The organism is Polaromonas sp. P1_E3 (assembly GCF_056405935.1).
Map to the genome: position 1 here is coordinate 1 of NZ_JBFUBD010000004.1, position 54635 is coordinate 54635.

Sequence of the window (54635 nt, forward strand, 5' to 3'; positions counted from 1 at the left end):
GGACAGGCCCCAATGCGGGCACGGCCACCACCTTGACCGCCACCAACAAGGTGGTCCGTGTCGAAGGCAAATGGACCTACACCTATCTCAATACAACGGTTCCCGCAGCCGGCACCTATGGCGGCACCGTCGCCAAAAACGGCCGCATCACCTATACCGCCACCCAGCTCTGATTACGCGAGTTCTACAAATGGCCCCGCCTGTCGGGGCCATTTTTATTTTTGTTGATATTTCTTAGTTAGCGTAAAGTGATACTTATGCGCACCCAATCCCTGTTCTTCGTGCCCACTCGCAGCAGTGTGCTGCAGGTGCTGCGCATCGCCACATTGGGGGCCGGCGCTCTGGCCTGCGCGGGCGCCCAGGCCTTTGTCGTCACCATCACAGCAGGCACCAAGTCATTGTTTTTGCAGGTGGGCGCCGGAACCATGACCGGCGGCAACTTCAATTCCGGGGGCACGCCCGGCAACAACCCCACCATCAACCGCGTTTCGGTCACCATCCCGGCAGCCAACATTGGAGCTGGCACCAGCGCCATGACGACCGACAGCACCGTCACGGCAAGCCCCTGGGACGGCTTTGCATATTGCACGGTGCCCTCCCAGGTTTACGTCGGCGGCTTTTACCGCACGCCCGGCACGGGCGCCAACGCCACACTCACCGCCACGGCGCCGGCCTCGCTGGTCAACGCCACTGGCAACACGATTCCGTTCAATACCATTTCCTGGGTTTCGGGTGGCGCACAAGACGCGACGGCCACCATCCCCAGCGGAACGTTTGTAGGCGGTGCATCACAAACGCTGCTCAGCGTTACACGCAACACCTGGTTTGAAAGCTGCCTGCAGTTCAACTACGCCAATGCCCAACTGGTGGGTTCGGGCACCTTTACCGGCCGCGTCAGCTACACCCTGACCTCCCCATGATGATGATGAAAAGACCGGTCAGCCTGTCACACCTCATCGGATTTGCCGCCCTCCTGCTGCTTGCCAACGTGCTGACGGCGCAACACGCAGCCGCCACCACGACCCGCGTGGATGACACCGGCACCGTCGCGACCCAGAGCGTCGTTCCCATGCGCTGGCGGCAACTGGTTCCCGGCCGCGGGGCCGACAATTCGGTGGAAGCCAGCCTGCGGGTTGCGCTTCGACTGAACCTCTCGCGCTGGCTGAACCAGCCGGTCAGGCTCTACATGGGGCTCGCCCCGGTCGCGGGCGAGCCCATCTTTGTCACCTGGAGAACCCAGGGGCGCTTGCTGCCAGGTTCATTGCGATCCGGCGGCCGTACCCTGATTTTCGACGGAATCGTCAGCGCAGCTTCCCTGGAAGAAACCGTTGAGCTGATTCTCAGAACAGACGGGCGCGCGCTGACATCCTCCCAGGCTCTGCAGTTTTATTTCGAGGTAGACACCCCATGACCCGTCTCCGGTTACCTGACCTGCCGCGGTACGCGGCTGGCTTTCTTGGTCTGGTTTTTGCCGTCATTGCACCTGGTGCGGTGGCAAGCGAATTTGCACTGGCAGTGTCTCCTCCCCGCTTTGAACTTGAAGTCAAACCAGGCGAGCGCACCCGCCAGATCATGGAAATTACCAACGCGTCGTCTGCGCCCTCAACGTTCAGTATCAGGACGGCGGACTGGCGGCTTGGCATGGACAACTCCGTCACTTTTAACGATGAACTTGGGGCCGGCAGCTGCCGACCGTGGGTAGCCATCGAGCGGCGCGAACTCACCGTTGCGGGTGGCCGACCCTACCGGTTTCGCTTTGAGGTTAACGTGCCGCCTGACGCCAAACCAGGCGAGTGCCGCTTTGCCATCATGCTGGAAGGCCAGGAGCAAGTCACGCGCATGGAGTCGGGCCCGCCCATTCCATTTTCCGCCCGTCTCGGCGTGGTGGTGTACGTCACCATCGGCGGCGCCACACCGGAGCTGAGCGTCGCCGGCTCGGGCGTGCAGACCGTGAACGGCAAGCCCACACCGGTTCTGCAGATCCGCAACAGCGGCACGGCCCACGGCCGTGTCACCGGCTTCCTGAACGGCACTGATGCGTCCAACACCTCCCTGGAATTTTCGCCGGCCAACACCCCCATATTGCCCGGCGAGACACGCACAATTCCGCTGAGCGCCACACGGCCGGGGGACCAGGACACCGCAGCGCAAATCCGCTATCCCGTCACCGTGCGCGGCAAGCTCGAATGGGGCAAAGGCCAGACACAAAGTATCGAGCAGCGCTTCGCCCCATGACGCGACGGGCGCACACGTCAATCATTCCTTCTTCCTTCCCATCGAAGTGGTGGCGCATCGGCCTTGCGGGGTTTGGCGCCGGCTTTGCAACCGCTGCAGCCCTGGCCCAGGCAACGGCCCCGCCCGCAGAAGGCCAGCCCTATGTGGACCGCGTCATGGAGGGTTTGCCGGACCCTGATGGTGCCCTTCAGCTGAAGGCCAGCGAGTACAACGAAGCCGGGTGGCCGCGAAGCTGGCGTGTTGACTATTCGCTGTTCAAACAAAGCGGCGCCGGCGACAGCACCTCCCGCGCGTTGGGCATAGGCGGCTTCCTGGACACCCCGAACCACGGCGCGCTCTCGGTCAACGCCAATCTGGTCCAGCAGCAATCAAATGCGCCGGGCAACCAAGCCCAAAACAGCGGCAGCACCTGGCGCATTGACCAACGCGCCCTGCCGCTGGACGGCGGCTGGTTTGCCAACCACAACGCGGGTGACATCAATACCGTCAGCACCCGCCTTGCCCGCGGCACGGGGCGGGTGTCAGTGCCGGCCACGCCCATCCGGGGGGTTGGAGGGCAGTGGTACCTGAACGACGCCGTCGACCTGAACGCCGCAGCAGGACGCACCGGCCTCTTTAGCGGACTGGATGCAGCCGGCTTCCAGACCTCCGGCGGCAGCATCGGGTCTGCCGGTGCGCAATTTCGCCTGCCCACCGGTGATGCATTGGGGGCAGGAAGCCGCACTGACGCTGCGTTCCAGTTGATTGACGGTAAAAATATTTCGGACAGCGGAGGCTTCGGCAACTCCCTGAACACCCGCGCTTATTTTGCTGCGGCGTCGTGGGAAGGCGCGGCGCCGTGGGGCCCGGGCGTGGCTACCGGCTATGGCTCACCCAGCGAGCGCATTGGCGGCCTGCGGATGCAGGCCAACGTGGTGCGCAGTGACAGCACGCAGGGTGGTACAGCGACCGGCCTCTGGCTGGATGCTGCATGGCGGACCGAGCGCTGGCGCAACACAGCGGGCGTTTTCCGCTTTGAGCCCAACTTGCGCTGGGGCACCACAGTCCTCGCCAGCGACCTGCAAGGCATCTACTGGCAGGCGGACACCTCGACCCGCCAGTGGCAGGCCGGTTTTGCGGCCGAGCTGAGCGACAGCGTGAGCAGTGCCGGCCCAGGCAGCAGCGCGTCGGGACGCAGTGCTTTTATCAATGTCAATGGCCGCTACCTGCTCGATTCGCGCAATTCGGTGGGCGCGGCCCTCAGCTTTCGCACCATCACCAGCCCCGGCCAATCGGCGCAGCTGTCCTGGAGCCGTACCGGCGACTGGGGACAGACACAATGGCGCGCCGATCTGGCCAACGCATCAGGCGTGCGGACCACCCGGCTAGGGGTAGACCAAAGCTGGCCGGTCATCTTGCCGGCCACTTTCGGCACCTCGCTGGCATGGGAGCGGATGAGCGGTAATGTCAGCCCCACCACCGGGCTGATCTGGGGGATTCTTGGCACCCTGTCGCCGTGGTCGCAATGGTCCCTTGATGGGTCGGTGCGCGGCGCACGCCGCAGCGATGGCGGCGAGTCGGTCAATGCCAACGTCGGCGTGACCTGGCAACCTTATGGCGGCTGGTCGCTTTCCCTCCGGTATACCGAGTCACGGGGGCAGGAGCCGCTTCCGGCGCTGGTGGTCTCGGCCTTGACGGCAGCAACGCAGCAGGCCATTGCAACCACCCAGACCAACCGCAGCATCCAGTTGCTGCTGCGCTACGAAGACCGCGCCGGCACCTCCACAGCACCGTTGGGTGGCCTGCCTGGAACAGGCTCCGGCGGGCTCACCGGCGCAGTGTTTTTTGACGCAGACAGCAATGGCCGCAGGGAAGCCTCCGAAGGCGGCGTGCCTGGCGTCACCGTCATTCTGGACAGGCGTTACGTGACGCGAACTGACAGCCAGGGCCGTTATGAGTTTCCCTACGTAGCGGCCGGAGAGCATTTGATTGAAGTTTCTCCGGACAACGTACCCCTGCCCTGGAGCCCGGTTCTTCGCGATCCTGCGAAGACGGTCATTCTGGTACGCCAGACCCACTCGCTCGACTTCGCCGTACAGCGCGAACGCTGAGCACACCCTTCACAGAGCCCTGCGTAAGCGGGTGTGTCTGGCGTCGAGGCTCAGGCGCATCTGGAGTCTGGCGCGGCGCCCTCCCCAAAACTCAAATTTGATAACCGATGCCCCGTTCGGGTTGAAATTTGATAAAACAATCAAAACCAATGTGAAATTTGCTGAAAAACCGCATAAACCGGTAAATAAGTCACACATTCACCGTCATTAATATCTTGCATCACTTTTATCAATTTAGTTACTATGAGGGCTACTTCATCATTTATCGGTTCAGCCCCAATGTCCTCCTGCCGCACCTTTCCAACGTCTTTCAGCCGCCTCATGGCGCTGTCGGCATTGCTGGTTGGCCTGTTCTGCTTATCGCAGAGTTCACGTGCAGGCGAGATGCTGAGTGTTGACAAACCCCAGGCCAGCACGAAACTGGATTTCGCCATCATCATCCCAGCAGTGCTCCGTATCCTGGAAAACAGCCATCCGGCAGCCCTGCTTTCTGCCGACACAACAGGCTCCCTTATTTCCGCCACGCAGCGTATGGTGCTGGTGTCGACCCTGGGCAAAGGCTTCTGCATGGATTTGCAGCTCAACCAGGAACAGGTTGCCGGCTGGCAAATGAACGTCAGCGGCAGCGCCGGCACACGCGTCGAGGCAGCGGATGGCGGCTACCGGGTCTGCGCATTGCGTCCGGGCCGTTTTGAGCTGGCCCTGCAACACGCCTTCAGCCTGAAGGACCGCAAGGCCGGTGCAGACGCCCATGCACCCAACCTCAGCTGGCCCGTCAGCGTGAGCCTGGTCACCCCCTGATCCGATGAACGGAAAACCGGGCCGCCGGTAAAACTAGCGGCCCAGCCATTGCACCAGCTGGCGCGTCACTTCAGGCCGGCTCAGCAGTTCCATATGGTTCATGCCTTGCACGACCCATTGGTTTGCCGGGGCGAAAGCGAGCGTGCGAGCCGGCTCCTCATGCAGGCCCAAGGCGCTTTCCAGCGACACCAGCCCATCCCCCACCATCTTGCGCGCCAGCGCCTCCCTGACCGGCACCAGCGGCCCGCGGCCCGCCGACAACGTGGTCGCGGCTACCGCGTAGCTATCGATGCCCGCTGGCAGCGGGAGGACTACTCTCGCATCAGGACTGCGCTCAAAACGCCCCGCCTGCCGCCAGTCGGCCTCCAGCACGTTGCCGTGGCGCAAGTCAGTGATACCGGCACTGCGCACCTGGCCGATCCTGGCGAAGGGCCGCGTCACAATATTGCTGCCCAGAACGCCGTCGACCCAGCTGCCCAGCCGCTCCAGCGGCGCGCCGTGATGGGGCGTGCCCAGGAACACCATGGCCCTGAGTTGCCGCAGCCAGCTGAGACCCGCCTGGCCTGCGTAATGGCAGGCACTGCGCGCCACCAGGCCGCCCATGCTGTGCACCAGCAGCGTCACCTCACCCACCGGTTGCGGCCATGCCTTGACCAGCTGCTGCAACAGGCCGGCCAGCTGCTCGCCATTGGTGGAGGTATGCAGGCCCGTGTTGTAGTGCAGGTAGACGGGGGTGTAACCCAGGTCGCGCGCCAGTTGCCCGCCATGGCCCTGCGGCAGCGCGCTGTTGCCGCACCACTGGAGGTCATTCATGCACAGCCCGTGAACCATCACCAGGATTTTCCCCGTCGCGTGCGGCAGCCGCGCGGCCAGCGCTTCTGGGTCCAGCAGCAGCGGCTGGCCCTCATGGCGCAGGCTCATGCGGATAGCCAACGGATTGGCGGTGTCCAACAGCAGGTCACCCAGTACGCCGTTCAGCGCCGAAAGCATCGCTTCGCGCTGGGGCGACGAAGCCTGTGCACCCGCCAGCGGTACCGCGTGCGACAACACCGCATTGGCCGCCCCACCTGCCAGCCGCGTAATGCCCTTGATGCTGCCGTAGACCCATCCCGTGACGCCGGACGGCTTGACGCCGCTGCCTCCCGGCGTGTTATCGACGAACCTTGAACCCAGCAGGCCAAACGGTGCGGCAACAGCCTTGTACACATTGCCCTGCACGGTTTCGGCCAGGCCTGTCACGCCCAGGGTGGCTTGGGTGGCCAGCTGCGCCAGGCCCTGGATGTCGGAAACATGCAGCCAGGTCGGCAGCCTGAAAGATCCTGGCGTAGGGATTGCTGCCGTGGCGTGAGGCCGGTCTGGTGTGCTCATGGCGCGATTGTGGCGCTACACGCGCGCAGGCACCAGCGGGCAGTGACAGGGCTTGGCAACCTTTTTATCGCAAAAAATGGCTTTGAGCCAATCAGGACGAGCGCAAGCAGCTATCAATTCTGTAGCAACAAATGGCAGGCGGCATCCCGCAGGGCGGCAGAGGTCTCAGCCCCTCCCCTCGGTCTGGCGGCCGTTCATGCGGTCCCCGGCGCCATCGACGCAAGGTCAGCACCCCGCTGCAGCAGTGCGGCGATGACGGGCGCCAAAGGCCGGCGGGGCCTCGCCCGCGTGAACAAATGCATCTCGTAGCGCGGGAGCGCCTCGCGCAGCCGCAGCGGCAGGACGCCCAGCAAGTCACTGCACGCCATCAGGTGAAGGAGGCTGGCATAGTCGGCGCAGGACACAGCCACTCGCGGTGGCCGCATGCGGCGTACGGCGAAGGCTTCCTGCAGCACATCCACAGGTCCGCTCACATGCGGGCCCACGATGGCCCATGCGGCTTCCTGGAGATCCTCCAGCGACTGCGCCCTGACCAGGGGATGCRTGCGGCGGGCGTAGACCAGCGGGATGATCGGGTAGAGCGGCTGACAGACCAGGCCCGTGGCGGGGTAGCTGCGCGGCAGCGGCGAAACGACAAGGTCCAGTTCGCCGCCCTGCAAGCGGGCCAGCATGTGGCCTTCGTCGGCACTCGACAGCTCAAGGCGCCGCCGGCTGTGGCCCTCGCACCATGCCAGGTGCAGGCTCGGCCCGCAGACCAGCGCAGCGGAGGGCGTCGCCCCGACGCGCAGCGTGTGGCGGTCGGCCGCCATGGCCGCCGGCGCCGCCAGCGCCCCCACCCGCTCTGCAAGCTCCGCACTTTGCACCGCCGCCTGCAGAGCCTCCTCCGTTGGCACCAGATGCCGGCCCACCCGGACAAACAACGGCACGGCGAACTGCCGTTGAAGCTGCTTCATGCCATGGCTGATGGCCGGCTGCGACACACCTTCAGCCTGCGCTGCAGCGGCGAAGCTGCCGCCCTCAACGACCCGCCGGAGGTACTGTAGATAACGCAGATTCATAAACAACCATTATGAATTGCGCGCGATGCGGCTTGTTCCTGAGCCGCTGCTCTGAAATGATTCAGATCCTGACCACAAGGAACCCGCGAAATGAACCAACCGCAGCTAGACACCGTCCGCACCTACCTCCGGCATCTTCACGCCGGCGATACGGCAGCCCTGATCTCCACGTTCGAGGAAGACGGCGTAGTGCACTCACCGTTTCTCGGGGCCATGAAAGCGCCGGACTTCTTCAGGAAGCTGGCGCAGGCATCCAGCCAGAGCGTGATCACGCTGATTGACTTGTTTTCTTCCGTGCAGGCTGAGGCCGACACGGTGCGCGTGGCGGCCTACTTCCGTTACGACTGGACACTGAACGATGGGAGGCTGGTCAGCTTCACCTGCGTGGACGTCTTCGGGTTTCGGCATAACAGCGACCGCATCAACAGCATGCACATCGTGTACGACACCCATCCCCTGCGCCAGGAGGTGGGGGACAAATACGCGCCTGATCCCGTCCAGGGCCTGCCAGCGCCGAGCGCGCAGACGCAGCCCTAGTGCAAAACCGTTTGCGCCTGGCAGTAGTCAAACAGGCCCTCAAGCTCGCTCGACTTGTCAAACACGGCATMGGCCCCCAGTTCGGCGGCGCGCCGGCGGATTTCATCCGTCGCATAGTTGCTCAGGACAACCACCTTCTGGTAGGGCTCGCGGTTGCGGCAGCCTGCAAGCACGCCCAGGCCGCTGCCTTCCTTCAGGAAAAGGTCCACGATGGCCAGGTGCCACTCGCCGTTGTGAAGCTTCAGCCAGCGTGTGGCCTCTGCCTGTGTGGCGCCGTGGCCTGTCACCTGGACCGCAGCAATCTCCTTGAGCGCCTCTATCAGATTCTCAAGAACGATCTCGTTGTCTTCAACCAGGTAAGTAATAAGTGCCATATACCCACTTTAGGCGGCAGGCTGAAGGATGCTGCCATCCGTTGGCCCACATCCGGGTAGGACAGGGCAGGCACGAAGACGTGCCGGGCCGGTCGGAGAGCCTAGAAGTGCTCGTGCGGCGCCAGGTAGCGCCACTGGCCGACCGGCAGGTGGCCGAGGTTGACATTTCCGATGCGCACACGCTTCAGGCCGGTGACAAACAGGCCGACCTGCTCGCACATGCGGCGGATCTGGCGTTTTTTGCCCTCCTTGAGCACAAAGCGCAACTGCTCGGGGTTTTGCCACGACACCTGCGCGGGCTTGAGCGCCTGGCCGTCCAGGCTCAGGCCGTGGTTCAGCAAGGCCAGCTTTTCGCGCGGGAACAAGGCCTGCACGTTGGCGGTTTCGTCCCCTTTTTCGGTTCTGTAGCTGACACGCACCAGATACTCTTTTTCAATCTCGGAGTCTTCACCGATGAGCTGGCGCGCCACACGGCCGTCCTGCGTCAGCACCAGCAGGCCGATGGAGTCGATGTCCAGCCGCCCGGCCGGTGCCAGGCCACGCAACTGCTCATGGCCCCATCGCATGCGGCTGTTGCATTCGCGCCAGCGGTTTTGCGGCTGCACCAGCACTACGGCCGGCTCATGCCCGTCCTCGGCCTGGCCGCTGACATAACCGACCGGCTTGTTGATGAGGATGGTGACCTGCTGGCGCTGCTGCTGCTCGGCCTGGCGGTCAATCTCGATGCGTGCATCCGCCGCCACCGGTTGCCCCATGACGGCAGGCGCCCCATTCACACGCACCCAGCCGCGGGCGATCCAGTCATCCGCTTCGCGGCGCGAGCATAAACCCAGTTCGGCCATTCGCTTGTTCAACCGCACGGTGGGGGCCGGTGCGCCGGGTGCAGCCGCGGGCACCGGGTCTTTGCGGATGCGTACCGCAGCGCCGGCGGGCGCCGGGCCTGGGCGCGGTTTGAAAGGTTCTGTCATTTGCCATGTATTTTGCATCACCACCCGCAGGTGCAAAGCCCGCAGCGCGTCGATGTCATCCTTCAACGTGCAGGCCAGCGGCAGCAATCCGGCTGACGCACCGCGCATGCCACCGGGCGCCATTAACAGCACCAGTTGCGCAGTCTGCACATGGATCCTTTCCAGCGCCTCCGAGACATCGGCATGGGTTGGCATGAATCTCTCAAGGCGCCTTCTGCTTTGCCGCCCTCAGCGGCCGGCGCCGCGATACAGCATATAAATGGCAATCATCAGCAGGCTGACGAAGAAGGTGCGCCTGAAAGCCCGTTCGTCCAGCCGCCCGCGCAGCTTGGTGCCGGCCACCATTCCCAGCATCGCAGCGGGCAACGGCGCCGCCAGGCTCCAGCCGTCCGGTAATCTGTCCAGCGCAAACGAGCCCTCCATGACCAGGCGCGCAAACAGCGCGAGCGTGGAAACCGTGAACGACAGGCCCAGCGCCTGGACCAGTTCGTTTTTCCTCAGCGACAGCGCCTGCAGATACGGCACAGCGGGAAACACAAACACCCCGGTCGCGGAAGTGACCGCACCGGTAAGCACGCCAGCCAGGAGCGATGCTGGGCATTCCCTGCGCGCAGGTATGGACCACGTCAGCGCGCGCAGTCCCAGCCCCGCATAAACAGCCAGCGCCGCCCCCAGACCGGCCGATGCCATGCGGGCGTCGAGTGTGACGAGGCTGGCAGGTGCCCACAACGTTCCCGCCACAACACCCAGCTGCAGCGGCCACAGCCGGCGCAGCAGCGCCGCAAGGGCGGGGCCGTCAAGCATTTGCCAGGCATTCGTCAAAAGCGAAGGAAGGATCAGGATCACGGCCGCCTGTGCTGGCGGCATCAGCCCGGCCAGCAGGCCCATGGACAGCGTCGGCAGGCCGAGGCCGACCACGCCCTTGACCAGCCCGGCCAGGAAAAATACACAGGCTATTGCGCCGGCCAGAAAAATTCCGTCTCCGGATAGTGAGATGCCATGCGGGCTCATGAGAGGCGATTCTGCGTACACCCTGCCGCCGGCTCAAGCAGTAAGATCTTCTGGCTGCCTACGGAATTTCCGAAGGCCCAAGGAAACCACCATGCCGGGCTTCAAACGGTTTGACCTCGTTGATCTGCGCCTTTTTCTTCACGTGGCCGATTCCGGCAGCATCACGGCCGGAAGCAGGCTTTCGCACCTGGCGCTGGCATCGGCAAGCGCGCGCATTCGGGGCATGGAAGACGTGCTCGGCGTCAGCCTGCTGGAGCGTTCACGCTCCGGCGTGTCATTGACAAAAGCCGGCGAGGCCGTGGCCCACCACAGCCGGCTGATGCTGCGGCAACTTGATCGCATGCACGGCGAGATCGGCGACTATGCCGGCGGGCTGGCAGGCAAGGTGCGTTTGCTGTCGAACACCGCCGCCATCACCGACTATCTGCCGCAAGCACTCGCGGAATTCCTCAACACCCACCCGGCCATCGACGTCGACCTGGAGGAGCGTCCCAGCCACTTGATCGTGTCGCAGTTGCTGGGCCAGGTGGCCGACCTCGGCATCGTGGCCGACTCCGCTGACATCTCCAGCCTTGAATCCAAACCCTTCCGGCGCGACCGGCTGGTGCTGGTGATTCCAGCTGGCAACAGCGAATTCGGCCGTCAGCGCCAAGTCGCGTTCTCCCAAGTCCTGACCCACGACTTCGTCGGCCTGGGGGAAGACAGCGCGCTGCAACAGCACCTGAACCTGCAGGCCGAACGCCTGGGGCTGCGCATGCGTACCCGCATACGGCTTCGCAGCTTTGAGGCGGTCTGCCGCATGGTGGAGGCCGGGGTCGGCGTGGCCGTGGTGCCGGCCATCGCTGCCGAACGCCATCGGGGCGCGGGCAAGCTGCGCACCCTCAAGCTGACCGACACCTGGGCCGACCGGCAGTTGCTGATCTGCGCGCGCCGCTTTGACCAGCTGTCGCTTCCGGCATCAAAGCTGGTCGATTCCCTGTGCGCGCCTGCCGCGCCGCCGGGGCGTCATCCCGCACGCCAACGCTCCGGACGATAAAGTCATGCCCATGCAAACCCCTGAACCCGCAGACCTGCTGGCCCGATCATGGTGGCGCTGCGCGGGCGCCCTTGCCACACGGCCGGTCGGGCCTGCGGTGTTTGATGAACTGGTGGCGCGCTATTCGGAACCGCACCGCAAGTACCACACGCTGCAGCACCTGACGGAATGCCTCGCGCATTTTGAGGCGGTTCGGGACCTGGCCGAACAGCCCGCAGAGGTCGAGATGGCGCTGTGGTTCCACGATGCTATTTACGACACGCAGCGCCACGACAACGAAGAAAAAAGCGCCGGCTGGGCGTGCGAGGTCCTGCTGGCGCACGGCACCACCGCAGCCGCCGCGCAGCGCGTTCACGACCTCGTCATGGCCACCCGCCATACGGCGCTGCCGGTCTCGCCCGACGAACAGTTGCTGGTTGACGTCGACCTGTCCATCCTGGGCGCCGGCGGGGAGAGGTTTGCCGAGTACGAGCAGCAGATCCGGGACGAATACGCTTTTGTGCCTCCAGCCCTGTTCCGGCAAAACGGGGCGAAATCCTGCAGGGTTTCCTGAACCGGCCTGTGATCTACAGCACGGCGCATTTCCGCGAAACACTGGAAGCGTGTGCGCGCGCAAACCTGCGCAAGGCGATTGCCGGCACGGCTTCAGCAACCAGCCCTTCAGCACCATGAACACCTGCCCACATTGCCGCCAGGCCGGAATCAAGCTCTGGGAAAAACGTTTCTCCAGCCGCGGCAACCCCGCCACCTGCACCTTGTGCGGAGGGCTCTCGCATGTCCTGGCCAGTGCCTCCGGCGGCACATTTATCCTGACTTCCGTCCTGTTGATGATTGCCGTGCTTGCCGGGTTTTTGACCAACTCGTGGCTGGCCGGGTTGTCAGGTGGACTGCTGGCGGCGGCCTACAACCTCTGGGCGTGGCAGCGCGAAGCGCTTTGGCCGATCCTCAAGGAAAACGCCCAGGCTGCAAACCGCGCCAATTGGCTGCTCACCGCGGTTGCCATCTTCATTTCGTTTCTTTCTTGAGGGCGGCCGTTACGCTGGCCATGCCAGGTTGCTCCTGATTTGATAGCTGCTTGCGCTCGTCCTGATTGGTCTGCAGGCATTTTTCGTCCCCAAAAAACGGTGAAGCCACGCACCGGGCGACCAAAACCGCTCCCGGGAGAGTCTGGCCCGCCCAACTCTTTGCTATGAATTCAATAGCTGCTTGCGCCCGTCCCTGTTGAACTCCAGCCACTATTTACTGGAAAAAACACTGGACCGCAACGCGCCCAGGTCCAGCACGCGCAGGCCGCCGTATTCGATGCGGATAAAGCCCTGGGCCTGTAGCGTGTTGAGCGCCTCATTCACACGCTGACGTGACAAGCCCACCAGGTAAGCCATTTCCTGCTGCGTGATGCGCAGGATCTCGCCGACGCCTGGGTACAGCACCGGGTTGAACAGCGAAGCCAGGCTGCGCGCCACGCGAATGTCGGGGTTGTTCATGCGGTCGATTTCACGCGCGGCGATAAATTGACCAAGCCGCTCGTTGAGCTGGTTCATCACAAAGCGGTTGAACCCGATGGAGTGGTCCAGCAGCCAGTGGAAGGTTTCAACGGGCAGGCCTGCGACCACACTTTTGCGCAGCGCCTGGATGTTGTAGCGGTAAGGCTCACGCTTGAGCGCCGTGCCTTCGCCGAACCAGCCGCCGGGCGGCACGCCGGTGAAGGTCATGGTCATGCCTTGCTCGTTGTCGCTGCTCATCTTGAGCAGGCCTTCCACCACACCGAACCAGTAGGTCACCGGCTTGCCGACACGGCACACAAAGTCACCGGGTGCGGCATCACCCACCTGCAGCCCTGCCAGGGCGCGGGCCCGCTCCTCAGGCTGCAGCAAGGGCAGCCAGGGAATACCGCGCAACTCGTCGGGCGTGGGGTTCCTGCGGCGCTGGTGAAGAGGTGGTTCAGTCGACATGGCTCAACTTTCTGGTGGAGAGTCAGGGAAAGTCCGGGGCGGGCGCAACCCTTGGATTGTCGTCAGATGGACATTTCGCTGCCAATTCAAAGCATAGCATCGGCCCCGCTGAGACAGCAACAACAACAGCCAGGAGACACCCACCATGACCGACAACCGCACACCTTTTTTGCCACATCCACACGCCGCAGACAGCTACGAAGGGCTGACACGCCGCCGGCTGCTGGGGGCACTCGCCGCCGTACCCGCCACGCTCTACGGTCCGGCGCATGCGCAAGACGCCGGCCCGGTGCGCATCGCGCAATCCATCGCATTGAGCGGACCGCTGGGCGAGCTGGGCCAGGCCATGCACCAGGGCGCCAAGGCCTGCTTTGCCAGCATCAACGCCAAAGGCGGCGTGAACGGCCGGCTGATTGAGCTCACGGTGGCCGACGACGGCTACGACGTCAAGCGCGCGCTGGGAAATGTGAAAGGCTTTATCGACGACAAAAGCAATTTCGCGCTCTTTAACTGCATGGGCACGCCCATGATTGAAGCGATGCTGCCGCAGGTGATCGAATCGGGCATGCCTTTCTTCGCGCCCTTTTCGGGCGCGCTGTCGGCCCGCCCGGCCAATGCGCGCAACGTGTTCAACATCCGCGCGAGCTATGCCGACGAAGCCGAGCAGCTGGTGCAACATCTGGCAACCATCGGCATCCGGCGCATCGCGATCGCCTACCAGAACAATTCCTTCGGCAAGGAGGTGTTCGATGCCACGCAGCGCTCCATGGCCAAACACAAGCTGGAAGCGACCGCGATTGTCACGGTGGAAAACAATTCTTCGGATGCCGGCGCCGCGGCGACAAAAATTGCGGGCTCTGACCCGGAGGCGGTGCTGGTGGGCCTGGCCGGCAAGCCGACCATTGACTTCGTCAAAGCGATGCGCGTGCAGCGCAAGGGCTTGCCGCTGTATGCGTTGTCCATCATGGGCGCGGCCGCCACGCTCAAGGCCATGGGCGACGACGCCACCGGCATCGCGGTGTCGCAAGTGGTGCCGCTGCCCGGCAACACCGTGGTGCCCATGGTGCGTGAATTCCAGCAGGCCTGGAAGGCCGCGGGCGTGGCGCTGGAGCCTTCACACCTGGCGCTGGAGGGCTACATCAACGCCCGTGTGTTTGCCGAGGCGCTGCGCCGCGTGGGTAAAACCCCGACCCGCGCGGCGTTCATCGACAGCACCTGGAACCTCAAGCGCTACGACCTGGGCGGCTTCGAAGTGAGCTTCAGCGACTCGGCCCGCAACGCTTCGCGATTTGTGGAATTGACCATGGTTTCGCGTGACGGGCGCTTTATCCGATAAACCGCGCCGACCCCGGGCACACCCCAGTAGGACTTACCCGGAAATTGTCGTCGCAGTGACACCGTAACGTCAAAGCCGGTCCTACTATTCATTGCATACCAGCGGCTTTCAACGAGAAGCCGCACAAGAACGGAGACAAGAAAGCGAATGCAGACCACGTTCCCACGATTGCTGCTCAAACATGCGGCCGAACGCCCCGGCGCCGCCGCCATGCGCGAAAAAGAGTACGGCATCTGGCAGGCGCACAGCTGGGCCGGCATGGCGCAGCTGGTGGAGCGCATCGCCTGCGGCCTGCATGAAGCCGGGCTGCAGCGTGGCGAGCACATGGTCATCATCGGCGCCAACCGGCCGCGCCTGTACGCCACCATGCTGGCCGCGCAGGCGCTGGGCGCCATACCCATTCCGCTCTACCAGGACGCCGTGGGCGCCGAGTGTGTCTTTCCCATCAACAATGCCGACGTACGTTTTGCGCTGGTGGAAGACCAGGAGCAGGTCGACAAGCTGCTGGAGATACGCAGCCAGTGCCCGCAACTGGACCAGATCATTTATGACGACCCGCGCGGCCTGCGCAACTATGCCGAGGCCGGACTGCAATCGCTGGACGCCTTGCTGGAAAAGGGTGAAGCCTTTGCCGCGAAACAACCCGGCTTCTTCAAGGGCGAAGTCGAAAAATCCCGGCCGGATGATGTGGCCGCGATGTTTTTCACCTCGGGCACCACGGGCAACCCCAAGGGCGTGGTCCACACCCACAACACCCTGCTGGACCGCGCCAAGGCCGGTGCCGACTTCGACAAGCTCACCTCCGGCGAGGAAGTGCTGGCCTACTTGCCACCCGCGTGGGTCGGCCAGAACATCTTCAGCTATGCGCAATGGCTGGCCTGCGGCTATGTGGTGAATTGCCCCGAAAGCGCGAGCACCGTGATGATCGACCTGAAAGAAGTCGGCCCGACCTACTACTTTGCGCCACCGCGGATTTTCGAAAGCCTGCTGACGACCGTGATGATCCGCATGGAAGACGCGGGCCGCATCAAGCGCGGCATGTTTAACTATTTCATGGGCGTGGCCAAACGTGCCGGCCCCTCGTTGATGGACGGGAAACCGGTGGGCGGGTTCGACCGCGTGCTGTATGCGCTGGGCAGCGTGATGGTCTATGGCCCGCTGCGCAATACGCTGGGTTTTTCGCGCGTTCGCGTGGCCTACACCGCGGGTGAAGCGATTGGGCCGGACCTCTTTACCTTCTACCGCTCTATCGGCATCAACCTGAAACAGCTCTATGGCTCGACCGAGACCGCCGTGTTTGTGTGCCTGCAGCCGGACAACGAAGCACGCGCCGATACGGTAGGGGTGCCGATCAGCGGCGTGCAAATCAAGGTGGCCGACAACGGGGAAATCCTGGTGAAGTCCGCCGGCCTGCTCAAGGAATATTACAAAAATCCCACGGCGACGGCCGAGGTGCTGAGCGCCGACGGCTGGTATCACACCAGCGACGCGGGCTTTATCGATGCCAGCGGCCACCTCAAGATCATCGACCGCGTGAAAGACGTGGGCCGCATCAAGGGCGGCGCCAACGACGGCGCCATGTTCGCGCCCAAGTATGTGGAGAACAAGCTCAAGTTCTTCCCGCATATCAAGGAAGTCGTGGCCTATGGCGACGGCCGCGAGAAAGTCTGCGTGATGATCAACATCGACTTCGACGCCGTGGGCAACTGGGCCGAACGCCGCAACCTGCCCTACGCCGGCTACACCGACCTGGCGCAAAAGCCCGAGGTCTACCAGCTCATCAAGGAATGTGTCGAAAAAGTCAACGCCGACCTCAGCGTGGATGCGCTGCTGGCCGGCTCACAGGTCAGCCGCTTCCTGGTGTTGCACAAGGAGCTGGACGCCGACGACGGTGAGCTCACACGGACGAACAAGGTGCGGCGCGGTTTCATCGCCGAGAAATACCAGCCGCTGATCGACGCACTCTATGGCGACAAGACCGAACAGTTCATTGAAACCGTCGTGAAGTTTGAAGATGGCCGATCCGGCAGCGTCAGTGCGACGCTGAAGATCAGCGACACCCAGACTTTTGCGCCAGTAAAGGCGGCAGCATGAACAACCAGCCACAACAAGCGCCTCGAATACCAGCTCGAGCCACGGAGCCGGCTTTGCCGGGCCGCAGGCGGGCGGCCCCCGAGGGGCTGGAGCCCGCGGCTCCAAGCCTGCCTGCGCAGGCTTGGACGGGCGACAGAGGCGAAGCGTCTCGCGAGCCGCGGCCTGCAAGGCCTCGCGCAGTACACGCAGTGACAAGCGTRGGGGTCTACATCCCATGAGTAAAAAGATCGGGGACGTCATATTGGACGTCAACAACATCAGCCTGAGTTTTGGCGGCGTCAAGGCCCTGTCGGATATCTCCTTCAATGTGAAGGAGCATGAGATCCGCGCCATCATCGGCCCCAATGGCGCGGGCAAGAGCTCCATGCTCAACTGCATCAACGGCGTCTATGCGCCGCAGCAGGGCTCCATCACTTTTCGCGGCCAGACCTTCAAGCACATGAACAGCCACCAGGTGGCGGTCATGGGCGTGGCGCGCACCTTCCAGAACCTGGCGCTGTTCAAGGGCATGAGCGTGCTCGACAACATCATGTCGGGCCGCAACCTCAAGATCAAAAGCAACCTGCTGCTGCAGGCGCTGCGCATTGGCCCGGCGGAAAAAGAAGAAATCATGCACCGCGAGGCGGTCGAAAAAATCATCGACTTCCTGGAAATCCAGGCCTACCGCAAGACCCCCGTGGGCCAGCTGCCCTACGGGCTGCAAAAACGCGTCGACCTGGGCCGAGCCCTGGCCATGGAGCCGCAAGTATTGCTGCTCGACGAACCCATGGCCGGTATGAACGTCGAAGAGAAGCAGGACATGTGCCGCTTTGTGCTGGACGTGAACGACGAGTTCGGCACGACGGTCGTGCTGATCGAGCACGACATGGGCGTGGTAATGGACATCTCAGACCGCGTCGTGGTGCTCGACTACGGCAAAAAAATCGGCGACGGCACCCCCGACGAAGTACGCAACAACGAAGACGTGATCCGCGCCTACCTGGGCACCAGCCACTGATATGGACGAGAACACCAAGATGAAATTACAACGCCCTCCGCAACCCACGGCATCCCAAGCCAGCGGCCGCCGCGGAACTGGCTTTGCCAGGCCGCAAGCGGCGTCCCCCGGAGGGGGAGAGGCCGCTACGCGAAGCGAGTCGGCAACAGGGGGGAGCTACTAGCATGGGTTCATTTCTTGAAACCATCATCGGCGGCCTGATGTCGGGCATGCTGTATTCGCTGGTCGCGCTGGGCTTTGTGCTGATCTACAAAGCCTCGGGCGTTTTCAATTTCGCGCAGGGCGCCATGGTGCTATTTGCCGCACTGGCCATGGCGCGATTTTCCGAGTGGATACCGCAATGGACGGGCCTGGACAACAAGTTCATCAACAACGCACTGGCCTTTGCGGCCGCGCTGGCCATCATGGTGGTGGTGGCCTGGTTGATTGAAAAGCTGGTGCTCAGCAAGCTCGTGAACCAGGAAGGCGTGGCGCTGCTGATGGCGACGCTCGGTATTTCCTATTTCCTGGACGGCTTCGGCCAGACCATCTTTGGCTCCAGCATCTACAAGATCGACGTAGGCATGCCCAAGGATCCGATGTTCCTGCTGGAAGGCGTCTTCCAGGGCGGCCTGCTGGTGAACCAGGAAGACCTGGTCGCCGCATTGATCGCCACCGCCCTGGTGGCAGCGCTGGCCGCCTTCTTCCAGTACACCAGCACAGGCCGTGCCCTGCGCGCGGTGGCGGACGACCACCAGGCCGCGCAATCCATCGGCATTCCACTGAACCGCATCTGGGTCATTGTCTGGAGCGTGGCGGGCTTCGTGGCCCTGGTGTCCGGCGTCATCTGGGGCAGCAAGCTGGGTGTGCAGTTTTCGCTCTCGGTACTGGCGCTCAAGGCGCTGCCGCTGGTGATTTTGGGCGGCCTCACATYGGTGCCTGGCGCGATTGTCGGCGGCCTGATTCTGGGCGTTGGTGAAAAGCTCGCGGAAGTGTTTATCGGACCTCACGTGGGCGGCGGCATTGAGATCTGGTTCGCGTATGTGCTGGCTTTGTGCGTTCTGCTCGTTCGGCCACAAGGCTTGTTCGGCGAGAAAATTATTGACCGTGTCTAAAGATGACGGCCCCCACGCTTGTCACTTCGTGTACTGCGCTGCCCCCCGAGGGGGTTGGCCTTGCTTGGGGCGGCCCGGCGCGGCGGCCGACCCAGCCCACTACCTCTTCCATTGCGATCTAACGGTGACGCACTAATATGTTTTACAGAGAAAACGGCCAGTTCAAAACCAACTACCGGGCGGACCAGCAGATCTTCCCGATCCTGCAAGACCGCATCGCCATCGGTCTGCTGCTGGCGTTCGCCTTCGTTGTCGTGCCGTTGCTGGCCAGCGACTACCTGTTTCGCGCCATCCTGATCCCGTTCCTGATCTTTTCGCTGGCTGCTGTCGGCGTAAACATCCTGGTCGGCTACTGCGGACAGATCTCGCTGGGCTCGGGCGCCTTCATGGCGGTAGGCGCTTACGGCGCCTACAACTTCTTTGTGCGCATTCCCGGCATGCCATTGATTCCTGCGCTGATTCTGGGCGGTCTGTGTTCCATGCTCTTCGGCATTTTGTTCGGCCTGCCCAGCCTGCGCGTGAAGGGTTTGTACCTGGCGGTGACGACGCTGGCCGCGCAGTTCTTCAGCGACTGGATGTTCCTGCGCGTCAAGTGGTTCACGATGGACACGCCTTCAGGTTCCGTGTCGGTGTCCAACCTGCAGGTCTTCGGCCTGCCGATTGAAAGCGCGCTGAGCAAATACCTGTTCTGCCTGGCCATCGTGGTGGTGATCACCCTGCTGGCCAAAAACCTGGTGCGCAGCGCCATCGGCCGTGAGTGGATGGCGATTCGCGACATGGACGTGGCGGCCGCGGTGATCGGCATACGGCCGATGTACGCCAAGCTCAGCGCCTTCGCGGTCAGCTCTTTCATCATCGGCATTGCCGGCGGCCTGTGGGCCTTTATCTACCTAGGCGCCTGGGAGCCGGCGGCCTTCTCGGTCGACTACTCCTTCCGCCTGCTGTTCATGGTGATCATCGGCGGCATGGGCGCCATCATGGGCAGCTTCTTCGGCGCGGCCTTCATCGTGGTGCTGCCGATTGTGCTGAGCCAGCTGCTGCCGGTGCTGGCGGGCTGGCTGGGTATTTCGATCTCCACGGCGGGTATCTCGCACGCGGAGCTGATGATTTTTGGCGGCCTGATCGTGTGGTTCCTGATTGTCGAGCCGCACGGCCTGGCCAAGCTCTGGGCCGTTGGAAAACAGAAATTGCGGCTATGGCCATTCCCCCACTGAAGATATGGCCCCCACGCTTGTCACTTCGTGTACTGCGCTGCCCCCCAAGGGGGCCGCTGCGCCTGCGGCCCGGCAAAGCCGGTTCCGCGGCCCCGGCTGGCATGGAGCTTCTGCTCGAAATCACCATTGCGGTGTCCGTTGTTAGGTCGTTTACTGAGGTGTCAGTTTTTCAGGGTGTTTATAAATTTTTCCAGGAGACAACAATGAAGATTCGTAACGTGATGTTGGCGGTGGCAATCCTCGCCACCGGCGCTTCGTCCCTCGTGGCGACCAGCGCATTCGCCCAGGCCAAAGAGCAATTCTTTCCGGTGCTGTCTTACCGCACCGGCCCCTATGCGCCCAACGGCGTACCCTGGGCCAACGGCTATGTCGACTACCTCAAGCTGGTCAACGCGCGCGGCGGCATCAACGGCGTGAAGATTTCGTTTGAAGAGTGCGAAACCGGCTATGACACCGCACGCAGCGTCGAATGCTATGAGCGCCTGAAGAGCAAAAACGGTGGCGCCACGCTGGTGCAGCCGTTGTCGACCGGCGCCACGTTTGCCATCACCGAGAAAGCTCCCGTCGACAAAATCCCGGTGGTGACTGTTGGCTATGGCCGCAGCGAAAGCGCCGACGGCTCCATCTTCAAATGGAACTTCCCGATTGCCGGCACCTACTGGGTTGCCGCCGACGCCATCCTCCAGGCCATTGCCAAGAAGGAAGGCGGCTTCGACAAGCTCAAGGGCAAGCGCATCGCGCTGGTCTACCACGACTCACCGTTCGGCAAGGAGCCGATTCCGCTGATGCAGGAACGCGCCGCCATGCACGGCTTTACGCTGCAACTGCTGCCTGTCACCGCACCCGGCGTTGAGCAAAAAGCCACCTGGCTGCAGGTCCGCCAATCGCGTCCCGACTACGTGGCGCTGTGGGGCTGGGGCATCATGAACACCACGGCCATCAAGGAAGCGCAGGCCACCGGCTATCCGCGCGAAAAGATGTACGGCGTGTGGTGGGCCGGTGCCGAGCCTGACGTGAAAGACGTGGCTGAAGGCGCCAAAGGCTACAACGCCGTGACCATGCAGCACGGTGCCGAGCCGAACTCCAAGCTGGTCAAGGATGTCATGGCCCTGGTGCACGGCAAGGGCCAGGGCACGGGCCCCAAGGAAGAAGTCGGCCAGGTGCTCTACATGCGCGGCGCCATGAGCGCCATGCTCGGCGTGGAAGGCCTGCGCTCCGCCCAAGACCGTTTCGGCAAGGGGAAAATCATGACCGGCGAGCAAGTCCGCTGGGGCCTGGAAAACCTGAACCTGACGCAGGCCAAGCTGGACGCGTTGGGTTTTGCCGGCGTGATGCGGCCTATCAGCACCTCCTGCACCGACCACATGGGCTCAGCATGGGCGCGAATCCACACTTGGGACGGCAAGGAGTGGAAGTTCACTTCCGACTGGCTGCAGGCTGACGAGCAGGTGATCAAGCCCCTGGTCAAGTCCACCGCTGCCAAATACGCAACAGAGAAAAAACTGACAGCACGCACACCCGCCGACTGCCAGTCTTGAGCGGCGTAGCGCTCAGACTGGCTTTGCCAGGTACTGACGGCACCCCACCCCAACCCCTCCCGCCAGGCGGGAGGGGCGCGGCTCTCGCGAGCCGCCAATTGGAAGGCCTGCACGCAGGCTTTCCAATTGGTCAGGAAAAAATATGGACACACCCAACATCGTTCTCAACGTCAACGGCATCGAGGTTATCTACAACCACGTGATCCTGGTGCTCAAGGGCGTCTCGCTGCAGGTCCCGCAGGGCCGCATCGTGGCCATCCTGGGCGGCAACGGCGCAGGCAAGACGACCACGCTGCGCGCCATTTCCAACCTGCTCAAGGGCGAGCGCGGGGAGGTGACCAAGGGCTCCATTGAGCTGCGCGGCGAGCGCATTGAAAACCTCTCGCCGGCGGACCTCGTGCAGCGCGGCGTGGTGCAGGTGATGGAGGGGCGCCATTGCTTTGCCCACCTGACCATCGAGGAAAACCTGCTGACCGGCGCCTACACGCGCAACAGCAAGGCCGAGGTGGCAGCCAACCTGGAGAAGGTCTACAACTACTTTCCGCGCCTGAAAACACGCCGCACTTCACAGGCGGCGTATACGTCGGGTGGCGAGCAGCAGATGTGCGCCATCGGCCGCGCGCTCATGGCCAACCCTTCCATGGTGCTGCTGGACGAGCCTTCCATGGGCCTTGCGCCGCAGATCGTCGAGGAAGTGTTCAACATCGTGAAAGACCTGAACCAGAAGGAGCAGGTCACCTTCTTGCTGGCCGAGCAGAACACCAACATGGCGCTCAAGTACGCCGACTACGGCTACATCATGGAAAGCGGCCGCGTGGTGATGGACGGCGCGGCGAACGAACTGGCCAACAACGAAGACGTGAAAGAGTTCTATCTCGGTGTGGGCGGCGGAGAGCGCAAGAGCTTCAAGGATGTGAAGAGCTACAAGCGGCGCAAACGGTGGCTGGCTTAGGGCCCCCACGCTCCGCCGCTGCGCGGGTCGCTGCCCCCCGAGGGGGCGCTGCGCCTGCGGCCCGGCGAAGCCGGTTCCGCGGCCCCTGCTGGCTTGAAGTCTCCGTATCGCACTGAGGTATTGACAGGATTTGGAAGATCGCGAATGACAACACACTACGACGCACTGGAAGTGCGAAGCCCTTCGGAACGCGAGGCAGCGCTGCTGATGGCCTTGCCGCAGCAGATTGCCCATGCCAAGACCCGGGCCCCCGCATTCACGGCCATCCTGAAAGACGTTGACGCGCAGGCCATCACGTCGCGCGCGGAACTGGCGCGATTGCCGGTCACGCGCAAGCACGAATTGCTTGAACGCCAGCAGGCCGAACGCGCGCCCGGAGGCAATGGCAATGCATTTGGTGGCTTCAGCGCCTTGCGCTACGGCGCGCACATGCCCCATGTTTTTGCCAGCCCCGGCACCATTTACGAGCCCGGCGGCAAGCGCAAGGACTACTGGCGCATGGCCCGGGCCCTGTATGCCGCGGGCTTTCGCGCCGGCCAGCTGATTCACAACAGTTTCAGCTACCACTTCGTACCGGCGGGCTCCATGATGGAAACCGGCGCGCATGCCCTCGGTTGCACTGTTTTCCCGGGCGGCACCGGCCAGACGGAGCAGCAGGTACACGCCATGGCGGAACTCAGGCCGGCCGGCTACATCGGCACACCGAGCTTTCTGAAAATCATCATGGAGAAGGCCGCCGAAATGAAGGTGGAACTGCCGACCGTGACGCGTGCCCTGGTTTCAGGCGAGGCGTTTCCCCCCAGCCTTCGGGACTGGCTCGGTGAGCGCGGCATTACCGCTTACCAGTGTTATGCCTCGGCCGACCTGGGCCTGATTGCCTATGAAACCGAAGCGCGGGAAGGCCTGGTTCTGGATGAAGGCGTGATCGTGGAAATCGTTCGTCCGGGAACGGGCGACCCGGTGGCTGAGGGTGAAGTGGGAGAACTGGTGGTCACGACGCTGAATCCCGGCTACCCGTTGATTCGCTTCGGCACAGGCGACCTTTCGGCAATGCTGCCCGGCACCTGCCCGACGGGGCGTACCAATGCGCGCATCAAGGGCTGGATGGGAAGGGCCGACCAGACCGTCAAAGTCCGCGGGATGTTTGTGCACCCCGGGCAGGTTGCCGACATTGCCCGGCGCTTTCCGGAAGTCATCAAGGCCAGACTGGTGGTCAGCGGAGAGATGGCGAACGACAGCATGCACTTTCAGGTCGAAACTGCGTCTGCCCAGCAAGGCCTTGACCAGCGTATCGGCGACGCCATTCGCGATGTCACCAAGCTGCGGGGAACCGTACAGCTGGTGGCGCCGGGAAGTCTCCCCAACGACGGAAAGGTTATTGAGGACGCCCGGAGCTATAAATAGCCCCCACGCTTGTCGCTTCGCGTACTGCGCTGCCCCCCGAGGGGGCGCTGCGCCTGCGGCCCGGCGAAGCCGGTTCCGCGGCCCCTGCTGGCTTGAACGCCTAGCCACTCTGACCGGGGGCTTGCCCTTACGTAGTTCCCGCGATGTTTGCGCAGTAAGGGGACCGTAAACTTGGCGCGTTCATTAAAGGAGACGCCCATGAAACGCCTGTTAGTCCTCGCCGCCGCTGCAACGGCCATGTTTGCTGCGTATGCGCAAGCCCCTGCCTTCCCCGGCTCCAAGCCCGTCACTCTTGTGGTCCCGTTCGCGGCCGGCGGCCCGACCGACCGTGTGGCGCGCGATCTGGCTGAAGCCATGCGCAAAGCCATGGGCGGCAGCGCCAACTTCGTGGTGGAAAACGTCAACGGTGCCGGCGGCACCATCGGTGCGGCCAAGGTCGCCCGCGCAACACCCGACGGCCACACGCTGCTGGTGCACCACATCGGCATGGCGGCGGCGCCGGCCCTCTACCGCAAGCTGCCCTACAAGGTGCTGGACGATTTCGAGTTCCTGGGGATGATCAACGAAGTGCCGATGACCATCATTGGCAAACCACAACTGCCGGCCAACAACTACCGCGATTTCGAAAATTACATTCGCGCCAATGCCGGCAAACTCAACATCGCCCACGCGGGGCTGGGTTCGGCATCGCACTTGTGCGGCCTGATGTGGCAGGCAGCCATCAATGCCAAAGACGCGATGACGACCATTCCCTTTGGCGGCACCGCGCCGGCCATGAATGCGCTGGTTGGCGGGCAGGTCGACATGATGTGCGACCAGACCACCAACACCACGGGCCAGATTGAAGCCGGCCGGGTCAAGGCCTTTGCCGTGACCACCGCCAAGCCGCTGAAGAACAACAAGCTGCTCAAGGACTACCCGACGCTGCAGGAAATGGGGCTCAAAAACTTTGACCTGACCATCTGGCACGGCATGTACGCACCCAAGGGAACGCCCGCGGCCGTCATGACCCAGCTCAACAACGCCCTGAAGGTGGCGCTCAAGGACCCCGACTTCATCAAGAAGCAGGAAGGCCTGGGCGCCGTGGTGGTGACCGACAAGCGTGTGGAGCCTGCCGCCCACAAAGCATTCGTCTCCGCGGAAATCAACAAACTCAAGCCCGTGATCGATGCCGCCGGCAAGTTCGCCGACTGATCCGTTGACCGTTTGACTGCCAGCCGCCCGGTTCGCGCCGGGCGGCTTTTTTCATGCCCGCCGGGTTTAACCCCCTTGAAGCGCCAGCCTCTGCACGCTATCTTCATGTGGTTCGCCCGGCCCGTGCGCCATCCCCTGGAGACCCCCTTGAACAAAAACCCCATTCTTTCCCGTCGTTACGGCGCCTTCCTGGCAACCGCACTGACCGCCATCGCAACCTTCATGGCCTCGCCCTCGGCATGGGCACAAAGCGCCGGCTGGCCTGCCAGGCCCGTCAAAATCGTCGTGCCCTTCGCACCTGGAGGTACCACCGACATCCTGGCGCGCGCCATGGCGCCAGAGCTCTCCAAGGCATTCGGCCAGTCCTTTGTGGTGGAGAACCGCGCCGGTGCCGGCGGCAATATAGGCGCTGATGTGGTGGCCAAGTCGGCGCCCGACGGCTACACCCTGCTGATGGGAACCGTCGGCACGCACGGCATCAACAAGTCGCTGTACAGCAAGATGGCCTACGACCCGCAGAAGGACTTCGCGCCCATCACGCTGGTAGCGGGCGTACCCAACGTGATGGTGGTGAATGCCGAAAAGGCCAAAGCCGCAGGGATCAACAACGTCACGGATTTCATACGCGCGGCCAAAGCCAAGCCCGGCACTTTCAACATGGCCTCCAGCGGCAATGGCACATCCATTCACCTGGCGGGAGAACTGTTCAAGACCATGAGCGGCACTTACATGACCCATTTCCCCTACAGTGGCTCGGGCCCTGCGCTGTTGGCGCTGGTGGGTGGCGACATGGATGTGATGTTCGACAACCTGCCGTCTTCCATGCAGCTCATCAAGTCCGGCAAGCTCAAGGCACTGGCCGTGACCAGCTCGGAGCGTTCGGCCGCATTGCCTGACATTCCCACCATTGAGCAAGCTGGCGGCCCTGCAATGAAAGGCTTTGATGCCAGTTCATGGTTCGGCCTGCTGGCACCGGCGGGCACACCGGCAGACATCGTCAATCGCATCCAGCAGGAAGCCGCGAAAGCCCTGGGCACGCCGGCGATGAAAGAGAAGCTGCTTGCACAGGGTGCCATTCCGAGTGGCAATACGCCCCAGCAATTCACTGCTTTCATCAATGCCGAACACAAGAAATGGGCGCAGGTGGTGAAGGCCTCGGGGGCCAAGGTCGACTAGGCGCGCCAGGAGCAGATCAACCAGCCCTAGCGGTCAAGAAAGCCCTGTTAACAGGGCTTTTCTTATGGACGGCGAATGCGCTTGCAGCAGTCAGACGCCCCAGACCACCTCATGCCCCGACTTCAGGTTGCGCTGGAGCATGTCAATAAAGGGCATGGCGCGCTGGCGCAGGCCCAGACCGTCACCGGGGACGACGCCGTCCTCGGCATTGGCGTCGTGGGCTTCTTCGTGGGCAATCGCGTCCTTGAGCGCCGCAATGGCCGCCGGCATCTGTTCGGGCAGGATGATGCCTTTGGCAGCCGGTTCTTTACCGATGATTTCGAGGACCTTGCGGCCGTTGGCTTCGAGCATGATCACGTCGCCGGCGTCTTTTGATTTGAATTTGTAAAGCATGGTGACTCCTCAAGTTGGATAGACAAGCCATTATGGAAAGTTTTGAAGTGTGTGTATGTAGGCAGGCTTCACTTCCTGGGGGCCCGGTCCGGCCGCACGGCTCAAGCAAAATAGCGGCCTATGTTCAATATCGCCACTGTCCCCAAGTCGGCCCGCCAGGCGCTTAGCCAGGACGGCCTGAGCCTGCTCAAACCGGCCGAGCTGACGGCCACGCTGGAACTCGGCGCCGCCTGGGCACCGGGCTGGAATGCGCTGACCGCCTCTTGGGACCGCCTGCCGCCGGATGCACACCTGAAGGACGGCGGGCACTACCGCAAACGCCGCCATGCCTGCTTCATCCAGGAACTGGCAACGGGCGCGCTCATGCAGACCCCACACCGCGCGCACTGGCAACCAACCGACTACAACGCCCTGCACGGTGGTTTTGAACGCTGGTTTGATCCGGTGGAACCGGCCGTGTCCACTGCTGCAGCGTGGACAGATTTGCTGGCCGCGCTGGGGCGGCTTTTTGCGCAAGTACAGCCAGCTACGCGCTGGCATATTGAAGCGCATCAGTTCCGCATTGACACCGAAGGCGGTGTGGGCCGGCCCACGCCCGAAGGCGCACACCGTGACGGCGTGGACTTTGTGGTGGTGATGATGGTGGCGCGGCATGGCGTCAAAGGCGGCGAAACCCGTGTTTTTGATGCCAATGGCCCGCACGGCGTGCGCTTTGTCATGCAGGAGCCCCTGACCGCCCTGCTGCTGGACGATGCCCGGGTCATTCATGAAACGACGCCCATCCTGCCGGTCGATGGCAGCGCCGGCGGCGGTTTTCGGGACACGCTGGTGCTCACTTACCGGGCAGCCGGCTTTCAGGCCCCCTGAAATAGGCGTGTTGGCCGGGGTAACACCCGTTTCCCGGTGTTGCGAAAAACGCCGGAAAACCCGCTTGACGGATTTACTTTAAACCTAAACAATTAAGGTTGAATTAATCCAGAGAGTACGCATTCATGCACATTCTTTGCCTGGGCGGTGGTCCCGCAGGCTTGTATTTCGCCCTGCTGATGAAGCTGCAGAACCCGGCCCACCAGGTGACGGTGGTTGAGCGCAACCGGCCTTTTGACACCTTCGGCTGGGGTGTGGTGCTGTCCGACCAGACGCTGGGCAACCTGCGCGTGGCCGACCCAGTGAGCGCGCAGCTGATCGGCGATGCGTTCAACCACTGGGATGACGTGGAAGTGTTCTTCAAGGGCCGCTCCGTGCGTTCGGGCGGCCACGGGTTTTGTGGCATTGGCCGCAAGCGCCTGCTCAATATCCTGCAGGAGCGCTGTATCGCGCTGGATGTTGACCTGGTCTTTGAAACCGATGTGCAGGACGACCAGGCGATTGCTGCGCAGTACAACGCCGACGTGGTGATTGCCAGCGACGGCCTGAACAGCCGCATCCGCAACCGCTATGCGGAAACCTTCAAGCCCGACGTGGAGTTGCGCGCCTGCCGCTTTGTCTGGCTGGGAACGCATAAAACCTTTGATGCCTTCACCTTCGCGTTTGAGCAGACCGAACACGGCTGGTTTGCCGCACACGCCTACAAGTTTGACGAGAACACTTCGACTTTCATCGTCGAGACGCCCGAAGCCGTCTGGAAGGCCCACGGACTGGACCAGATGAGCCAGGAGGAGGGCATCGCATTCTGTGAGCGCCTGTTTGCCAAATACCTGGACGGCAATGCGCTGATGAACAACGCCACGCACGTGCGCGGCTCGGCGATCTGGATTCGCTTTCCGCGCGTGGTGTGCGAGCGGTGGGTTCACGAGGCTTCCATCAACGGCAAACGGGTGCCGATCGTGCTGATGGGCGATGCAGCGCACACGGCGCATTTCTCGATCGGCAGCGGGACCAAGCTGGCGCTGGAAGACGCGATTGAATTGGCCAACTGTTTTGCGCAGCACGGTGATGCCGCTGCGGCGCTCGAAACCTATGAAGCCCTTCGCTCGGTGGAGGTGTTGAAGATACAGAATGCAGCGCGCAACTCAACCGAATGGTTTGAGAACGTGGACCGCTACAGCGGCATGGAAGCCGAGCAGTTCTTTTACTCGCTGCTCACGCGCTCGCAACGCATCAGCCATGAGAACCTGCGCGTACGCGATGCCGCGTGGCTGCAGGGCTATGAGCAGTGGCTGGCGCGCCAGGCCGACAACAAGCCCGCGCCCCCGCCCATGCTGCTGCCGCTCAAGGTGCGCGAGCTTTCACTGAAGAACCGCATCGTCGTCTCACCCATGGCCACATACAGCGCGGTTGACGGCGTTCCGCAAGACTTTCACCTGGTGCACCTGGGCGCGCGCGCACTGGGCGGCGCTGCGCTGGTATTTGTCGAGATGACCGCGCCGTGTGCAGAGGGTCGCATCACGCCCGGCTGCCCGGGTCTTTGGAACGAGACGCAGGCCAAGGCCTTCAAACGCATTGTGGATTTTGTGCACGTCTCGGGCGCCGGCGCCAAGATCGGCATGCAGCTGGGTCACAGCGGCCCCAAAGGCTCTACGCAGGTCGGCTGGGAACAACCTGACGAGCCGCTCGCAACCGGCAATTGGCCGCTGCTGGCGGCCAGCGCGGTGGCTTACGGCCCGACCAACCAGACACCGAAAGCCATGACGCGCGCCGACATGGACCGCGTCAAGGCCGAGTTCGTGCAGTCCGCCCGCTACGCGGCCGAAGCTGGTTTTGACTGGCTGGAGTTGCACTGTGCCCATGGCTACCTGCTCTCAAGCTTTATCACGCCGCTGACCAACCAGCGCACGGACGACTACGGCGGCAGCCTGGAAAACCGCTGCCGCTTTCCGCTCGAGGTATTTACTGCCATGCGCGAAGTCTGGCCCGCCCATCTGCCTATGAGCGTGCGGATCTCGGCGCACGACTGGGCGCCAGGCGGCAACACGGCCGACGACGCCGTTGCGATTGCGCGCATGTTCAAGGCTGCAGGCTGCGACTTCATCGACGTGTCGTCGGGCCAGACGACGCGAGCGGCCAAGCCGGTTTACGGCCGCATGTATCAGACGCCGTTTGCCGACCGCATCCGCAACGAGGTGGGCATCCAGACCATTGCCGTCGGTGCAATCTCGGAAGTTGATCATGTCAACAGCATCATCGCCGCAGGGCGCGCGGACCTATGCGCGATTGCCCGCCCGCACCTGGCTGACCCGGCCTGGACGCTGCACGAGGCCGCCAGGCTGCAAAGCCGGCATGTGGATTGGCCCAAACCCTACCTGAGCGGCCGCGACCAGCTTTACCGTGAACTTTCGAAGCAAAAAGAGCTTGCAGCCCAGGAAGAACGTGCGCAAGCAGCTATCAAATAGATAGCACCAATTGAGACCACCAGGAGCACACCATGGATATGGAAGCAAGAGGCCACAGCGAACACCCCGAGGCCCTGCGGCTCTGGCTGCGCATGCTGACCTGCACGCAGCTGGTCGAAAAGCAGGTGCGCACGCAGTTGCGCGAGCAGTTCGACACCACCCTGCCGCGCTTTGACCTGATGGCGCAACTTGAACGCAGTCCGGAAGGGCTGAAGATGAACGAGCTGTCGCGCCGCATGATGGTGACTGGCGGAAACGTGACCGGCATTACCGACCAGCTGGTGGCCGAAGGCTTGGTGGAGCGCGTGGATGTCGAGGGCGACCGCCGCGCCTACAGGGTTCGCCTGACGGCACGCGGTCGCAAGCTGTTTGACGAAATGGCGAACCAACATGAAGCCTRGATCGTCGCCGCCTTTGAAGCTTTGTCCCCGCGCGAGGTCGAATCGCTGCACAAGCTGCTGGGCAAGGTCAAGCAACACCACAACGCACTGCTGGCTGACAGCAAACTGGAAACAACATGAAGCACTACATCGGCCTGGCCAATCCCATGCATGCGCAGTTTGACGCGCTTGCCCATCACCAGGCGGAACATTTCGCCTATTCCTTCGACGCCGGCGTCGCGACGTTGACGCTGAACCGGCCTGAACGCAAGAATCCGCTGACGTTTGACTCCTACGCCGAGCTGCGCGACCTGTTTCGCACTTTGAATACGGCCACGGACGTGAAGGCCGTGGTCATTACCGGGGCGGGCGGCAATTTCTGCTCGGGCGGTGACGTCCACGAAATCATCGGTCCGCTGACAAAAATGACCATGCCCGAACTCCTCGAGTTCACCCGCATGACAGGCGACCTGATCAAGGCCATGCGCCTTTGCCCACAACCCATCATCGCGGCCATTGACGGCATTTGTGCAGGGGCCGGTGCCATGATGGCGCTGGCGGCCGACATGCGGCTGGGCACGGCCCAGGCCAAGACGGCCTTCCTTTTCACCCGCGTGGGGCTGGCCGGCGCCGACATGGGCGCCTGCGCGTTGCTGCCGCGCCTGATCGGCCAGGGGCGCGCGTCGGAGTTGCTCTTCACCGGCAGGGCCATGAGCGCACAGGAAGGCCTGCAGTGGGGTTTCTTCAACGCACTGCACGAGCCGCAGGATGTGCTGGCACAGGCGCAAAAGCTGGCGCAGGAGCTGGCCGACGGCCCGACCTTTGCACACGGCATGACCAAGACCATGCTTCACCAGGAATGGGCCATGACGCTGGACCAGGCCATAGAGGCCGAGGCGCAGGCCCAGGCCATCTGCATGCAGACGCAAGATTTCACACGCGCTTACGAGGCTTTTTCGGCTCGGCAAAAACCGGTGTTCCGCGGCGATTGACCGGGGCGGCTACCTCACCTGCAAGGAAGGATGTTTACGCATGAGATCGACTACCGCCCATCTGGCGCTGCCTTTTTTTGACGAGGTTCACCGTGAGCTGGGCCAGCGCCTGGCCGACTGGACGCCGCAGCAGCACGTCGACGAAAGCGACGACCGCCGGGCCTGCAAGGAGTGGGTCGCACTGCTTGGCGCCCACGGCTGGTTGCGTTACTGCGTGCCGGCAGGCAAAGACGGTGCCTTGGGCGGCACGCTCGAAAAGCTGGACTCGCGCGCATTGGTCATTCTGCGGGAGACGCTGGCTTTTCATTCGCCGCTGGCAGATTTCGCGTTTGCGATGCAGGGGCTGGGTAGCGGAGCCATCACCCTGGCGGGCACACCGGCGCAGCAGGTGGCGTACCTGCCAGGGGTGGCCAGCGGTAAAAAGATCGCGGCCTTTGCCCTGAGTGAGCCGGATGCGGGATCGGACGCCGGCGCCATGGCGACTTCCGCCACAGATACGGGTGACGGCTGGACCTTGAACGGCAGCAAGACATGGATCAGCAATGGCGACATCGCAGATTTCTACGTGACCTTCGCCAAGACGGATCCGCAGGCCGGCACGCGCGGCATCACGGCTTTCATCGTCGACGCGGAGAGCAAAGGCCTGGACAGCAGCGAACACATCGCCGTCATGGCGCCGCACCCGCTGGCCACACTGAAATTCAGCCACTGCAAACTACCGCGGGAAGCGCAGCTGGGCGCGCTGCACGGCGGATTCAAGCTGGCGATGCAGACGCTGGACATTTTCCGCGCCTCCGTGGCCGCTGCCGCGCTGGGCATGGCGCGCCGCGCGCTGGCCGAGGCGGTCCGCTTCTCCAAAGAGCGAAAGATGTTTGGCCAGACGCTGGCCGACTTCCAGCTCACGCAGGCCAAGCTCGGCGAGATGGCGTCGTTGATCGATGCCGCCGCGCTGCTGACCTACCGAGCCGCCTGGATGCGCGACGAGAGCGAACGCCTGGGCAGCGGCGCGCGTGTCACCGCCGAGGCGGCCATGGCCAAGATGGCGGCTACCGAGAACGCCCAGAGGGTCATTGACATGGCGCTTCAGATGCACGGGGGACTTGGCGTGAAAGTGGGAACCAAGGTGGAAAGCCTGTACCGCGACATACGCTCGTTGCGTATTTACGAAGGCGCGACCGAAGTGCAGCAACTCATCATCGGAAAGGCCGTACTGCAATCATGAGCACCTCTGTCTCCGACCCCGATCTCCCGTTCACCGAAACGGCTCCCGCGGCGTCCTCCGCGCAGCAGGATCGCTTTGTGCACGACCGGCTTCCGCCGCCTGAGCAGCTGCCACGTATGGTGTATTCACTGCCCGAGCTGTGCATTCCGCCGCGCGCCAACCTTGTACAGAGCCTGTTTCACAAGGCTTTTAGGGAGGGGCATGGCGACAAACCGCTGCTGCGCTCCGACACGATCACTCTGAGTTATGCCGAGGCGCTGGATCGCGTGAACCGCATCGCGCAGGTGCTGACGGAAGACTTCAGCCTGAAGCCAGGCAACCGGGTGCTGCTGCGCGGCGGCAACTCCATCGGCATGGCGCTGGCCTGGCTGGGCGTCGTGCAGGCCGGGCTGGTAGCTGTGGCCACCATGCCGCTGCTACGCGCCAAGGAGCTGGGCGAGATCATCGAGAAAGCCAGGCCCGCGCTGGCCTTGTGTGACGCCTGCCTGCTGGAGGAGTTGCAGGTGGCACAGGCGCAAAGCAATACGCTGCCCACCATCGTGCCCTTTAACCTGATGGACGCGCCGGGCTCGCTCGCGGTGCTGTCGGCGCAGAAGGACGGCAAGTTCACACCCTGCCCGGTGGCCGCCGATGACATCGCCCTGATGGCCTTCACCTCGGGCACCACAGGCAAGCCCAAGGCTGCAGTGCACACGCACCGGGACGTACTTGCAGCTTGCGAAGCCTGGCCACGCCACGTGCTCAAGGCCAGGCCGGACGACATTGTGATCGGCTCACCGCCGTTGGCCTTCACTTTCGGCCTGGGCGGCATGCTGATTTTTCCGATGTGGGCCGGTGCCTCGGTCTATTACCCTTCCATAGCCTACACGCCGGAGGCCATGGTCAAGCTGATCAAACAGGTGGGTGCGACCATCTGCTACACCGCACCCACGTTTTACCGGCAGATGGCGGCCTTTGCCAAACAACACGGTGTGCCTGGCTTGCGGTTGTGCGTGAGCGCCGGAGAAAGCCTGCCTGATGCCACAAGGCAGCTGTGGAAGGAGGCAACCGGTATCGAGATGATTGACGGCATCGGCGCCACCGAGATGTTCCATATTTTTATCTCGGCAGCCGGATCGGATGTCAGGCGCGGTGCGATCGGGAAGGTAGTACCGGGCTACACCGCGAAGGTGGTAGACGACGCCGGCCAAGAGGTCCCTCGGGGTACCGTGGGAAAACTGGCTGTAGTGGGCCCTACGGGCTGCCGCTACCTTGACGACGCACGCCAGGCAAATTATGTAAAGGGGGGCTGGAACTATCCGGGTGATGCCTTTATGCAGGACGCTGACGGCTACTTCTTTTACCAGGCGCGTGCCGATGACATGATCATTACCGCCGGCTACAACGTAGCCGGTCCGGAAGTGGAGGACGCCCTGCTCAAGCACCCCGCAGTGGCTGAATGCGGCGTGGTCGGCCTGCCCGACGACGAACGCGGGATGATCGTGAAGGCGTTTGTTGTGCTCAAACCTGGGCAGGCCGCGGACGGAGTGACGGCCAAAACCCTGCAAGATCACGTCAAGGCGATGCTCGCGCCTTTCAAATACCCTCGTCAGATCGAGTTCGTAACAAGGCTGCCACGCACTGAGACCGGAAAACTGCAGCGATTCAAGTTGCGTGAATCATGAAGTTCACTGCGCAGAAGCTCGTCAGGTTTCATCATTGCGATCCGGCCGGTATTGTTTTTTACCCTCAGCTTTTATACCTGCTGCATGAGGTGCAGGAAGACTTTCTGGCGCATGTCGGCTTTGCGGAGCATGTGCTGATTGCCGGCGGCACGGGGGTACCGATCGTGGATCTAAAGGTCGAATTTCTTGGCATGTGCCGCCATGGCGATTCACTGGGCATTACGTTGGAACTAACCCGCCTTGGCAATGCGAGCATGGGCATGCAATACGAAATCCAGGGCAGCCCGTCCTCGCCGGGCGCAGCGGGAGCCATCAAACTGAAAGCACATGGCGTTGTGGTCTTTTCAGAAATCCCCCATGGCAAGGCCCTGCCGTTCCCCGAGGCGATGCGCAACGCCCTTCTACCTTATTTAAAAACATCCCCAGGAGACACATGATCAAGAAACTGCAACCGCCTGGATGGGCGGATCCCAAGGGCTATGCCAACGGCATCCTTGCACGCGGCGCCCTGCTGTTTGTGGGCGGCCAGATCGGCTGGAATGCGCAGCAGCAATTCGAAAGCGACGACTTCATTGCGCAAACGCGCCAGGCACTGCTGAACATCCTGGCCGTACTTCAGGCCGGTGGAGCAGGCCCTGAACATATGGTTCGCATGACCTGGTATGTGGTGGACCGTGTCGAGTACGCGGCCCGGCTCAAGGAGCTCGGCACAGTCTACCGCGAAGTCATGGGAAAGAATTTTCCAGCCATGACATGTGTGGAGGTCGCGGCGCTGGTTGAAGACCGTGCGCAGGTTGAAATCGAGGTAACGGCTGTGGTGCCGGACTGAGCCGCATGAGTTCGCAGCATGAACAGCAGCTTACATGTCGGCTGCAGGCGATGTGCATGATTGCTGGCGACATCGCTGGCGGTGATGATTAAGCCATACACATAAGTAAATATGAGCCGGAAAGCAAAACGCCTGCTTGATGCAGGCGTTTTGCTGTTGGCCTTGAAAGGCTAACGTGTTGGTTGCGCGGGCAAGATTTGAACTTACGACCTTTGGGTTATGAGCCCAACGAGCTACCAGGCTGCTCCACCGCGCGGTATATCTGTATTGTAGCTTACTCTGCCTTGGCCGTGTCAGCTGTAGTGTCTTCCGACACCTCAGGGCGGTCGACCAGTTCAACCAATGCCATGGGCGCGTTATCGCCAACGCGGAAACCCATCTTCAAAATGCGGGTGTAACCACCAGGGCGTGCCTTGTAGCGTGGGCCGATCTCAGCGAACAGCTTGACCACCATGTCGCGATCACGCAGGCGATCGAACGCGAGGCGCTTGTTGGCCAAGGTAGGCTCTTTGCCGAGGGTAATCATGGGTTCGACCACGCGGCGCAATTCCTTGGCCTTGGGCAGAGTGGTCTTGATGACTTCGTGCTGCAGCAGCGAGTTCATCATGTTGCGCAGCATGGCGAGGCGGTGCTCGCTGGTGCGGTTGAGTTTACGTAGTCCGTGTCCGTGGCGCATGGTGTTTCCTTTTTTAAAATCCAGGCAGCCGTATCAGGTACTGCCCGTGCGAGATCCCCTTTCAGGCGGGACCTTATGGTTCAAATTAACGCTTGTCGAGGCCGGCGGGTGGCCAGCTTTCCAGGCGCATGCCAAGGGTCAGGCCGCGTGAAGCAAGCACTTCCTTGATTTCGTTGAGCGATTTACGGCCCAGGTTCGGCGTCTTCAGCAGCTCGTTTTCAGTACGCTGAATCAGATCGCCGATGTAATAGATGTTTTCCGCTTTGAGGCAGTTCGCCGAGCGCACGGTGAGTTCGAGCTCGTCGACAGGGCGCAGCAGAATCGGATCGAACTGCTGCGAGCTGCGCTGAACCGGCGCATCAAATGCGGCCAGTTCGTTGCCTTCGAGCTGTGCGAACACGGCCAGCTGCTCAACCAGGATCTTGGCCGAGGCACGTACAGCATCTTCAGCCGTCACCGCACCGTTGGTTTCGATTTCCAGTACGAGCTTGTCGAGGTCGGTACGCTGCTCAACACGGGCGCTTTCGACGATGTAGCTCACCCGCTTGACGGGCGAAAACGATGCGTCCAGCACGATACGGCCGATGGATTTTGGCGATTCATCACCATAGCGGCGCTGATTGCCTGGCACATAGCCGCGGCCGTTTTCCACCTTGATCTGCATGTCGATCTTGCCGCCGTGCGACAGATTGACGATGACGTGCTCAGGGTTGATGATTTCCACGTCATGCGGCGTCTGGATGTCAGCGGCGGTGACAGGACCTTCGCCATCTTTACGCAGGCTCAGCGTGACTTCATCGCGATTGTGGAGCTTGAACACCACGCCCTTGAGGTTCAACAGGATGTTGACGACATCTTCCTGCACACCGTCAATCGACGAATACTCGTGCAGGACACCCGCGATGGTGACTTCTGTGGCGGCGTGACCGACCATGGAAGACAACAGTACGCGACGCAGCGCATTGCCCAGCGTATGGCCGTAGCCACGCTCAAACGGCTCCAGAGTCACCTTGGCGCGGTTGGCGCCAAGCTGCTCAACATTAATGGTTTTTGGTTTCAACAAATTGGTCTGCATGCAGTCTTCCTCTCAATACCCTCGGTTCGTTACACCGATAAGGCCGGCGAAGCACACCCTGGCGATACGGTGCCCCGTATCGCAGGAACGAAAAATTAGCGTGAGTACAACTCGACGATCAACGATTCGTTGACGTCGGCAGCAAACTCGTCGCGGTCAGGAACCTTCTTGAAGGTACCTTCGCCCTTGTCGGCGTTCACATCAACCCAGGCGGGCAGGCCGACCTGTTTTGCAAGCTCCAGGGCTTCGGTGATGCGGGTCTGCTTCTTCGACTTGTCGCGCACGGCAATGATGTCACCGGCCTTGACCATGTACGAAGGAATGTTGACAGATCCACCGTTGACCGTGATGGCCTTGTGCGAAACCAGCTGGCGCGCTTCAGCACGGGTCGAACCGAAGCCCATGCGATACACAACGTTATCCAGACGAGACTCAAGAATGAACAGCAGATTGGCGCCGGTGTTGCCCTTGCGACGATCAGCTTCTTCGAAATAACGGCGGAACTGCTTCTCGAGCACGCCATACATGCGCTTGACTTTTTGCTTCTCGCGCAATTGCAAGCCGAAGTCGGAGGTACGGGTACCAGAGGTACGGCCGTGCTGACCTGGTTTGGAGTCAAATTTGGCCTTGTCGCTGATGGCGCGACGTGCGCTCTTCAGGAAAAGGTCGGTGCCTTCACGGCGGGATAGTTTGGCCTTGGGGCCTAGGTAACGTGCCACTTGAGTGTCCTTTTGTCATCTGCTGCAATAAATTGCAGGAGCCGGAGGTCGTAACCTGCGGCGGTGGGCTTGGTGAAAATGCCTGGTATCTGACGAGCTGAAACAACCCGTCGGATGCCTGGGCACGGGAAATTAGATGCGGCGGCGTTTTTGCGGGCGGCAGCCGTTATGCGGAACTGGAGTCACGTCGGCAATGGAATTAATCCGGATGCCAAGTGCGCCCAAAGCGCGAACGGATGATTCACGACCTGGACCCGGGCCCTTGATTTCGACGTCAAGATTCTTGATGCCTTGCTCAATAGCGGCACGACCAGCCACTTCGGAAGCGACCTGCGCTGCGAAGGGGGTGGATTTGCGCGAACCTTTGAAACCCTGACCACCGGAGGAGGCCCAGGACAAAGCGTTGCCCTGGCGATCCGTGATGGTGATGATCGTGTTGTTGAAAGAAGCGTGGACGTGGGCGATGCCATCGGCCACGTTCTTGCGAACCTTCTTGCGAACGCGTTGTGCGGCGTTATTGCTTGGTGATTTTGCCATGACGACCTCTCAATTATTTCTTCAAAGCTGCAGCGGCCTTGCGCGGGCCCTTGCGGGTACGGGCATTGGTCCGGGTGCGCTGGCCACGCATGGGCAGACCGCGACGGTGGCGGAAACCACGGTAGCAACCGATGTCCATCAGGCGCTTGATGTTCATCGTGGTTTCACGACGCAAGTCACCTTCGATGGTGAACAGGGCGATCTGCTCACGGATTTTTTCCAGGTCGCCATCGGTCAGGTCTTTGACCTTTTTGGCGTAGGCGATGTCACATGCTTCGCAAATTTTGCGAGCGCGCGTGCGACCGATGCCAAAAATAGCAGTCAAGCCGATTTCAGCATGTTGCTGCGGCGGAATATTGATACCAGCGATACGAGCCATGTTCGTCCTCTAAAACTCTTGAAATCAGCCTTGACGCTGTTTATGGCGTGGGTCTGTGCAAATCACACGGACAACGCCCTTGCGACGGATAACTTTGCAGTTGCGGCAAATTTTCTTGACCGAAGCTGAAACTCTCATTTCTATTCTCCTAAACTTTCAATCTGTGCCTACTTGGCACGGAAAACAATTCGTGCACGCGATAAATCGTAAGGCGTTAACTCAACCGTCACTTTGTCGCCAGGGAGAATGCGGATGTAGTGCATACGCATTTTCCCGGAGATATGCCCCAGTACAACATGTCCATTTTCAAGCTTCACCCTGAAAGTCGCATTGGGGAGGTTTTCTACAACCTCGCCTTGCATCTGGATCACATCATCTTTAGACATATCCCATCAAACACCCAGTTAACCGCCCAGTGACGTCTTGAAGTTCGCCTTTTTAAGCAACGACTCATACTGTTGCGACATCATGTAGTTCTGTACCTGGGCCATGAAATCCATGGTCACCACGACAATAATCATCAACGACGTACCGCCAAAATAAAACGGCACGTTGTATTTCAAAATCAGGAACTCCGGCAACAGACACACGAATGTGATGTAAACCGCACCTGCCAGCGTCAGACGCACCAGGATTTTGTCAATGTAGCGGGCCGTCTGATCACCCGGCCGAATACCGGGAATGAACGCACCGCTCTTTTTCAGGTTGTCCGCCGTCTCACGGCTGTTGAATACCAGCGCCGTATAGAAGAAGCAGAAAAACACAATCGCGCTGGCATACAGCATCACATAAATTGGCTGCCCTGGAGTCAACGTGCTGGCGATGTCCTTGAGCCAACGCATGCTTTCACCGGCGCTAAACCAGCCCACAACCGTGGCGGGCAGCAAAATGATCGACGAGGCGAAAATCGGGGGGATCACACCCGCCATGTTCAATTTCAGCGGCAAGTGCGACGACTGTCCACCGTAAACCTTGTTACCGACCTGTCGCCGCGCATAATTCACAAGAATCTTGCGCTGTCCACGCTCGACAAACACGACGAAATACGTCACCAGCACGACCACCGCGACGATCACGATGGCCACCAGAATACTCATGGCACCAGTGCGAACCAGCTCAAGCAAACCGCCCATGGCATTCGGCAAACCGGCCGCAATACCGGCAAAAATCAGAATCGAAATGCCGTTACCCAAACCCCGCTCGGTAATCTGCTCACCCAGCCACATGAGGAACATCGTGCCGGCCGTCAGGCTGAACACTGCCGTCATGCGGAAGCCAAAGCCGGGTGCCAGCACCAAACCTGGCGAGCTTTCCAGCGCCACGGCAATGCCCATGGACTGGAACAACGCCAAAGCCAACGTGCCGTAGCGCGTGTACTGCGTAATCTTGCGCCGGCCGCTTTCGCCTTCTTTTTTCATCTGCTCGAACGTCGGAACAACGTAGGTGAGCAGTTGCATGATGATAGAGGCCGAGATGTACGGCATGATGCCCAAGGCAAACACCGTGAATCGCGACAAGGCACCGCCGGAAAACATATTGAACAGGTTCAATATGCCACCTTGCTGGCCCTTGAAAAGCTCCTTCAACTGGCCAGGATCAATTCCCGGCACCGGGATGTGCGCACCAATGCGGTACACCACCAGGGCCAGCAGCAAAAAGACGAGCCGATTGCGCAAGTCACCGTACTTGCCGGTTTTTGCAATTTGAGCCGAGCTGGTTGCCACTGATGGATCCTGTCAGTTACGTTCAGTAATTAGGCGATCGAGCCGCCGGCTGCCTCGATAGCCGATTTCGCGCCTGCCGTTGCACCGATACCATTCAGCTTCACAGCCTTGGTCAATTCACCGGTCTTCACGATCTTGACATTCTTGGCGAGCTGGCCCACGAGACCAGCGGTCTTCAGTGCCAACAGGTCGACTTCAGCCAGGCCCAACTGCTCAAGAGCAGCCAACGTAACTTCAGCGTTGAATTTGAGCAGGTGCGACTTGAAGCCGCGCTTGGGCAAGCGACGCTGCATGGGCATCTGACCACCCTCGAAGCCAACCTTGTGGTAGCCGCCTGAGCGCGATTTCTGACCCTTGTGACCACGACCGGCAGTTTTGCCAAGGCCGGAGCCGATGCCGCGACCGACACGGCGCTTGGCATGTTTGGCGCCTTGGCCAGGCTTGATTCCGTTCAATTCCATTTTGAATTCCTATCGAGCCGGAGCTCAGACAATCTTGACCAGGTACGCGATCTTGTTGATCATGCCGCGCACTGCGGGCGTGTCCTGCAGCTCGCTCACGCTGTTGACGCCACGAAGGCCCAGACCGCGCACGGTGGCGCGATGCGATTCCTTGGTGCCAATCGGGCTGCGAACCAGCTGGACTTTGACTTTGGTTTCTTTGGTCATTTCAATGCCGCCTTAGCCGAAGATCTCTTCGACCGATTTGCCACGCTTGGCCGCAATTTCAGAAGCGGTCGTGGAATTGTTCAGTGCATCCATGGTGGCGCGCACCATGTTGTACGGGTTGCTCGAACCATGGCTCTTCGCCACGATATCGGTAATGCCCATGACTTCGAAAACGGCGCGCATTGGGCCGCCCGCAATGATGCCGGTACCCTTGGGAGCCGGCGCCATCATCACGCTGGCTGCACCGTGGTGGCCGAACACATTGTGGTGAATCGTACCGTTCTTCAACGAGACCTTGGTCATGTTGCGGCGCGCTTCTTCCATGGCCTTTTGCACAGCTGCCGGCACTTCTTTCGACTTGCCCTTGCCCATGCCAACGCGGCCGTCACCGTCACCAACCACCGTGAGTGCGGCGAAACCGAGAATGCGGCCGCCCTTCACGACTTTGGTCACGCGGTTAACCGCGATCATTTTTTCCTTCAGACCATCGTCTGGAGCGTCGTTTTGCTGTTTTGCTTGAAACTTAGCCATACTTAATTCCAGTCTGCTTAGAACTGCAAACCAGCTTCGCGAGCAGCCTCAGCCAGCGCTTTGACGCGGCCGTGGTACGCAAAACCGGCGCGATCAAACGCCACTTTTTCTACACCTGCTGCTTTTGCCTTTTCGGCAATGCGCTTGCCAATGGCTTGCGCAGCAGCAACGTTTCCACCCTTACCCGAAGCGCCGATTTCCTTGCGAACTTCCACTTCTGCGGTGGAAGCAGCGGCCAGGACCTTGGTGCCGTCGCCAGAAATAACGCTGGCATAAATGTGCAGATTGGTACGATTCACGGTAAGACGGGCAACACCTTGCGTGGCAATGCGAATGCGGGTCTGGCGTGAACGACGAAGGCGCTGCTCTTTTTTGGTCAACATGATGCAGCTCCTTATTTCTTCTTGGTTTCTTTGATCGTGATCTTCTCATCCACATAGCGGATGCCCTTGCCCTTGTAAGGCTCGGGAGGACGAACAGCACGAACTTCAGCGGCGATCTGGCCGACACGCTGGCGGTCGGAACCCTTGATTACCACTTCTGTGGGGGTCGGGGTTGCAACGGTGATGCCAGCAGGCATGTCCATGATCACGGGGTGCGAATACCCCACGGTCAGATTCAGCTTGGCGCCTTGAGCCTGGGCCTTGTAGCCCACACCGATCAGGCTGAGCTTCTTTTCGAAGCCCTTGGTCACGCCGGTCACCATGTTGTTCACGAGCTGGCGCATCGTGCCGCTCATGGCATTGGCTTCACGCGAATCGTTGGCAGGCACAAAAGTCAGCTTGCCCGCATCATTTTTGATGGTGACAAGCGCGTTTTGCGCCAGCGCCAGGGTACCGAGGGCACCCTTGACATTAATCTGGTCGTCTTTCATTGCCACATCCACACCCTGGGGTACGGCGACCGGCATTTTTCCTACACGAGACATTTCAGTTTCTCCTCAATGCCGCCGTTAGGCCACGTAGCAAAGCACTTCACCACCGATACCGGTAGCGCGGGCTTTACGATCCGTCATGACACCTTGCGGTGTCGTGACAATTGCCACACCAAGGCCGTTCATGACCTGGGGGATGGCACCATGGCCTTTGTACACACGAAGGCCGGGGCGGCTGACGCGCTCAATGCGCTCAATCACGGGCTTGCCTGCGTAATACTTCAGGGCGATTTCCAGCTGGGACTTGCCTTCGTCGGTCTTGACGGAGAAGCCATCAATGTAGCCCTCATCCTTCAATACCTGCGCGATGGCAACTTTGACTTTTGACGACGGCACCAGCACGACGGCTTTTTCAACCATCTGTGCATTGCGGATGCGGGTCAACATGTCGGCGATAGGATCACTCATGCTCATTTTGTGGTTCTCCTATGCTTACCAGCTTGCCTTGGTGATACCAGGGATATCACCAGCAAAAGCCAACTCACGGATCTTGGCGCGAGCCAGACCGAATTGACGGAAAGTACCGCGTGGGCGGCCCGTGATCGCGCAGCGGTTGCGCTGGCGGGTCGGGTTCGCATTGCGGGGCAGTTTCTGCAGCTCGAGGCGAGCCAGCTGACGCTCTTCGTCAGAACGCTTGGCGTCGTTGGACGTCGCCTTGAGTTCAGCGTATTTTTTTGCAAACTTGGCCGCGAGTTTCTCGCGCTTCAGTTCACGTTGCAGTAAAGCTTGTTTTGCCATGTCCCGCCTCAGTTCTTGAACGGAAAACGGAAGGCGGTGAGGAGTGCCTTGCACTCTTCATCGGTCTTTGCCGTTGTGGTGATGCTGATATTCAGGCCGCGCAAGGCGTCAACCTTGTCGTACTCGATCTCAGGGAAAATAATCTGCTCTTTCACGCCGATGTTGTAGTTTCCGCGGCCATCGAAGGCCCGGCCGGAAATACCCCGGAAGTCACGAACACGGGGCAGGGCCACGGTAACGAAACGATCGAGGAACTCATACATCTTCACGCCGCGCAGGGTCACCATACAGCCGATAGGCAGGTCTTCGCGGATCTTGAAACCGGCGATAGCCTTCTTGGCCTTGGTCACGACAGGCTTCTGGCCGGCAATCTTGGTCATGTCGCCGACGGCGTTGTCCATAACCTTCTTGTCAGCAACAGCCTCGCTCACACCCATATTGAGCGTGATCTTGGTGATACGGGGAACCTGCATGGGCGAGGTGTAGCCGAATTTCTCAATCAGGCCGGGGGCGATTTTTTCGCGGTACTGAGCTTGCAGGCGAGCCYGCGAAGCGGCTTGTACAGGTGCGGTCTTTGCCATGTTATGCAACCTTGATTTCTTCGCCACTGGATTTGAAGACGCGCACTTTTTTGCCGTCTGCCAGGAGCTTGATGCCAACGCGATCCGCCTTGCCGGTAGCGGCATTGAAGATTGCCACGTTCGACTGGTGAATCGGCATGCTTTTTTCGACGATGCCGCCGGTGGTGCCCTTGAGGGGGTTGGGCTTGGCGTGTTTTTTCACCAGGTTGATCCCATCCACCAGCACATAACTGTCATCTTTGCGCAGCGAAATCTTGCCGCGCTTGCCTTTGTCGCGACCAGCGATCACGATGATCTCGTCGCCTTTACGGATTTTGTTCATGGCGAGTCCTTACAGAACTTCAGGAGCCAGGGACACGATCTTCATGAACTTTTCAGTGCGCAGCTCGCGCGTCACTGGTCCGAAGATGCGGGTGCCGATAGGCTCCAGCTTGGCGTTAAGCAACACTGCCGCGTTGCCGTCGAATTTGACAAGGGAGCCGTCACCGCGGCGGATGCCCTTGGCGGTGCGAACGACCACAGCACTGTAAACCTCGCCTTTTTTGACGCGGCCACGTGGAGCGGCTTCTTTGATGCTCACCTTGATGACGTCACCAACGCTGGCGTACCGGCGCTTGGAGCCGCCCAGAACCTTGATGCACATCACGGACTTGGCACCCGTGTTGTCAGCAACATCGAGCTTGGATTGCGTTTGAATCATTTAAATGTGTTCCCAACTTGCACCGGAAGGCAACCCCTGGGATCACCGACCAATCAGTCTTGGGCCTGTCGTCCACACCGCAAACCACTTGCAGTGCTTCCGTTAGGCAGAATTCCTCGCCTTTTTAGAGCGAAGCCCACGATTATGACTGAGCGAAAAGCCACTGTCAACCGCCTGCCGTGAAAATATCCCCACAATAACGAAGCGGCGGCCCAGAAGCCCGGAGCGCCCTCGGGTACCAGCCGCGCTTCGCACTTTGTGCCCCGGGCGGGTTTCGGTATCAAAATCCGGCCTCGGGCCAATAGGGATGTGCGCAAGCAGCTATCAAAAAGAGAGCATAAATCCGCCCGGACATCTAATTCGCCCGCCTCCTTTGCAGGACGGCAACTGCGGCAACTCAGGCTGGCAGGCTGAGGTATTGGCCACACAACGTCAGGAATTCGTCCAGCTGGGGATCCACGCCGTTTTCCTGCTGTAGCAGAGTGGCTACTTCCGGCGCCAGGGTTCTGGCCAGTGCCGCGTCGAGAAACAGCAGACGGGAACGCCGAGCCAGTACGTCTTCAACGGTGCGGGCATATTCATGGCGGGCAGCGAAGCGCACCATCGCCTCCGTCAGCCCACCACCCAATTCGCGGCTGGCACCCGGCAGGTTTTCCATGGCGGACGCCTCGTTGCCATAGAGGTGAGACCCTGGCGCTTCGCTGATTTTGTGATTCGAATTGTGAGCACCAACTAACTTCAAGTTTGTGGTGACGCCGGCCCCGCGTGGTGGCAGCAACGCCGCGCCAAAACATTTGTCCAGCACGTCTTCCGCCATCGCCCGGTAAGTGGTCCACTTCCCCCCCGTTACCGTGACCAGGCCGCTTTTGCTGACCAGCACCGTGTGCTCACGCGACAACGCCTGCGTGCTTCCGCCATCCTCATCCGGCGGCTTGACCAGGGGCCGCAACCCCACCCAGATGCTTTTGATATCAGCCGGGCCGGGCGCGCGGCTCAGGTAGCGAGCCGATTCGCGCAGGATGAAGTCAACTTCTTCGCGGAAAGGCAGCGGCTCGCGGGCCAGGTCGTGGCGCGGCGTATCCGTGGTTCCCAAAATRGTTTTACCCAGCCAGGGGACGGCAAATAGCACCCGGCCGTCGGCCGTCTTGGGCACCAGCAAGGCATGGTCGCCGGGCAAGAAGGAGCGGTCCACCACAATATGGACGCCCTGGCTGGGCGCCACCATGGGCTTGGCGTCGCGCCCTATGGCCTGTCCATCCTGCAGCCGTAGCTGGTCCACCCAGACACCCGCCGCGTTCACCACGCAATGGGCCCTGAGCTCAAACGTGCGGCCGGTTTCCTGGTCGCGCGCATGCAGGCCGACCAGCTTGCCGTCCTCATGGATCAGGCCCGTGGCGGCACAGTAGTTCACCAGCAAGGCACCTTGGCGGGCTGCGGTGCGGGCCAGTGCCAACGCCAGCCGCGCGTCGTCAAACTGGCCATCCCAATACTTGACGCCGCCCTTGAGATCCTGGGCCTGCACTGTCGGCAGGCAGGCGAGGGTTTCCTGCCGGCTCAGAAATTCCGTGGCGCCCAGGCCTGCCTTGCCGGCCAGTGCGTCATACATCTTGAGCCCGATGCCGTAGAACGGCGCTTCCCAGAACTTGTAGGAGGGCATGACAAAAGGCAGTGGCTGCGCCAGGTGCGGCGCATTCGCCAGCAGCGTGGTGCGTTCGTGCAAAGCTTCGCGCACCAGAGAAATATTGCCTTGCGCGAGATAACGTACGCCGCCATGCACCAGCTTGGTGGCGCGGGACGATGTTCCTTTGGCAAAGTCGTGCGATTCGACCAGCACGACGGAAAACCCGCGGGCGGCCGCATCCAGTGCGACCCCCAGGCCGGTAGCGCCGCCGCCGATGATCGCGATGTCGTAGTGGTGCGGCTCGGCAAGCCGGGCCATCAAATCCTGGCGCCGCGTTTGCGCGGGCGCTAATTCAGTCGTCATGGGCTTTGCTTCCCGTTTTCATACAAACCCATTAGTAAAAGAGCGCCGAGCTTACCTCGGCGCTTGTTGCGAACCGGATCCTGCAAAAAGCGGGCCGTGCGGCACTTGCGCGCTGCACGGCCAATCGATCAGCGTACTTTGCCGTCTTTCCAGGCCTGCAGCAGCTTGTCGTAGTTGATGGTTTCGCCCTTGGGTTTTTCATTGCTCAGCTTGGCCCACGGGGCGGCCTTGTCGCTCAACCACTTGGCGGGGTCGCCTTTGGGGTTGAGTTTGGGTGGGCACTTGGCCATGCCGGCGCGCTCGAGGCGCCCCATCACGTCGTCCATTTCGCCTGCCAGCGTGTCCATGGCCGCCTGAGGTGTTTTCTCACCCGTCACAGCCTGGGCCACGTTCTTCCACCACAGCTGCGCGAGCTTGGGGTAGTCAGGCACATTGGTRCCAGTCGGCGACCAGGCMACCCGGGCGGGGCTGCGGTAGAACTCCACCAGGCCGCCCAGCTTCGGCGCCATGTCGGTCATCGCCTTGGACTGGATATCCGACTCACGGATCGGCGTGAGGCCGACGATGGTCTTCTTCAACGAAGTGGTTTTGGCGGTGATGAACTGGGCGTACAGCCATGCGGCTGCCGTCTTGTTCTCGTCGTGAGCGGCAAAGAAAGTCCAGCTGCCCACGTCCTGGTAGCCGTTTTGCATGCCCTGTTTCCAGTAGGGGCCGTTGGGGCCGGGGGCCATGCGCCACTTCGGCGTGCCGTCGGCGTTCACGACCGGCAAACCTTTTTTGGTCATGTCGGCGGTAAAGGCCGTGTACCAGAAGATCTGCTGGGCGATCTGCCCCTGGGCCGGCACCGGGCCGGCTTCGCCGAAAGTCATGCCGGTGGCTTCCTTGGGCGCGTACTTCTTCATCCAGTCCACGTACTTGGTCAGCGCATAAACAGCCGCGGGCGAATTGGTCGCGCCGCCGCGCGCCACCGAGGCGCCCACCGGCGTGCATTTGTCAGCCGCCACGCGAATGCCCCATTCGTCGATGGGCAACCCGTTGGGTGTGCCGATGTCGGCGGTGCCGGCCATCGAGAGCCACGCGTCGGTGAAACGCCAGCCCAGCGACGGATCCTTTTTACCGTAGTCCATGTGACCGTAGATCGGCTTGCCGTCGATGGTTTTCACGTCGTTGGTGAAGAACTCTGCGATGTCTTCATAAGCGCTCCAGTTCAGCGGCACGCCCAGGTCATAGCCGTACTTGGCCTTGAACTTGTCCTGCAGGTCCTTGCGCGCGAACAGGTCTGCGCGGAACCAGTACAAATTGGCGAACTGCTGGTCGGGCAGCTGGTAGAGCTTGCCGTCCGGCGCGGTAGTGAACTTGGTGCCGATGAAATCCTTGAGGTCAAGGCCCGGGTTGGTGTATTCCTTGCCCTTGCCGGCCATGTAGTCGGTCAGGTTCAGCACTTTGCCGTAGCGATAGTGGGTGCCGATCAGGTCAGAGTCAGAAATCCAGCCGTCATAAATCGACTTGCCCGACTGCATGGAAGTCTGCAGCTTCTCGACCACGTCGCCTTCCTGGATCAGGTCGTGCTTGACCTTGATGCCGGTGATTTCCTCGAAGGCCTTGGCCAGCGTCTTCGATTCGTACTCATGCGTGGTGATGGTTTCGGACACCACCGAGATTTCCTTGACGCCTTTGGCCTGCAGCTTCTTGGCGGCATCGATGAACCATTTCATCTCGGCGAGCTGCTTGTCCTTGGCCAGCGTGGAAGGCTGGAATTCGTTGTCAACCCACTTCTTGGCCGCCGCCTCGTCGGCCCAGCCGGGGCTGGCCATGGCACACGCTGCCGCCACTGCCAAAGCCGTATAACGCATCTTCATGATTTGTCTCCTCATTGGTTCACTCCCCGTGGTTGAAGGCTTGTTCGGCTCCGGGGAATATGAGCCGGGTTCCTTTTTTTGATTTCTATCCCTTGCGCATGACAAGTGCGAGCAGGGCCATCGACAGCAAAAAACTGATCCAGATCGACGGGTCGCCCTCCAGGCCCATCCACCCGGCCAGCTTGCCACTGATGCCTACAAAAATCAGGTTGACGTAGGCCGCACTGAGCAGGCCGATGAAAAGCCGGTCACCGCGGGTAGTCTCCAGCGGCAGAAAACCGCGCCGCATCGTCGTAGGCGACTTCAGCTCCCACACTGTCATGCCCACCAGCATCAACACGATGCAAGTGAAGAAAATTGCCACAGGTGTTGTCCAGGCCATCCACTCAAACATATTGACTCCTTCTAGACCCTGCCCATGGCAAAGCCTTTGGCGATGTAGTTGCGCACAAACCAGATCACGATGGCGCCCGGCACGATGGTCAGCACCCCGGCTGCAGCCAGCGTCGCCCAATCCATGCCGGATGCCGACACAGTGCGGGTCATGGTCGCGACGATAGGTTTGGCGTTAACGCTGGTCAGTGTGCGCGCCAGCAGCAACTCGACCCAGCTGAACATGAAGCAGAAGAATGCCGCAACACCCACGCCAGCCTTGATCAGCGGCAGGAAGATGCGCACGAAGAAACGCGGGAATGAATAGCCGTCGATATACGCGGTTTCGTCAATCTCCCGCGGGATGCCGGTCATGAAACCTTCCAGGATCCACACCGCCAGCGGAACGTTGAACAGCAGGTGCGCCAACGCGACCGCGATGTGCGTATCCATCAGACCCACCGTGGTGTAAAGCTGGAAGAAGGGCAGCAAGAACACCGCCGGCGGTGTCATGCGGTTGGTCAGCAGCCAGAAGAACACATGCTTGTCGCCCAGGAAGCTGTAACGCGAAAACGCGTAGGCGGCCGGCAGCGCCACCGTGACCGAAATCACCGTGTTGATCGCCACATAGATCAGGCTGTTGATGTAGCCCGAATACCAGGACGGGTCGGTGAAGATGGTCTTGTAGTTGTTCCAGGTGAAGTCCTGGGGAAAAAACGAGAAGCTCGACAGGATTTCGGCATTGGTCTTGAAGCTCATGTTGACCATCCAGTAGATGGGCAGCAGTGCGAACAAAATGTAGGCAATCAGGAACAGCGTGCGCGCCTGAAATCTCGGTGCGTTAGGTGAGTTCATTCCACGCCCTCCTTCTCTTGCGTGCCCACACGCTGCATCCAGTTGTAGAGGATGAAGCACAGCAGCAGAATGATCAAAAAGTAAATCAGCGAGAAAGCCGCCGCCGGACCCAGGTCAAACTGGCCCACCGCTTTCTGCGTGAGGTATTGCGAAAGGAATGTTGTGGCATTGCCCGGCCCGCCGCCCGTCAGCACAAAAGGCTCGGTGTAAATCATGAAGCTGTCCATGAAGCGCAGCAGCACGGCGATCATCAGCACACCGCGCATCTTGGGCAACTGGATATAGCGGAACACCGCAAATTTGCTGGCGCCGTCAATGCGCGCGGCCTGGTAGTAGGCGTCCGGGATCGAGCGCAAGCCGGCGTAGCCCAGCAGCGCAACCAGTGGCGTCCAATGCCATACATCCATCAAAAGTACCGTCACCCAGGCATGCACGGCATTGCCGGTGTAGCTGTAGTCAAACCCCATCTTTTGCAGCATGGCGCCCAGCAGGCCGATGTCAGCCCGGCCATAGATCTGCCAGATCGTGCCCACCACATTCCAGGGAATCAGCAACGACAGCGCCACCAGCACCAGCACCAGCGAAGCCTTCCAGCCCTGCGCCGGCATGGACAGCGCCAGTGCGATACCCAGGGGAATCTCGACCGCCAGCACCGCCAGCGAGAAGGTGAGCTGCCGCCACAAGGCCGCATGAAGTTCTTCGTCGCGCATCACCGACGCAAACCACTCTGTTCCGACAAACACGCGACGCTCCGGCGAGATAATGTCCTGCACCGAATAGTTGACCACGGTCATGAGCGGCAGGATGGCGGAAAAAGCCACGCAAATGATGACCGGCAGCACCAGCAGCCAAGCCTTTTGATTGACCGGTTTCGTGGTTGTGCTCATGCTTCCACCAGTTCGTCGTTAAGGTACAGGCAGGTGTGTGGCCCCATGATCTGCAGCCAGACTTCCTCACCCACCTGCGGCGCGCGAGAAGCCGGGTTCAACCGGGCCTTCAGGGTGTGTTCGCCGATTCGCGCCGTCAACATCCAGTGCGTGCCGATGTCCTGGACCATCGTGACGGTAAACGGCAGCGCTGCCGGGTCGCCGGGCGCGGTCTTCACCACGTATTCAGGGCGCACACCCAGCTTGAGTTCGCCGTCGGGCATGGCACGTTCAGGCGGCAGCGCCAGCGGCCGGTCCGCGACGCGCAGGGCACCCCCGACGATTGTGGCGGGCAAGAAATTCATGCCGGGCGATCCAATGAAGTGACCTACAAACGTATGGCGGGGGCGCTCGAACAGCGCATCGGCAGATCCGGTCTGCACAGCGCGACCGCGCGTCATGACCACCACCTCTTCGGCAAAGGTCAGTGCCTCCACCTGGTCATGCGTGACGTAAATCAGGGTCAGCTTGAGTTCATGGTGAATTTGCTTGAGCTTGCGCCGCAATTGCCATTTGAGGTGCGGGTCAATCACCGTGAGGGGCTCGTCAAACAGCACGGCCGACACATCAGGGCGCACCAGGCCACGGCCCAGCGAGATTTTCTGCTTGGCGTCCGCCGCCAACCCGGCTGCACGGTGATTCAGCTGGCCGCTCATGTCCAGCATCTCGGCAATTTCACCAACGCGTTTTTTGATCTGGTCTTCCGGCACCTTGCGGTTGCGCAGCGGAAACGCCAGGTTTTCAGCCACCGTCATGGTGTCGTAGATGACCGGGAACTGGAACACCTGCGCAATATTGCGCTGCTGCGGCGAGGCGTGCGTCACATCCACGCCGTCAAACTTGACCGTGCCCTGTGACGGCACCAGCAAGCCCGACATGATGTTGAGCATGGTGGTCTTGCCGCAGCCTGAGGGGCCCAGCAATGCATAGGCGCCGCCATCGCGAAAGCTCATGGTGAGCGGGAGCAACGCATAGTCGCTGTCCTCGCGCGGATTCGGCCGGTATGCGTGGGCCAGATCGAGATCAATGCGCGCCATACGGCCTCCAAAGCACAGCAGCCGATACAAAAAGATGCTTCATGCGAGTCCCCCTTTGCGTTCTGGCGCCAACAGCAGGGCGCCGGTCGCGTCAAAGACATACACCTGGGCAGGGCTGAGAAACAGGGTGATGGGTGCACCCAGTTCGAAGTAATGCACACCGGTCAGTTGCGCCACCAGTTCACCCACCGCCGTGGCAACGTGGACAAAAGTGTCGGAACCCGAAATTTCAGCCAACTCGACCTTTCCCGGCAACGCCACATCACCCTCACGCTTTTGGACGCGCAGGGCGCTGCCGCGAACACCGGCCGTGAGGGTGGCCAGGTTTTGCGCCGGCGCATCGGGCAAGGCCAGCGCCAGGGTCGGCCCCGCCGCCAGCTGCAAGCCCTGCGCCGCAGGCAGTGCCGCTATCAGATTCATGGGCGGATCGCTGAAGGCACGCGCAACGCGCAAGGACCGCGGCGAGTGGAAGACCTCGGCGGTCGGGCCGTACTGCAGCAGTTCACCACCGTCCATCACAGCGGTATAGCCCCCCAGCAACAGAGCCTCGCCAGGCTCGGTAGTGGCATAGATCACGGTGGAATCGCCGGCCGCAAAAAGCTGCGTCAGCTCTTCGCGCAATTCCTCGCGCAGCTTGTAGTCCAGATTGACCAGCGGTTCGTCCAGCAGCATCAGGGGCGCACCCTTGGCCAGTGCGCGCGCCAGGGCCACCCGCTGCTGCTGCCCGCCCGACAGCTCCGCCGGATAACGGTCCAGGAACATCTCGATGTGCAGGCGCCCAGCCAGTTTGCGCACCGTCTCGTCAATGTTTTTTTCGCCGCGCAGCTTCAGAGGCGAAGCGATGTTGTCCGCCACCCGTAGCGAGGGGTAGTTGATGAACTGCTGGTAGACCATGGCGACATTGCGCTCACGAACCGGCATGCCGGTCACATCCGCGTCGTTCACCAGGACTTTTCCCTGCGTGGGGACATCCAGGCCCGCCATGATGCGCATCAGGCTGGTTTTGCCAGCCTGCGTTGCGCCGAGCAACACCGTCACTTCGCCGCCGCGCGGCGCCAGGTTCAGCTCGTAAAGCCATTGTTCGGCGCCAACCTTTTTGCTGATGCGGTCCAGGGCCAGTTGCATCACGCGCCCTCCCCATGCACCACGGCATGGCACAAACGCCGCATCGACCCGAAATGGCCAAGCCGTCTCCCTGTCAAGGCGACGGCAGCCAAACAAAAAGAAACAGTAAACAAGAGAGGGACTCCCGGCGAGACTTTGAATGAAGTTCGGTTTTTTTCTATTTTTCTTCTTTTGTGATTGTTTTATCTACTTGTTTTCCCTTATCTGTTTCCTTTTGTTTCGATATAAAGTTTCCAGACCTCCACGATTCCCTGAAACTTGAACCGCGTGAACTCCAACCCCAGGCAAATCAAGCTCCTTGACGTCGTGCGAACCCACGGGTCGGCCTCTGTCGAGCAGCTTGCAGAAAAACTGGACGTGACCCTGCAGACCGTCCGGCGGGATGTGCAGCGCCTGGCGGAAGCCGGCCTGCTGACGCGTTTTCACGGCGGCGTGCGGGTACCCAGTTCCACCATCGAAAACATTGCCCATCGCCAGCGCGAAAGCCTTCATGCCGAAGGCAAGGCCCGCATCGCGCGGGCAGTGGCCAGGCGTGTTCCGAACGACTGCTCATTGATCCTCAATATCGGCACCACCACCGAGGCCATCGCCAAGGCCCTGCTGCACCACAAGGGGCTGCGGGTCATCACCAACAACCTGAATGTGGCCGGCATCCTGTGCGGCAATACCGACTGCGAGGTCATCGTGGCGGGCGGCGTGGTGCGTTCACGCGACCGGGGCWTCGTGGGCGAGGCGGCGGTCGACTTCATACGCCAGTTCCGCGTTGACATCGCAATCATCGGCATTTCAGGGATCGAGCCTGACGGCTCCCTGCGCGACTTCGACTACCGCGAAGTCAAAGTTGCCCAGACCATCATCGAGCATGCCCGCGAAGTCTGGCTGGCAGCCGACAGCAGCAAGTTCAACCGGCCCGCCATGGTGGAACTGGCCACACTCTCCCAGATTGACCGGCTGTTCACCGACATGCCACCGCCCGAGCCGTTTCCAACCTTGCTGGAAGAGGCGGACGTCAACTGTGAAGTGGCCCACTCCTGAGCCCTGCGCACTTGTGCGCGCCTGCCACCCTTTCATACACTCCAGCGCATGACATACCTTCTCGCACTCGACCAGGGAACCTCCAGTTCCCGCAGCATCGTGTTTGACGAACACGGCCACATCGTGGCCCTGGCCCAGCAGGAATTGCCGCAGATCTACCCCAGGCCAGGCTGGGTCGAGCACGACCTGATGGAGATCTGGCGCACCCAGCTGGCGACGGCGCGCGAAGTGCTGGCCAAAGCGAACATCAAGGCCGCCGACATTCGGGCGCTGGGCATCACCAACCAGCGCGAGACCACCGCCCTCTGGAACCGCAAGACCGGCCTGCCGGTTCATCACGCCATCGTCTGGCAGGACAGGCGCGCCGAAGCCACCYGCGCCGAGTTGCGCGAGCGCGGCAAGGAAAAGCTGATCCAGTCCAAGACCGGGCTGCTGATCGACGCCTATTTTTCCGGCACCAAACTCAAATGGCTGCTTGACAACGTGCCCGGGGCCCGCGCGCAGGCCGAGCGTGGCGAACTGGCTTTCGGCACCATCGACAGCTGGCTGATGTGGCAACTCACGGGCGGCGCACTGCATGCCACCGACGTCAGCAATGCATCCCGGACCATGCTGTTCAATGTGCATACCAATCAATGGGACGACGAGCTGCTTGAGCTGCTGGGCATCCCGGCCTCGCTGATGCCGAAGGTGCTGCCTTCGAGCGCTCACTTCGGCGATGTGCAGCCCGACTTGCTGGGCCACGCCATTACCATTGGCGGCGTCGCCGGCGACCAGCAAAGTGCCCTGTTCGGCCAGGCCTGCTTCAAGGCCGGCATGGCCAAGAACACCTACGGCACCGGCTGCTTCATGTTGATGCACACGGGCAGCCAGTTTCAAACCTCACACAACGGTCTGCTAACGACCAGCGCAGCCCAGGCAACAACCCAGACGCAGTTC

General features: G+C 61.4%; 62 protein-coding genes and 1 tRNA gene (1 of these 63 running past the window's edge). 29 read left to right on the plus strand and 34 right to left on the minus strand.

Going from position 1 to position 54635, the window contains the following annotated elements:
* Window positions 1–257: 257 nt before the first annotated feature.
* From AC1D0Z_RS01590 to AC1D0Z_RS01605, 4 genes are read left to right on the plus strand one after another with little or no spacing between them, the layout of a single operon-like run.
* Entirely contained in the window at window positions 258–920 is a 663-nt protein-coding gene (locus tag AC1D0Z_RS01590) for a hypothetical protein (RefSeq protein ID WP_477656500.1), read from the plus strand.
* Window positions 917–1411 (plus strand): hypothetical protein, encoded by a 495-nt coding sequence (locus AC1D0Z_RS01595; protein WP_477656501.1) that lies wholly within the window; start codon window positions 917–919, stop codon window positions 1409–1411. The genes AC1D0Z_RS01590 and AC1D0Z_RS01595 overlap by 4 nt, the downstream gene beginning before the upstream one ends.
* The gene (locus tag AC1D0Z_RS01600) at window positions 1408–2235 is read left to right on the plus strand and encodes a COG1470 family protein (protein WP_477656502.1); all 828 of its coding nucleotides are present in this window, start codon (window positions 1408–1410) and stop codon (window positions 2233–2235) included. Before AC1D0Z_RS01595 ends, AC1D0Z_RS01600 begins: the two co-directional genes overlap by 4 nt.
* Window positions 2232–4325, plus strand: coding sequence for an SdrD B-like domain-containing protein (locus tag AC1D0Z_RS01605; protein ID WP_477656503.1), 2094 nt, complete (start codon window positions 2232–2234; stop codon window positions 4323–4325). Before AC1D0Z_RS01600 ends, AC1D0Z_RS01605 begins: the two co-directional genes overlap by 4 nt.
* A 140-nt stretch (window positions 4326–4465) precedes the next feature.
* Here AC1D0Z_RS01605 and AC1D0Z_RS01610 read toward each other — a convergent pair whose 3' ends face one another.
* The gene (locus AC1D0Z_RS01610) at window positions 4466–4765 is read right to left on the minus strand and encodes a hypothetical protein (protein ID WP_477656504.1); all 300 of its coding nucleotides are present in this window, start codon (window positions 4763–4765) and stop codon (window positions 4466–4468) included.
* A gap of 7 nt (window positions 4766–4772) precedes the next feature.
* On the opposite strand from AC1D0Z_RS01610, the gene AC1D0Z_RS01615 reads away from it, so the two are divergent.
* Window positions 4773–5126, plus strand: coding sequence for a hypothetical protein (locus tag AC1D0Z_RS01615; RefSeq protein ID WP_477656505.1), 354 nt, complete (start codon window positions 4773–4775; stop codon window positions 5124–5126).
* 33 nt (window positions 5127–5159) lie between these two features.
* Here the strand turns inward: AC1D0Z_RS01615 and AC1D0Z_RS01620 are convergent, their stop codons facing one another.
* Window positions 5160–6494 (minus strand): esterase/lipase family protein, encoded by a 1335-nt coding sequence (locus AC1D0Z_RS01620; RefSeq protein WP_477656506.1) that lies wholly within the window; start codon window positions 6492–6494, stop codon window positions 5160–5162.
* Window positions 6495–6688: 194 nt separating this feature from the next.
* The gene (locus AC1D0Z_RS01625; RefSeq protein ID WP_477656507.1) at window positions 6689–7552 is read right to left on the minus strand and encodes a LysR family transcriptional regulator; all 864 of its coding nucleotides are present in this window, start codon (window positions 7550–7552) and stop codon (window positions 6689–6691) included.
* Window positions 7553–7642: 90 nt separating this feature from the next.
* Between AC1D0Z_RS01625 and AC1D0Z_RS01630 the strand changes: the two genes are divergently transcribed.
* Window positions 7643–8089 (plus strand): nuclear transport factor 2 family protein, encoded by a 447-nt coding sequence (locus tag AC1D0Z_RS01630; protein ID WP_477656508.1) that lies wholly within the window; start codon window positions 7643–7645, stop codon window positions 8087–8089.
* Here AC1D0Z_RS01630 and AC1D0Z_RS01635 read toward each other — a convergent pair.
* The 3 genes from AC1D0Z_RS01635 to AC1D0Z_RS01645 form a co-directional block, all read right to left on the minus strand.
* Window positions 8086–8463 carry a response regulator gene (locus AC1D0Z_RS01635; protein ID WP_477656509.1) on the minus strand — a complete coding sequence of 126 codons (378 nt, stop codon included), beginning with the start codon at window positions 8461–8463 and terminating at the stop codon, window positions 8086–8088. The genes AC1D0Z_RS01630 and AC1D0Z_RS01635 overlap by 4 nt on opposite strands.
* Before the next feature lie 101 nt (window positions 8464–8564).
* Window positions 8565–9431, minus strand: a complete 867-nt coding sequence (locus AC1D0Z_RS01640) for a pseudouridine synthase (protein WP_477656573.1) — start codon at window positions 9429–9431, stop codon at window positions 8565–8567.
* A gap of 228 nt (window positions 9432–9659) precedes the next feature.
* Window positions 9660–10442, minus strand: a complete 783-nt coding sequence (locus AC1D0Z_RS01645; protein WP_477656510.1) for a sulfite exporter TauE/SafE family protein — start codon at window positions 10440–10442, stop codon at window positions 9660–9662.
* 91 nt (window positions 10443–10533) lie between these two features.
* On the opposite strand from AC1D0Z_RS01645, the gene AC1D0Z_RS01650 reads away from it, so the two are divergent.
* The 3 genes from AC1D0Z_RS01650 to AC1D0Z_RS01660 all read left to right on the plus strand — a co-directional run bounded on the left by AC1D0Z_RS01650 (window position 10534) and on the right by AC1D0Z_RS01660 (window position 12503).
* Entirely contained in the window at window positions 10534–11478 is a 945-nt protein-coding gene (locus tag AC1D0Z_RS01650; protein WP_477656511.1) for a LysR family transcriptional regulator, read from the plus strand.
* Window positions 11479–11482: 4 nt separating this feature from the next.
* Complete coding sequence (locus tag AC1D0Z_RS01655; protein WP_477656512.1) at window positions 11483–12031, plus strand: HD domain-containing protein; 549 nt, start codon at window positions 11483–11485, stop codon at window positions 12029–12031.
* 115 nt (window positions 12032–12146) lie between these two features.
* Window positions 12147–12503 carry a hypothetical protein gene (locus tag AC1D0Z_RS01660; RefSeq protein ID WP_477656513.1) on the plus strand — a complete coding sequence of 119 codons (357 nt, stop codon included), beginning with the start codon at window positions 12147–12149 and terminating at the stop codon, window positions 12501–12503.
* Between the two features lie 210 nt (window positions 12504–12713).
* On the opposite strand, the gene AC1D0Z_RS01665 is transcribed toward AC1D0Z_RS01660, so the two are convergent.
* Window positions 12714–13430: a Crp/Fnr family transcriptional regulator gene (locus AC1D0Z_RS01665; RefSeq protein WP_477656514.1), complete on the minus strand. Its 717-nt coding sequence runs from the start codon at window positions 13428–13430 to the stop codon at window positions 12714–12716.
* A gap of 145 nt (window positions 13431–13575) precedes the next feature.
* Here AC1D0Z_RS01665 and AC1D0Z_RS01670 point away from each other — a divergent pair, with 145 nt between their 5' ends.
* The 10 genes from AC1D0Z_RS01670 (at window position 13576) to AC1D0Z_RS01715 (ending at window position 26429) form a co-directional block, all read left to right on the plus strand.
* Window positions 13576–14766, plus strand: coding sequence for an ABC transporter substrate-binding protein (locus AC1D0Z_RS01670; RefSeq protein ID WP_477656515.1), 1191 nt, complete (start codon window positions 13576–13578; stop codon window positions 14764–14766).
* A gap of 147 nt (window positions 14767–14913) precedes the next feature.
* Window positions 14914–16860 (plus strand): AMP-dependent synthetase/ligase, encoded by a 1947-nt coding sequence (locus AC1D0Z_RS01675; RefSeq protein WP_477656516.1) that lies wholly within the window; start codon window positions 14914–14916, stop codon window positions 16858–16860.
* Between the two features lie 214 nt (window positions 16861–17074).
* Complete coding sequence (locus AC1D0Z_RS01680) at window positions 17075–17857, plus strand: ABC transporter ATP-binding protein (protein ID WP_477656517.1); 783 nt, start codon at window positions 17075–17077, stop codon at window positions 17855–17857.
* Window positions 17858–18021: 164 nt separating this feature from the next.
* On the plus strand, window positions 18022–18951 hold the full coding sequence (locus tag AC1D0Z_RS01685) for a branched-chain amino acid ABC transporter permease (protein ID WP_477656518.1): 930 nt from the start codon (window positions 18022–18024) through the stop codon (window positions 18949–18951).
* 137 nt (window positions 18952–19088) lie between these two features.
* Window positions 19089–20165, plus strand: coding sequence for a branched-chain amino acid ABC transporter permease (locus AC1D0Z_RS01690; RefSeq protein ID WP_477656519.1), 1077 nt, complete (start codon window positions 19089–19091; stop codon window positions 20163–20165).
* Between the two features lie 203 nt (window positions 20166–20368).
* Window positions 20369–21703, plus strand: a complete 1335-nt coding sequence (locus AC1D0Z_RS01695) for an ABC transporter substrate-binding protein (RefSeq protein WP_477656520.1) — start codon at window positions 20369–20371, stop codon at window positions 21701–21703.
* A gap of 142 nt (window positions 21704–21845) precedes the next feature.
* Window positions 21846–22655: an ABC transporter ATP-binding protein gene (locus AC1D0Z_RS01700; protein WP_477656521.1), complete on the plus strand. Its 810-nt coding sequence runs from the start codon at window positions 21846–21848 to the stop codon at window positions 22653–22655.
* A gap of 144 nt (window positions 22656–22799) precedes the next feature.
* On the plus strand, window positions 22800–24059 hold the full coding sequence (locus tag AC1D0Z_RS01705; protein WP_477656522.1) for a phenylacetate--CoA ligase family protein: 1260 nt from the start codon (window positions 22800–22802) through the stop codon (window positions 24057–24059).
* Between the two features lie 198 nt (window positions 24060–24257).
* Window positions 24258–25253, plus strand: a complete 996-nt coding sequence (locus AC1D0Z_RS01710) for a tripartite tricarboxylate transporter substrate-binding protein (RefSeq protein WP_477656523.1) — start codon at window positions 24258–24260, stop codon at window positions 25251–25253.
* A 222-nt stretch (window positions 25254–25475) separates the two neighbouring features.
* The gene (locus AC1D0Z_RS01715; RefSeq protein WP_477656574.1) at window positions 25476–26429 is read left to right on the plus strand and encodes a Bug family tripartite tricarboxylate transporter substrate binding protein; all 954 of its coding nucleotides are present in this window, start codon (window positions 25476–25478) and stop codon (window positions 26427–26429) included.
* 90 nt (window positions 26430–26519) lie between these two features.
* On the opposite strand, the gene AC1D0Z_RS01720 is transcribed toward AC1D0Z_RS01715, so the two are convergent.
* Complete coding sequence (locus AC1D0Z_RS01720; RefSeq protein WP_477656524.1) at window positions 26520–26822, minus strand: DUF1840 domain-containing protein; 303 nt, start codon at window positions 26820–26822, stop codon at window positions 26520–26522.
* Between the two features lie 120 nt (window positions 26823–26942).
* Here AC1D0Z_RS01720 and AC1D0Z_RS01725 point away from each other — a divergent pair, with 120 nt between their 5' ends.
* The 8 genes from AC1D0Z_RS01725 (at window position 26943) to AC1D0Z_RS01760 (ending at window position 35241) form a co-directional block, all read left to right on the plus strand.
* Window positions 26943–27689, plus strand: a complete 747-nt coding sequence (locus AC1D0Z_RS01725; RefSeq protein WP_477656525.1) for a 2OG-Fe dioxygenase family protein — start codon at window positions 26943–26945, stop codon at window positions 27687–27689.
* Window positions 27690–27814: 125 nt separating this feature from the next.
* Window positions 27815–30154, plus strand: coding sequence for a bifunctional salicylyl-CoA 5-hydroxylase/oxidoreductase (locus tag AC1D0Z_RS01730; protein ID WP_477656526.1), 2340 nt, complete (start codon window positions 27815–27817; stop codon window positions 30152–30154).
* A gap of 32 nt (window positions 30155–30186) precedes the next feature.
* Entirely contained in the window at window positions 30187–30675 is a 489-nt protein-coding gene (locus tag AC1D0Z_RS01735) for a MarR family winged helix-turn-helix transcriptional regulator (RefSeq protein WP_477656527.1), read from the plus strand.
* Entirely contained in the window at window positions 30672–31526 is an 855-nt protein-coding gene (locus AC1D0Z_RS01740) for an enoyl-CoA hydratase family protein (protein WP_477656528.1), read from the plus strand. Before AC1D0Z_RS01735 ends, AC1D0Z_RS01740 begins: the two co-directional genes overlap by 4 nt.
* A gap of 40 nt (window positions 31527–31566) precedes the next feature.
* Window positions 31567–32748, plus strand: coding sequence for an acyl-CoA dehydrogenase family protein (locus tag AC1D0Z_RS01745; RefSeq protein WP_477656529.1), 1182 nt, complete (start codon window positions 31567–31569; stop codon window positions 32746–32748).
* Window positions 32745–34412, plus strand: a complete 1668-nt coding sequence (locus AC1D0Z_RS01750) for a benzoate-CoA ligase family protein (protein ID WP_477656530.1) — start codon at window positions 32745–32747, stop codon at window positions 34410–34412. Before AC1D0Z_RS01745 ends, AC1D0Z_RS01750 begins: the two co-directional genes overlap by 4 nt.
* A complete protein-coding gene (locus AC1D0Z_RS01755; RefSeq protein ID WP_477656531.1) occupies window positions 34409–34849 on the plus strand; it encodes an acyl-CoA thioesterase in 441 nt (146 codons plus the stop codon). The genes AC1D0Z_RS01750 and AC1D0Z_RS01755 overlap by 4 nt, the downstream gene beginning before the upstream one ends.
* Window positions 34846–35241 (plus strand): RidA family protein, encoded by a 396-nt coding sequence (locus tag AC1D0Z_RS01760; protein WP_477656532.1) that lies wholly within the window; start codon window positions 34846–34848, stop codon window positions 35239–35241. Before AC1D0Z_RS01755 ends, AC1D0Z_RS01760 begins: the two co-directional genes overlap by 4 nt.
* 179 nt (window positions 35242–35420) lie before the next feature.
* Here AC1D0Z_RS01760 and AC1D0Z_RS01765 read toward each other — a convergent pair.
* The 26 genes from AC1D0Z_RS01765 to AC1D0Z_RS01890 form a co-directional block, all read right to left on the minus strand.
* A tRNA-Met gene (locus tag AC1D0Z_RS01765) sits at window positions 35421–35497 on the minus strand.
* Between the two features lie 18 nt (window positions 35498–35515).
* The gene (rplQ, locus tag AC1D0Z_RS01770) at window positions 35516–35917 is read right to left on the minus strand and encodes a 50S ribosomal protein L17 (RefSeq protein ID WP_122954335.1); all 402 of its coding nucleotides are present in this window, start codon (window positions 35915–35917) and stop codon (window positions 35516–35518) included.
* Window positions 35918–36002: 85 nt separating this feature from the next.
* A complete protein-coding gene (locus AC1D0Z_RS01775; RefSeq protein ID WP_122954336.1) occupies window positions 36003–36992 on the minus strand; it encodes a DNA-directed RNA polymerase subunit alpha in 990 nt (329 codons plus the stop codon).
* Between the two features lie 95 nt (window positions 36993–37087).
* The gene (rpsD, locus tag AC1D0Z_RS01780; RefSeq protein WP_457281392.1) at window positions 37088–37711 is read right to left on the minus strand and encodes a 30S ribosomal protein S4; all 624 of its coding nucleotides are present in this window, start codon (window positions 37709–37711) and stop codon (window positions 37088–37090) included.
* Between the two features lie 132 nt (window positions 37712–37843).
* A complete protein-coding gene (gene rpsK, locus AC1D0Z_RS01785) occupies window positions 37844–38248 on the minus strand; it encodes a 30S ribosomal protein S11 (protein ID WP_007869288.1) in 405 nt (134 codons plus the stop codon).
* Window positions 38249–38261: 13 nt separating this feature from the next.
* Window positions 38262–38627 (minus strand): 30S ribosomal protein S13, encoded by a 366-nt coding sequence (gene rpsM / locus AC1D0Z_RS01790; protein WP_074579313.1) that lies wholly within the window; start codon window positions 38625–38627, stop codon window positions 38262–38264.
* Window positions 38628–38651: 24 nt separating this feature from the next.
* On the minus strand, window positions 38652–38765 hold the full coding sequence (gene rpmJ, locus AC1D0Z_RS01795) for a 50S ribosomal protein L36 (protein WP_028820150.1): 114 nt from the start codon (window positions 38763–38765) through the stop codon (window positions 38652–38654).
* Window positions 38766–38794: 29 nt separating this feature from the next.
* Complete coding sequence (gene infA / locus AC1D0Z_RS01800) at window positions 38795–39013, minus strand: translation initiation factor IF-1 (RefSeq protein ID WP_007869286.1); 219 nt, start codon at window positions 39011–39013, stop codon at window positions 38795–38797.
* Window positions 39014–39031: 18 nt separating this feature from the next.
* Entirely contained in the window at window positions 39032–40351 is a 1320-nt protein-coding gene (gene secY / locus AC1D0Z_RS01805; RefSeq protein WP_477656533.1) for a preprotein translocase subunit SecY, read from the minus strand.
* 29 nt (window positions 40352–40380) lie between these two features.
* Entirely contained in the window at window positions 40381–40812 is a 432-nt protein-coding gene (rplO, locus tag AC1D0Z_RS01810) for a 50S ribosomal protein L15 (protein WP_431098655.1), read from the minus strand.
* A gap of 24 nt (window positions 40813–40836) precedes the next feature.
* Window positions 40837–41019, minus strand: a complete 183-nt coding sequence (gene rpmD / locus AC1D0Z_RS01815; protein ID WP_431098656.1) for a 50S ribosomal protein L30 — start codon at window positions 41017–41019, stop codon at window positions 40837–40839.
* A gap of 12 nt (window positions 41020–41031) precedes the next feature.
* Complete coding sequence (gene rpsE, locus AC1D0Z_RS01820; protein ID WP_457281394.1) at window positions 41032–41550, minus strand: 30S ribosomal protein S5; 519 nt, start codon at window positions 41548–41550, stop codon at window positions 41032–41034.
* A 17-nt stretch (window positions 41551–41567) separates the two neighbouring features.
* Window positions 41568–41933, minus strand: coding sequence for a 50S ribosomal protein L18 (gene rplR / locus AC1D0Z_RS01825; protein ID WP_457281395.1), 366 nt, complete (start codon window positions 41931–41933; stop codon window positions 41568–41570).
* A gap of 11 nt (window positions 41934–41944) precedes the next feature.
* Window positions 41945–42478 carry a 50S ribosomal protein L6 gene (gene rplF, locus AC1D0Z_RS01830; RefSeq protein ID WP_477656534.1) on the minus strand — a complete coding sequence of 178 codons (534 nt, stop codon included), beginning with the start codon at window positions 42476–42478 and terminating at the stop codon, window positions 41945–41947.
* 24 nt (window positions 42479–42502) lie between these two features.
* Window positions 42503–42898, minus strand: a complete 396-nt coding sequence (gene rpsH / locus AC1D0Z_RS01835; protein WP_371436766.1) for a 30S ribosomal protein S8 — start codon at window positions 42896–42898, stop codon at window positions 42503–42505.
* Window positions 42899–42916: 18 nt separating this feature from the next.
* The gene (gene rpsN / locus AC1D0Z_RS01840) at window positions 42917–43222 is read right to left on the minus strand and encodes a 30S ribosomal protein S14 (protein WP_188709725.1); all 306 of its coding nucleotides are present in this window, start codon (window positions 43220–43222) and stop codon (window positions 42917–42919) included.
* A gap of 8 nt (window positions 43223–43230) precedes the next feature.
* Window positions 43231–43803: a 50S ribosomal protein L5 gene (rplE, locus tag AC1D0Z_RS01845; RefSeq protein WP_477656535.1), complete on the minus strand. Its 573-nt coding sequence runs from the start codon at window positions 43801–43803 to the stop codon at window positions 43231–43233.
* Between the two features lies 1 nt (window position 43804).
* Window positions 43805–44125: a 50S ribosomal protein L24 gene (rplX, locus tag AC1D0Z_RS01850; protein WP_477656536.1), complete on the minus strand. Its 321-nt coding sequence runs from the start codon at window positions 44123–44125 to the stop codon at window positions 43805–43807.
* Between the two features lie 9 nt (window positions 44126–44134).
* A complete protein-coding gene (gene rplN, locus AC1D0Z_RS01855; RefSeq protein ID WP_007869247.1) occupies window positions 44135–44503 on the minus strand; it encodes a 50S ribosomal protein L14 in 369 nt (122 codons plus the stop codon).
* Window positions 44504–44900: 397 nt separating this feature from the next.
* On the minus strand, window positions 44901–46487 hold the full coding sequence (locus AC1D0Z_RS01860) for a glycerol-3-phosphate dehydrogenase/oxidase (RefSeq protein WP_477656537.1): 1587 nt from the start codon (window positions 46485–46487) through the stop codon (window positions 44901–44903).
* Window positions 46488–46615: 128 nt separating this feature from the next.
* Window positions 46616–48346: an ABC transporter substrate-binding protein gene (locus AC1D0Z_RS01865; protein WP_477656538.1), complete on the minus strand. Its 1731-nt coding sequence runs from the start codon at window positions 48344–48346 to the stop codon at window positions 46616–46618.
* Window positions 48347–48431: 85 nt separating this feature from the next.
* Window positions 48432–48740, minus strand: a complete 309-nt coding sequence (locus AC1D0Z_RS01870) for a DUF2160 domain-containing protein (RefSeq protein ID WP_477656539.1) — start codon at window positions 48738–48740, stop codon at window positions 48432–48434.
* Window positions 48741–48751: 11 nt separating this feature from the next.
* The gene (locus AC1D0Z_RS01875; RefSeq protein WP_477656540.1) at window positions 48752–49573 is read right to left on the minus strand and encodes a carbohydrate ABC transporter permease; all 822 of its coding nucleotides are present in this window, start codon (window positions 49571–49573) and stop codon (window positions 48752–48754) included.
* Window positions 49570–50460: a carbohydrate ABC transporter permease gene (locus AC1D0Z_RS01880; protein WP_477646620.1), complete on the minus strand. Its 891-nt coding sequence runs from the start codon at window positions 50458–50460 to the stop codon at window positions 49570–49572. The genes AC1D0Z_RS01875 and AC1D0Z_RS01880 overlap by 4 nt, the downstream gene beginning before the upstream one ends.
* A complete protein-coding gene (locus AC1D0Z_RS01885; RefSeq protein ID WP_477656541.1) occupies window positions 50457–51536 on the minus strand; it encodes an ABC transporter ATP-binding protein in 1080 nt (359 codons plus the stop codon). Before AC1D0Z_RS01885 ends, AC1D0Z_RS01880 begins: the two co-directional genes overlap by 4 nt.
* 39 nt (window positions 51537–51575) lie before the next feature.
* Complete coding sequence (locus tag AC1D0Z_RS01890) at window positions 51576–52661, minus strand: ABC transporter ATP-binding protein (RefSeq protein WP_477656542.1); 1086 nt, start codon at window positions 52659–52661, stop codon at window positions 51576–51578.
* Window positions 52662–52928: 267 nt separating this feature from the next.
* Here AC1D0Z_RS01890 and AC1D0Z_RS01895 point away from each other — a divergent pair, with 267 nt between their 5' ends.
* On the plus strand, window positions 52929–53696 hold the full coding sequence (locus AC1D0Z_RS01895; protein WP_477656543.1) for a DeoR/GlpR family DNA-binding transcription regulator: 768 nt from the start codon (window positions 52929–52931) through the stop codon (window positions 53694–53696).
* Between the two features lie 48 nt (window positions 53697–53744).
* Window positions 53745–54635, plus strand: partial view of a glycerol kinase GlpK gene (glpK, locus tag AC1D0Z_RS01900; RefSeq protein ID WP_477656544.1) — the 5' portion only. It continues 603 nt past the right edge of the window; the window shows 891 of its 1494 coding nt (coding positions 1–891); its start codon is at window positions 53745–53747; its stop codon lies beyond the right edge, outside the window.

Excerpts from the sequence above, each read along its gene's own strand:
- AC1D0Z_RS01670 (WP_477656515.1), top strand. The coding sequence starts at position 13,576 with ATGACCGACAACCGCACACCTTTTTTGCCACATCCACACGCCGCAGAC.
- AC1D0Z_RS01700 (WP_477656521.1), top strand. The coding sequence starts at position 21,846 with ATGGACACACCCAACATCGTTCTCAACGTCAACGGCATCGAGGTTATC.
- rplX (WP_477656536.1), bottom strand. The coding sequence starts at position 44,125 with ATGAACAAAATCCGTAAAGGCGACGAGATCATCGTGATCGCTGGTCGC.
- AC1D0Z_RS01725 (WP_477656525.1), top strand. The coding sequence starts at position 26,943 with ATGTTCAATATCGCCACTGTCCCCAAGTCGGCCCGCCAGGCGCTTAGC.
- AC1D0Z_RS01710 (WP_477656523.1), top strand. The coding sequence starts at position 24,258 with ATGAAACGCCTGTTAGTCCTCGCCGCCGCTGCAACGGCCATGTTTGCT.
- AC1D0Z_RS01600 (WP_477656502.1), top strand. The coding sequence starts at position 1,408 with ATGACCCGTCTCCGGTTACCTGACCTGCCGCGGTACGCGGCTGGCTTT.
- AC1D0Z_RS01760 (WP_477656532.1), top strand. The coding sequence starts at position 34,846 with ATGATCAAGAAACTGCAACCGCCTGGATGGGCGGATCCCAAGGGCTAT.
- AC1D0Z_RS01775 (WP_122954336.1), bottom strand. The coding sequence starts at position 36,992 with ATGCAGACCAATTTGTTGAAACCAAAAACCATTAATGTTGAGCAGCTT.
- AC1D0Z_RS01875 (WP_477656540.1), bottom strand. The coding sequence starts at position 49,573 with ATGAACTCACCTAACGCACCGAGATTTCAGGCGCGCACGCTGTTCCTG.
- AC1D0Z_RS01870 (WP_477656539.1), bottom strand. The coding sequence starts at position 48,740 with ATGTTTGAGTGGATGGCCTGGACAACACCTGTGGCAATTTTCTTCACT.
- AC1D0Z_RS01890 (WP_477656542.1), bottom strand. The coding sequence starts at position 52,661 with ATGCAACTGGCCCTGGACCGCATCAGCAAAAAGGTTGGCGCCGAACAA.
- AC1D0Z_RS01680 (WP_477656517.1), top strand. The coding sequence starts at position 17,075 with ATGAGTAAAAAGATCGGGGACGTCATATTGGACGTCAACAACATCAGC.
- AC1D0Z_RS01590 (WP_477656500.1), top strand. The coding sequence starts at position 258 with ATGCGCACCCAATCCCTGTTCTTCGTGCCCACTCGCAGCAGTGTGCTG.
- AC1D0Z_RS01610 (WP_477656504.1), bottom strand. The coding sequence starts at position 4,765 with ATGATGATGGCGAAATCCAGTTTCGTGCTGGCCTGGGGTTTGTCAACA.
- AC1D0Z_RS01740 (WP_477656528.1), top strand. The coding sequence starts at position 30,672 with ATGAAGCACTACATCGGCCTGGCCAATCCCATGCATGCGCAGTTTGAC.
- AC1D0Z_RS01880 (WP_477646620.1), bottom strand. The coding sequence starts at position 50,460 with ATGAGCACAACCACGAAACCGGTCAATCAAAAGGCTTGGCTGCTGGTG.
- AC1D0Z_RS01690 (WP_477656519.1), top strand. The coding sequence starts at position 19,089 with ATGTTTTACAGAGAAAACGGCCAGTTCAAAACCAACTACCGGGCGGAC.
- rplF (WP_477656534.1), bottom strand. The coding sequence starts at position 42,478 with ATGTCTCGTGTAGGAAAAATGCCGGTCGCCGTACCCCAGGGTGTGGAT.
- AC1D0Z_RS01640 (WP_477656573.1), bottom strand. The coding sequence starts at position 9,431 with ATGACAGAACCTTTCAAACCGCGCCCAGGCCCGGCGCCCGCCGGCGCT.
- AC1D0Z_RS01655 (WP_477656512.1), top strand. The coding sequence starts at position 11,483 with ATGCCCATGCAAACCCCTGAACCCGCAGACCTGCTGGCCCGATCATGG.
- infA (WP_007869286.1), bottom strand. The coding sequence starts at position 39,013 with ATGTCTAAAGATGATGTGATCCAGATGCAAGGCGAGGTTGTAGAAAAC.
- rpmD (WP_431098656.1), bottom strand. The coding sequence starts at position 41,019 with ATGACCAAAGAAACCAAAGTCAAAGTCCAGCTGGTTCGCAGCCCGATT.
- AC1D0Z_RS01630 (WP_477656508.1), top strand. The coding sequence starts at position 7,643 with ATGAACCAACCGCAGCTAGACACCGTCCGCACCTACCTCCGGCATCTT.
- rpsH (WP_371436766.1), bottom strand. The coding sequence starts at position 42,898 with ATGAGCATGAGTGATCCTATCGCCGACATGTTGACCCGCATCCGCAAT.
- AC1D0Z_RS01675 (WP_477656516.1), top strand. The coding sequence starts at position 14,914 with ATGCAGACCACGTTCCCACGATTGCTGCTCAAACATGCGGCCGAACGC.
- rplR (WP_457281395.1), bottom strand. The coding sequence starts at position 41,933 with ATGTTGACCAAAAAAGAGCAGCGCCTTCGTCGTTCACGCCAGACCCGC.
- AC1D0Z_RS01605 (WP_477656503.1), top strand. The coding sequence starts at position 2,232 with ATGACGCGACGGGCGCACACGTCAATCATTCCTTCTTCCTTCCCATCG.
- AC1D0Z_RS01750 (WP_477656530.1), top strand. The coding sequence starts at position 32,745 with ATGAGCACCTCTGTCTCCGACCCCGATCTCCCGTTCACCGAAACGGCT.
- AC1D0Z_RS01730 (WP_477656526.1), top strand. The coding sequence starts at position 27,815 with ATGCACATTCTTTGCCTGGGCGGTGGTCCCGCAGGCTTGTATTTCGCC.
- rpsN (WP_188709725.1), bottom strand. The coding sequence starts at position 43,222 with ATGGCAAAACAAGCTTTACTGCAACGTGAACTGAAGCGCGAGAAACTC.
- AC1D0Z_RS01885 (WP_477656541.1), bottom strand. The coding sequence starts at position 51,536 with ATGGCGCGCATTGATCTCGATCTGGCCCACGCATACCGGCCGAATCCG.
- rpsM (WP_074579313.1), bottom strand. The coding sequence starts at position 38,627 with ATGGCTCGTATCGCTGGTATCAATATTCCGCCGCAGCAACATGCTGAA.
- rpmJ (WP_028820150.1), bottom strand. The coding sequence starts at position 38,765 with ATGAGAGTTTCAGCTTCGGTCAAGAAAATTTGCCGCAACTGCAAAGTT.
- AC1D0Z_RS01595 (WP_477656501.1), top strand. The coding sequence starts at position 917 with ATGATGATGATGAAAAGACCGGTCAGCCTGTCACACCTCATCGGATTT.
- AC1D0Z_RS01665 (WP_477656514.1), bottom strand. The coding sequence starts at position 13,430 with ATGTCGACTGAACCACCTCTTCACCAGCGCCGCAGGAACCCCACGCCC.
- AC1D0Z_RS01620 (WP_477656506.1), bottom strand. The coding sequence starts at position 6,494 with ATGAGCACACCAGACCGGCCTCACGCCACGGCAGCAATCCCTACGCCA.
- AC1D0Z_RS01695 (WP_477656520.1), top strand. The coding sequence starts at position 20,369 with ATGAAGATTCGTAACGTGATGTTGGCGGTGGCAATCCTCGCCACCGGC.
- AC1D0Z_RS01745 (WP_477656529.1), top strand. The coding sequence starts at position 31,567 with ATGAGATCGACTACCGCCCATCTGGCGCTGCCTTTTTTTGACGAGGTT.
- rpsE (WP_457281394.1), bottom strand. The coding sequence starts at position 41,550 with ATGGCTAAGTTTCAAGCAAAACAGCAAAACGACGCTCCAGACGATGGT.
- AC1D0Z_RS01660 (WP_477656513.1), top strand. The coding sequence starts at position 12,147 with ATGAACACCTGCCCACATTGCCGCCAGGCCGGAATCAAGCTCTGGGAA.
- AC1D0Z_RS01650 (WP_477656511.1), top strand. The coding sequence starts at position 10,534 with ATGCCGGGCTTCAAACGGTTTGACCTCGTTGATCTGCGCCTTTTTCTT.
- AC1D0Z_RS01705 (WP_477656522.1), top strand. The coding sequence starts at position 22,800 with ATGACAACACACTACGACGCACTGGAAGTGCGAAGCCCTTCGGAACGC.
- AC1D0Z_RS01755 (WP_477656531.1), top strand. The coding sequence starts at position 34,409 with ATGAAGTTCACTGCGCAGAAGCTCGTCAGGTTTCATCATTGCGATCCG.
- rpsK (WP_007869288.1), bottom strand. The coding sequence starts at position 38,248 with ATGGCAAAATCACCAAGCAATAACGCCGCACAACGCGTTCGCAAGAAG.
- AC1D0Z_RS01720 (WP_477656524.1), bottom strand. The coding sequence starts at position 26,822 with ATGCTTTACAAATTCAAATCAAAAGACGCCGGCGACGTGATCATGCTC.
- rplO (WP_431098655.1), bottom strand. The coding sequence starts at position 40,812 with ATGGAATTGAACGGAATCAAGCCTGGCCAAGGCGCCAAACATGCCAAG.
- rplQ (WP_122954335.1), bottom strand. The coding sequence starts at position 35,917 with ATGCGCCACGGACACGGACTACGTAAACTCAACCGCACCAGCGAGCAC.
- AC1D0Z_RS01715 (WP_477656574.1), top strand. The coding sequence starts at position 25,476 with ATGGCCTCGCCCTCGGCATGGGCACAAAGCGCCGGCTGGCCTGCCAGG.
- rplN (WP_007869247.1), bottom strand. The coding sequence starts at position 44,503 with ATGATTCAAACGCAATCCAAGCTCGATGTTGCTGACAACACGGGTGCC.
- AC1D0Z_RS01645 (WP_477656510.1), bottom strand. The coding sequence starts at position 10,442 with ATGAGCCCGCATGGCATCTCACTATCCGGAGACGGAATTTTTCTGGCC.